Origin of the sequence: Xanthomonas sp. Leaf148 (assembly GCF_001423585.1) — a bacterium.
In the GTDB taxonomy this organism is placed as follows: domain Bacteria; phylum Pseudomonadota; class Gammaproteobacteria; order Xanthomonadales; family Xanthomonadaceae; genus Xanthomonas.
This window is the reverse complement of record NZ_LMOP01000008.1, coordinates 1,781,140-1,837,839: the sequence shown is the minus strand read 5'-3', so window position 1 is coordinate 1,837,839 and position 56,700 is coordinate 1,781,140. Positions and strand designations below refer to the sequence as shown.

Below are 56,700 nucleotides of genomic sequence, written 5' to 3'. Positions count from 1 at the left end.
TTCATGAACAACACGATCGGGTGTTGTTCGACTTCGGCCTGGATCCGTTCCATCACCGGCATTGGACTCTCCTGACTGGGAGCGGCAGGCCCGACCGCCGGGTCGGATAGACTTCCGCAAAGGCGCGCATTGTAAGCCTTCAGCGCGACCTGTCGCCGCACTCCCTTCGCTGCCATTGCCATCATGCCGATCGAACACGTTGCACTGCCCTACTCCCGCGCCGCTCTGGAGCCGCATCTCTCGTCCGCGACCCTGGAGGCGCACCACGGCGTCTGTCATCGCGGCGAGGTCGAACGGCTCAATACGCGCATCGAAGGCAGCGAGTTTGCCGAGCTGACGCTGGAAGAGATCATCGCGCAGGCGCACGGCACGCTGTTTCATCTGGCCGCGCAGGTGTGGAACCACAATTTCTATTGGCAATGCCTGCGGCCACGCGGCGGCGGCGAGCCGCTCGGCAAGCTGGCCGACAGCATCGGCACATCCTTTGGCGATTTCGTGCACTTCAAGCAGGAATTCAATCGCGTCGCCTTGAGCAGCTTCGGCTCGGGCTGGGTATGGCTGGTGCAGCGTCCGGACGGCGCATTGGCCGTTGTCGCCACGCCCAATGCGTCGACCCCGCAGACCGGGCCGGATACGCCGCTGCTGGCGTGCGACCTCTGGGAACACGCGTACTACCTGGATTACCAGCAAGACCGTGCGCAGTACCTGGAGGCATTCTGGAAGCTGATCAACTGGGATTTTGTCGCCAGCCGGTTGGGCTAGCAGGCGCGTCTCGTTAGCAACGGATCGCTCACCGATGCACCCACCTGCGCGCACTCAATCGAAGCGCACGCAGTCGGCACCACAACCCTCGCGATACCGCACTGCTGCGTCGCGATTGACACTCAGCCTTCGCGCAAGCGCGCAATCACCGGTTCAACGTGCGCATTACGCTGCAACGCCATGCCGGCCTCGACCAGCGCCTGTACCAGCATCTGCGGCGTATCGGCACGCAGCGTTGCGTGGCCCACCTTGCGACCATCGCGCGACTGTTTGCCGTAGTCGTGCCAATGCCCGCCGGGCACAGCCAGAAATGCCTCAGCGTCCGGCATAGCACCCAACCAGTTGAGCATGCAGGCATGGCCGCGCATCGTGGTGCTGCCCAACGGCAACCCGAGCACAGCGCGCAGGTGATTTTCGAACTGGGAGGTTTCCGCGCCCTCGATGGTCCAGTGGCCGGAATTGTGCACGCGCGGGGCGATTTCGTTGGCGAGCAGTGTGCCATCGCGCACGAACAGCTCCAGGGCGAACACGCCCACGTAGTCGAGCGTGTCGGCAATGGCACGCGCGTGTGCTTCGGCGACCTCCTGCAACGTTGCGTCCACATTGGCAGGCGCAAGACTGGCCGACAGCACGCCATCGACATGCCAGTTTTCGGTCAGCGGCCACGCACGGAATTCGCCATCGCGGCCCCGCACCGCTACCACGCTGACTTCGCGTTGAAATGGCACGAATGCCTCAAGAATCAGCCCGACCTTGGCAGCCTGTGCACCCAGCGCAGTCCATGCCGCATCGGCATCGGCAAGCGTCTTGATGCGGAACTGGCCCTTGCCGTCATAACCGAAGCGGCGCGTCTTGAGGACGCACGGCGCACCGATACGCGCCAACGCAGCATCAAGCCCTGCGCGGTCGTCGATGGCAGCAAACTCCGGCACCGGAATACCCAGTTCGCGGAACAAGGTTTTTTCGCTCAACCGGTCTTGCGCCACCGCCAAGGCATCCGGGCGCGGAAACACCGGCACCTGCGCAGCAAGTTGCTGCGCGCTGGCCGCGGGCACGTTCTCGAAATCGAAGGTGATCACATCCACCTGCGCGGCGAACGCAGCGAGCGCGGCAGCATCGTCGAACGCGCCCACCTGCAGCGGCGCCACCTGCCCTGCGCAGGCATCGGCTGCCGGGTCGAACACTGCAAACCGCAGCCCAAGCGGCGCGCCGGCCAGCACCAGCATGCGCGCCAACTGGCCGCCTCCCAGAATTCCAACTGTGGTCATTGGCGCGGGTCGTCGCTGGCCATCACATCATCGGTCTGCTTGGCACGGAACTGCGCCAGTGCCTGGCCGATCTGCGCCTGCTCCGGCGCCAGCATCGCAGCCGCGAACAACGCCGCATTGGCAGCGCCGGCATTGCCGATCGCAAACGTGGCCACTGGGATGCCCGCCGGCATCTGCACGATCGACAGCAATGAATCCATGCCGTTGAGCGCCTTGGACTGCACTGGCACGCCCAGCACCGGCACCGCCGTCTTGGCCGCCAGCATGCCCGGCAGGTGCGCCGCACCGCCGGCACCGGCAATGATGGCGCGCAACCCACGCGCGCCCGCCTGCTCGGCGTAGGTGAACAGCACATCGGGCGTGCGGTGCGCCGACACCACCTTGACTTCGTACGGCACGCCCAGCGCATCGAGCTTCTGAGCTGCGTGTTGCATGGTCTCCCAATCCGAACGGGAGCCCATCACGATGCCGACCAGCGGCGCGGAGTGGTTGGAGGTCATGGCCCTGCCCTGCGGTAAAGACGTATTCTAGCCAATCTCCACGCAAGACAAGACTTCGATGGATCGCAAACTGCTCGACCTGCTGTGCTCGCCCGACACCCGCCAGCCACTCTCGCTGCTGGACGGCAAAGGCCTGGAAGCACTCAACACCGCCATCGCCGCCGGAAACCTGCAGCGCGCCGACGGTACCGCGCAAAGCCAGCCGCTGCGCGAGGCCCTGATCACCCGCGACCGCAAGCAGATCTTCCGCGTCGACGACGGCATTCCGGTACTGCTGGCCGAAGAAGCCATCGGCACCGCCCAGATCACCGACTTTCCCGACAAGTGAATTCGTCCGTGCGCACTGTGCCGGAGGCGCCGCCAGCCACGTTGGTCGACGCCGATGTGGCGCGCGCGCTGGCCGAAGACATCGGTACTGGCGATGTAACTGCCGCATTGCTTCCCGATCAAGCCGACAGTGCGTATCTGTTGTGCAAGCAGGATGCGGTGATTGCCGGCCGGCCCTGGTTCGATGCCACGCATCGCGCGCTCGACCCGCAGGTGCGCATCGACTGGCACGTGCACGAAGGCCAGCACGTCAGCGCCGGCACGGTGCTGGCCACCCTGCAAGGTCGCAGCCGCAGCCTGGTCAGTGCCGAACGTACCTCGCTCAACTTTCTGCAGACGCTTTCGGCCACGGCTACCACCACCGCGGCCTATGTGGCCGCAGTCGCCGGCACCGGCGCCCGCATCCTGGACACGCGCAAGACGCTGCCGGGCCTGCGCATGGCGCAGAAATACGCAGTGCGCTGCGGCGGCGGCGACAATCACCGCATCGGCCTGTTCGACACGGTGATGCTCAAGGAAAATCACATCCGCGCCGCCGGCTCGTTGAGCGCAGCCGTGCAGGCGGCACGTGCCCAGCAACCGCAGCTACCGCTGGTGGTCGAGGTGGAAACGCTGGCGCAGCTGCGCGAGGCATTGCAGGTGGGCTGCACGCGCATCCTCATCGACGACTTCGATCCGGCGATGCGTCGCGACGCCGTGCGTATCGTCGCTGCGTTGCCAGTGGATCAACGTATCCCGCTGGAAGTCTCCGGCAGCGTCGACCTGGCCGGCATCCGCGCAATTGCGCAGGACGGCGTGGATTGCATTTCCATCGGCGGGCTGACCAAGCATGTGCAGGCGGTGGATCTGTCGCTCAAACTCGGCCCGGCCCCGCGCTGATTTCACGCGTGCGCGCAGGCTGCTCTGTCAGCCTGCTGCGATTGATTTCGTGCAGGATGTTCGATGACCGTAAGACCCTGGCCGTGGATGTGCCTGCTGCTTGCAGGATTGGGTGGCAGCGCTGCGGCTGCGGAAGTGTGCGATATGCCACCGCGCTTCGGCACCAGCCCTGCAGCCATCGCCATCGTGCGCACGGCCTGCAATGAGCATCGTCTATGGCAGCACCCGTTTATCGACGCCAAAGGCCGCCTTGCCAGCCTGGGCGTGACCGAGGCCGAATCCGGCTATCTCGCCGACCATGGCGTCGTGGCCTGGCAACGCGTCGCGGGCTATTGGCGCGATAGCGGCACGCTTGCCTCGATGGGCGGACGTCCCGGCGCATCGAGCTGCGCCGCACTGGATGGCACCCGCTACACCGCCAGCGACTGTCGCGCGTTCCTGATCGACAACCCGTGGTCGGCCGCCTTCATTTCATGGGTGATGACGCAAGCGAGACTGAGCGGATTTCATCGCTCCGCACGCCATCTGGATTACATCCGCAGCGCGTACAACGACGGCGCCACCGGCCCGTACCAGTTCACCGACCCTGCGGTGGAAAAACCCGCACCCGGCGATCTGCTATGCCTGCTGCGTGGGCGCAACGTTGCACTCGGCTACGCGGGTTTGAAGGCCGCGCTGGGCGGTAGCGCACCGATGCCATGGCAATCGCATTGCGATGTGGTGGTGGCCGCCAATGTCGGTGGCGATCGCACGCTGTATCTGATTGGCGGCAACGTGTTCAACACCGTCATGATGCGCAAGATGCCGCTGGACCGCGCCGGCCGTGTGGTATTGCCGACGCCGCAGTCCGACAGCGCGCAGGATCAGAATGAAGACAGCCTTGGCGTCGCAAGCGAATGCACGCCGGCACACGAAGAACTGTGCGACTTCAACCGACGCGACTGGGCGGCACTGCTGAAGCTGCGTCCCGACGCAGCAATGCTGGCGCCACCGCCAACCGAACCACTGCCTGTGCCCACCGCACCGCCTGCCGAGCAGACGATGCCCCCAGGTTTCCCACGCGTGGTGCCGCCGCGCCCGGAAACGCAGCCGGCGCCGACGCAGCAGCCTGGGTGAGAAAAGATTCAAAGCCCCTCTCCCTGCGAGTGAGGGGCTGGGGTTTGGGGGTACCGGGCGAMGCCCTGGTGCTGCCTCAACTGCAYCRGGCTGCGCACGTACCCTCATCCGCCCCTTCGGGGCACCTTCTCCCGAGGGGAGAAGGAACAGACACGTGGCGCCACGCTCTAGCCCCTCTCCTTGCGGGAGAGAGGTTGAGGTGAGGGTACGGGGCGAMGCCCTRGTRCTGCCTCAACTGCAYCRGGCTGCGCACGTACCCTCATCCGTCCCTTCGGGGCACCTTCTCTCCCAAGGGGAGAAGTATCAGACGCATGGCGCCACGCTCTAGCCCCGCTCCCTGAGGGAGAGAGGTTGGCATGAGGGTACGAAGCGAAGCCATGGTGCTGCCTTAACTACACCGGGCTTCGCACGAACGCACTCTCATCCGCCCCTTCGGGGCAACTTCTCCTGTTAGGAGAAGGAACAAGGCGTGGGCTATTCCGAACCGACAACGAAAAAGCGGGCCGAAGCCCGCTTTTCGTGACGCATCAACCCGCGGCGATTACTCGGCCGACGGCGGAACGCCCTCGCCTTCTTCCACTGCCTTGATCGACAGACGGATACGGCCCTGCTTGTCCACTTCCAGCACCTTGACGCGAACCAGATCGCCTTCCTTCAGCTTGTCGCCGACCTTCTCCACGCGCTCGCTGGAAATCTGCGAGACGTGCACCAGGCCGTCCTTGCCCGGCAGGATGGTGACGAATGCACCGAAGTCCATGATCTTGGCGACCTTGCCTTCGTAGATGCGGCCCGGCTCCACGTCCGAGGTGATCTGCTCGATGCGCGACTTCGCAGCTTGCGCGGCGATGGCGTTGACCGAGGCAATGATGATCGTGCCATCGTCCTGGATGTCGATCTGCGTACCGGTTTCCTTGGTGATCGCCTGGATGGTCGAGCCGCCCTTGCCGATCACTTCGCGGATCTTGTCCGGGTGGATCTTGATGGTCAGCAGACGCGGCGCGTAGTCGCTCAGTTCCAGACGCGGGGTGGTCAGTGCATGCGCCATCTCGCCGAGGATGTGCAGACGGCCAGCCTTGGCCTGCTGCAATGCCTGCTTCATGATTTCTTCGGTGATGCCTTCGATCTTGATGTCCATCTGCAGCGCGGACACGCCTTCGGCAGTACCGGCCACCTTGAAGTCCATGTCGCCCAGGTGATCTTCGTCACCCAGGATGTCCGACAGCACCACGAAGCGGTCGTTTTCCTTGACCAGGCCCATGGCGATACCTGCGACCGGCGCCTTGATCGGCACACCGGCGTCCATCAGCGCCAGCGAGCTGCCGCAGACCGATGCCATCGACGAGGAACCATTGGACTCGGTGATTTCCGAGACCACGCGGATGGTGTACGGGAATTCTTCCAGGCTCGGCATCACGGCGAGCACGCCGCGCTTGGCCAGACGGCCGTGACCGATTTCGCGACGCTTCGGCGCACCGAAACGACCGCACTCGCCCACCGAATACGGAGGGAAGTTGTAATGGAACAGGAAGTTTTCCTTGTACTCGCCGCTGACCGCGTCGATCACCTGGCCATCGCGGGCAGTGCCCAGCGTGGTGACCACGATCGCCTGCGTCTCGCCGCGGGTGAACAGCGCCGAGCCGTGGGTACGCGGCAACACGCCGGCCTGCACAGCGATCGGACGCACGGTATCCAGCGCACGACCATCGATACGCACCTTGGTGTCGAGCACCGAGTCGCGCATGGTGTGGTATTCCAGCTCGCCGAATTCCTTCGACAGCTCAGCGGTGTTCCAGCCCTCGGAGGCGACGCGGCCGGCCAACGACTCCAGCACGTCCTTCTTGATCGCCGAGATGGCGTCGCGACGCTGCAGCTTGTCGCGCACCTGGAAGGCGCTCGCCAGCTGAGTGCCGACGGCTTCCTTCAGCGCGTTGATCAGCGCGGTGTTCTTGGCAGGCGCAACCCAGGTGCTGGGCTTGGTACCGGCTTCGACGGTCAGCTCGTTGATCGCGTTGATGACTTTCTGCAGTTCGCGATGACCGAAGGTCACTGCGCCCAGCATCACTTCTTCGGACAACAGCTCGGCTTCCGACTCGACCATCAGCACCGCATTGGCGGTACCGGCAACCACCAGCTCCAGCTGCGAATCCTTCAGCTCGGCGATGGTCGGGTTGAGGATGTACTCACCGTTCTTGTAGCCCACCTTGGCGGCGCCGATCGGGCCGTTGAAGGGGGTACCGGCCAGCGACAGTGCCGCCGATGCGCCGATCAGCGCGGCGATGTCGCCGTCGATGTCCGGGTTCATCGACATCACGGTCGCGATGATCTGTACTTCGTTCTTGTAGTCCTCCGGGAACAGCGGACGGATCGGACGGTCGATCAGGCGCGAGATCAACGTTTCCTTCTCGGTCGCACGTCCTTCGCGCTTGAAGAAGCCGCCCGGGATGCGGCCGCCGGCATAGAACTTCTCCTGATAATCGACCGTCAGGGGGAAGAAGTCCTGCCCTTCGCGCGCGGTTTTTGCGGCGACGGCGGTGACCAGCAGTACGGTGTCGTCCATCTTGACGATGACGGCACCGCTCGCCTGGCGAGCGACTTCGCCCGTCTCCAGGGTGACGGTGTGCTTGCCGTACTGGAAGGTTTTGGTGATTTTTGCCACGGAGGTTTTTTCCTTAGGTGTAACTGTCTTCGTTGGACCGTCGTCGACCCATGCCGAGAACGGGCGGCCGGGAGGCTCCGGCCCATAAACTTGATGGTGCGATGACGCGTTTGCGAACGACCAAAACAAAACCGCGGCGCATCGCTGCACCGCGGTGGTAGGACTCGATTAGCGGCGCAGGCCGAGCTTCTCGATCAACGACTTGTAACGCTCGTTGTCCTTCTTCTTCAGGTAGTCGAGCAGGCTGCGGCGACGGTTGACCATCTGCAGCAGACCGCGACGGCTGTGGTGATCCTTCTTGTGGGTCTTGAAGTGACCGCTCAGCAGTTCGATGCGTGCGGTCAGCAGAGCGACCTGCACTTCCGGCGAACCGGTGTCCTGGGCGCTGCGCTTGTTGTCTTCAATAACTTTCTGGGTGTCAACAGACATGATGTTTTCTCGATAGATGCGTGGTCGACAGAAACGTGCATGACGCACCGTCGGACTCGCCGTTTGCTAGGGATAAGCGCGCTTGGCGCTGAGGTGCCCCGATCGGGGCCGCGAAATTGTACCGTTGCACGGCGCCGGGAACAAGTTGACTAAACCTTAACAACCCGGACTTCCGTTCAGTCCATTGAACAGGCGCTGCGGCGACAGCCTGCCGTCAGCGTCAACAAGGCCAAGGCCTGACGGGCTTCCATCCAGGTCAAATACCGCGACCTGGCCGGTCGGAAATGCAGGATCGCGCAGCCGCTGCCCCATCCGGAAGCGGGTCGCATGGGCCTGGTCGAGGGTGATCTGCGCAAAATCGGCCAGCCCGGCCTGGATCGGCAGCAGCAGATCTTCGGCCTGCGTGCCCGATTCCAATGCCTCGCTCAACGCCTCCAGGGTCATCATCTGTGGCGACCGGAACGGCTCGACCCAGAGCCGGCGCAGCGAGGCGATATGCGCCCCGCAACCGAGAGCTTCGCCCAGATCGCGGGCCAGGCTGCGGATGTAAGTGCCGGAGCCACAGGTCACTCGCAACTGCAGACGCGGCGCGTGATAACTGATCAGTTCGATCGCATGCACCTCGACCTCGCGCACCGGCGCCTCGATCACTTCGCCCCGGCGTGCCTTGGCATACAGCGGCTCGCCGCCCTGCTTCAGCGCGGAATAGATCGGGGCCTGCTGCTGGATGCGGCCAATCAACGGCGCCAAGGCTGCGCGTAACGCGTCTTCGGTCAGCGCAGGCACCGCACGCTCGCGCAGCGGTTCACCGTCGGCATCGTCGGTATCGGTGGTGACGCCCAGCACTACCTCGGCGTCGTACGCCTTGGCCGACCCGAGCAGCAAGCCGGCGATCTTGGTCGCCTCGCCCAGGCACAACGGCAGCAAGCCGGTAGCCAGCGGATCCAGGCTGCCGGTGTGGCCGCCTTTCTCGGCTCGCAACAGACGGCGCGCGGCCTGCAATGCGTTGTTGGAACTGAGCCCGGCCGGTTTATCCAGCAACAGGATGCCGTGCAGCGGGCGATAGACGATGCGGGGTTTCAAAAGATCGGTGCTCGAATCGGGCGCTGTGCGCGTCCGCGGGAATCCAGGGGGCGCGGCAATCTTGCCCCGCCCACACAGCGCTTAGCGCTGCTCAGCGTCTTCATCGCTGGACGTGGCCTGCGGACCGACATCGTCCAGGTCACGCAGCAGGTTATCGATACGCTCGCCACGATCGACCGAGTCGTCGTAGTGAAAGTGCAGCTCGGGCACGTGACGCAGCTTCATCGCGCGCGCCAGCTGCGTGCGCAGCTGCCCGGCAATTTCCTTGAGTCCCTTGACCGCTTCAGCCGAACGCTCCTGCTGCAGCGCGGTGACGAACACCTTGGCGTGCGCCAGATCGCGGCTGATTTCGACATCGGAAACGCTGACCGACGGCAAGCCGTGGTCGCGCACGGCCGCGTGCACGATCGTGCCGAGGTCGCGACGCACCTGCGCAGAAACGCGATCGGTGCGATGGAATGATTTGGTTGGCATGGTCGTGGACCTGGTTGATTCGGAGGGCCAGATGGCACCGAAGCCAAAAACGAACGCGGGCGGCCATGCCGCCCTCGCCTTGCAGAACTTGCTTACACCATCGCCTGTGTGGAAGACCGGGGCCGCAGGCCCCGGCAGCCATTACAGCGTGCGGGCAACCTCGATACGCTCGAAGCACTCGATCTGATCGCCAGGCTTGACGTCGTTGTAAGCCTTCACGCCGATACCGCACTCGGTACCGTTGCGCACTTCGTCGACGTTTTCCTTGAAGCGACGCAGCGATTCCAGCTCGCCCTCGAACACCACGACGCTGTCGCGGAGCACGCGAATCGGCTTGCTGCGCTTCACTACGCCTTCGATGATCATGCAGCCTGCAACCGCACCGAACTTCGAGCTGCGGAACACGTCGCGGACCTGCGCAATACCGATGATCTCTTCGCGGATTTCCACGCCGAGCAGACCGGACGCAACCTGCTTCACCTGATCGATCACGTCATAGATGATCGAGAAGTAACGCAGATCGATGCCATTGGACTCGACGATCTTGCGCGCTGATGCATCCGCACGCACGTTGAAGCCGATCATCGTGGCCTTGGACGCCGCTGCCGAATTCGCATCCGACTCGGTGATGCCGCCCACGCCGGAATGGATCACGTTGATGCGGATGTCGTCGTTGGACAACGCCACCAGCGACTGCTTGAGCGCTTCCACCGAACCCTGCACGTCGGCCTTGATCACCAGGTTCAACACCTGCTGGCCTTCGCCCTTGCCCATCTGGGCCAGGATGTCTTCCATGCGGTTGGTTGCCGAGGCGACCAGACGCGATTCGCGGCGCTTGGTTTCGCGCTGCTGTGCCACGTCCTTGGCCAGACGCTCGTCGTCGACGACCACGAAGTCATCGCCAGCTTCCGGCACACCGGACAGGCCGAGCACCTGCACCGGAATCGACGGGCCTGCCGAGGCCGGCTGATGGCCGGTTTCGTCGAACAGCGCACGCACGCGGCCGTACTGAATACCGCACACCAGGTAGTCGCCACGCTTCAGCGCGCCCTGCTGCACCAGCACCGTTGCGACCGGGCCACGGCCCTTGTCCAGCGAGGATTCGATCACGGTACCGCTGGCGCGGCCATCGGCCACTGCCTTGAGTTCCAGCACTTCGGCCTGCAGCGAAATCGCATCCAGCAGCGTGTCCACACCGGTACCGACCTTGGCCGACACTTCGATGAACTGGGTATCGCCGCCGAAATCTTCGGCAACCACGTTTTCGGCCAGCAATTCGTTCTTGACCCGCAGCGGATCCGCGCCGGCCTTGTCGATCTTGTTGACCGCCACGATCAACGGCACGCCTGCCGCCCTGGCATGCGCCACTGCTTCTTTGGTCTGCGGCATGACGCCGTCGTCGGCCGCAACCACCAGCACCACGATGTCGGTGATCTTGGCGCCGCGCGCACGCATCGAGGTAAACGCGGCATGGCCGGGCGTATCCAGGAAGCTGATGACGCCACGGCCGGTTTCGACGTGGTACGCACCGATGTGCTGAGTGATGCCACCAGCTTCGCCGGAAGCGATCTTGGTGCGACGGATGTAGTCCAGCAGCGAGGTCTTGCCGTGATCGACGTGACCCATGATGGTCACGACCGGCGGACGCGAGGTGGTCTCGCCTTGCGCGTCTTCGGAATGCGCCAGCAGCGCATCTTCGAAGTCGGCATTGTCCGCACGCACTGCCTTGTGGCCGAGTTCTTCGGTCACCAGTGCAGCGGTGTCGTGATCGATGCTCTGGGTGATGGTCGCCATGACGCCCATCTTGAACAGCGCCTTGACCACGTCGCCGCCCTTGAGCGCAAGCTTCTGCGCCAGATCGGCCACGGTGATGGTCTCGCCGATCGCCACTTCACGCACCACCGGTGCAGTCGGACGCTCGAACCCGTGCGGGCCGCTGTTGCTCTGGTTGCTGCCACGACCGCCATCATTGCCGCGACGCGACGACGACGAACCCGGACGACCGGTCGGCTTGCCACGCACGTTGGAACGACGCGCGCGATCGGCGGCCGACAGATGCAGCTGACCAGCAAAGCGCTTGGTCGCATCGTCGTCTTCGACGCCAGCCACCATGACGTGCGAACCGCGCGTCTTGTGCTTGGCTGCGTTATTGCGGTCATCCGGACGTGCCGGCGTCGCCGGACGCGAAGCGGGCGACGCGCCAGCCGGACGGGCCGGACGCGGTGCCGAAGACGGCGAAGACGGTGCACGCGCAGCAGGCGCCGAAGACGGCGTCGGCGCAGCGGCAACCGGGGCCGGCGCACTGGCAGCCGCAGCGGCTTCCTCGGCAGCCTTGCGCTCGGCTTCTACACGGTCTTTTGCGGCCTGCTCTTCGTCGCGCTTGCGCTGAATCGCTTCATCGCGCACACGGTCGCTTTCGGCCAGGGCCTGCTGCTCGTCGAGATTGCGCTGACGCGATGCAGCGAGCTTGGCCAGGATGTCGGCACGCTCTTCGTCCGGCGTCATCGGCACGGCACGGCCGCCGACTTCGTTCTCGGATTTGACGTACGTCCGCTTCTGGCGCACTTCCACGTTGACCGTGGTCTTGGTGCGGCCGGCGCTGACAGTGACTTCCTGCAGCTTGCGCCGATTCAGCGTGATCTTCTTGGCTGCTTCGCTTGCCGCTTCGGCAGGTGCATCGGACTTGCCATGCGTGCGACGCAGGAAGCCAAGCAGTTTCATCTTCTCGGTGCTGGTCACGACCTGGTCGGGACCGCTGAACTTCATTCCGGCCTCGGCCAGTTGAACCAGCAGTTTATCGACCGGCGTGTTGACCAGTTCGGCAAGCTTGCGGATGGTGGTTTGCTGCGACATTCGGATCCTATGATCTGGTTGGCGCCCCCTCGCCCAGAGCAAGGGAAACGCTGATTCTAAGCCCTGATGGGGTCAGGGCGCGGTTCATTGCCGGCTCATTCGCCGCGCTCCAAACGGGCGATCTCCTCGGCGCGGGCCGCCAGGATCAGCGCCGAGGCGCGCTCCTGGGTCATGCCCTCGATGCCGAAGTCGACGATCTCGTCCGCTGCCAGGTCGGACAAGTCCTCGCTGGTACGCACGCCGTGCTCGGCCAGAGCAAAGGCCGTTTCCTCGTCCATCCCCTCCAGCGCCAGCAGGTCCTCGGTGGGCTGAGTTCCTTCCAGGCCTTCTTCCTCGGCCAGCGCGGCGTTGAGCAGCGCATCGCGGGCACGGGCACGCAGTTCTTCGACGATGTCTTCGTCGAAGCCTTCCACCGCCAGCAGTTCGCCGACCGGCACGTAGGCGATTTCTTCGACCGTGTTGAAGCCTTCGGACACCAGGATCGCGGAGATTTCTTCGTCCACTTCCAGGCGATCCATAAACAGCTGGCGCGCCGATGCCTGTTCAGCCTCGGACTTGGCGGCCACCTGGTCGGCAGTCATCACGTTGAGCTGCCAACCGGTCAGGCGGCTGGCCAGACGCACGTTCTGGCCGCCCTTGCCGATTGCCTGCGCCAGGCGGTCTTCTGCCACGGCCAGGTCCATCGAGTGCTTGTCTTCATCGACGATGATCGACTGCACTTCAGCAGGCGCCATCGCGTTGATCACGAAGTTGGCCGGGTTCTCGTTCCACAACACGATGTCCACGCGCTCGCCATTGAGCTCGTTGGACACCGCCTGCACGCGCGAGCCGCGCATACCGATACAGGCACCGATCGGATCGGTACGCGTATCGTGCGCAATCACCGCAATCTTGGCGCGGTCGCCAGGATCACGTGCGCAGGCCTTGATCTCGACCAGACCCTGACCGACTTCCGGCACTTCGAGCTTGAACAGCTCGATCATGAATTCCGGCGCAGCGCGGCTGATGAACAGCTGCGGGCCACGCGGTTCGGAACGCACTTCGGCCAGATAGCCGCGTACGCGGTCGCCTGGGCGCAACACGTCGCGCGGAATGCCCTTGTCCTTCGGAATGAAGGCTTCGGCATTGCCACCCAGATCGACAAAGATATTGCCGCGCTCGGCACGCTTGACCACACCGGTGATCAACTCGCCAACGCGATCCTTCCATGCGTCCACAACCTGCTGACGCTCGGCTTCGCGCACACGCTGCACGATCACCTGCTTGGCAGCCTGCGCGGCGATGCGGCCGAAATCCGGGTTTTCGATCTGTTCTTCGATGTAGTCGCCCACATCCACGCCATCGGCTTCGTCGATGGCATCCATCAGACGCACCTGGCGATCTGGCGATTCCATCACCACGTCGTCGGCGACTACTTCCCAACGACGGTAGGTTTCGTAGTTACCGTCCTTGTGGTCGATGGTCACGCGTGCCAGCACGTCCTGGTCGGGATAGCGCTTCTTCGCTGCGGAAGCCAACGCGGCCTCGATCGCATCGAAGATCACTTCGCGCGGCACGCCCTTTTCGTTGGCCACCGCATCCACTACCAGCAAAAGTTCCTTGCTCATTTAGTCACTCCGCGCGCGGCTTGCCAGCCGCCGACTCGTTGGATGGTTTCTTCTTGTCGTGCCCGGGTTTTTTCGGGCCGGGCTTATTCGGTTTTTGCGGCGCCAGGCCCAAGGCAACCCAATCCGGCAGGATGCGCGCCTTGTCGATGTTGTCGAAGCCGATCTGGACGTCCTTGCCATCGACCGAAAACACTACGGCCTCGGACTCAGACTCGGTACGCAGGATCTGACCCTGAAAACGGCGCCGACCATCCTGCGCAAGCTTCAACACGATCTTTGCGGACTCGCCGGCATGGCGCGCGAACTGTTCGAGGGTGAACAAGGGACGGTCCACACCCGGCGATGACACTTCCAGGGTGTAGTTGCCACTGATCGGGTCTTCGACGTCGAGCTGGGCCGACACTTCACGGCTCACGCGCTCGCAGTCGTCGACGTTGATCACACGCTCGGGCTGTTCGGCCAGCGGCACATCGATGTAAAGGCGCAACGTGGCGCCACCTGGCGCGGGGAGATACTCCACGCCCAGCAGTTCCAAGCCCAGGGACTCAACCGTTGGACTCAGCAGGTTCGCGATTTCGGTCGCTTTTTCGCTCACAGACTGCCCTGATCAAATGATTGCCAGTAGAACCCCGGCAACCGGCAGCAAACTTTCCGGTTCCGGAAAAAACAAGGGGCCCGATGGGCCCCTTGCGTGAAAAAAGCCCGACCTCTCAGGGTCGGCGCAAAGACGGGAACATGCGTCTTTGCGATCCAAGAACATGAACTGCTGCCCTAAGGCAAACCTCATTAAAGCAGCAATTCAAACTTGGTAGCGGGGGCAGGATTTGAACCTGCGACCTTCGGGTTATGAGCCCGACGAGCTGCCAGACTGCTCCACCCCGCAGCAGAAGCGGAATTATGAAGAACTTGAGCGGCAATTGCAAGCCCTAAGTTTTTCATCTGTTGAACACTTTGGCGAGTGTCCAACGTCGCGGCGAATGATAACCGCAATGCAACAAAAACGAAACACCAATCACAACTTTATTTCAGATCCGCGCCATACACCTGCAGCAAACGCCGCTGCGTCAGCGTCGCGCGCGTCTACCCGCTTACGCAAGACCAGCAAACGCGCGCTGGCACCACACCATGATCGGGCTCCAGGCCAGACCCAGCGCCAGCAATGCGAGTGCGTTGACGCCCAGCACTGTGCCCAGGACGCGATCGTTGTTGGCGGGCAACGGCTCACCAACCGGTTCGTCGAAGTACATGACCTTGATGACACGCAGGTAGTAGTACGCACCAATCACCGCGCACAGCACACCTACCAGCGCCAGCCACAGCATGTCGCCCTTCACCGCCGCGCCCAGCACGGCGAGCTTGGTCCAGAAGCCGAGGAACGGCGGAATGCCCGCCAGCGAAGCCATGATGCACAGCACCAGGCCAGCCATCCACGGGTTACGCGCGTTGAGCCCCTTGAAGTCGTCGATGTTCTCCGCTTCAAAGCCGTTGCGCGACAACGCGATGATCGCGCCGAACGAAGCGGTCGACATGATGGTGTAGCTCACCGCATAGAACATCGCAGCCGCATAGCCTTCTTCGCCGCCACCGGCCACGCCCATCAGCAGGAAGCCGATGTGCGACACCGTCGAATACGCAAGCATGCGCTTGAGATTGCTCTGCGCGATGGCCATCAGGTTACCGATGACCAACGACAGTGCCGACAGCCCGCCAATCAGCAGATGCCACTGCGGCGACAACGGACCCATACCCACTTCCAGCAGGCGGTAGGCCATGCCGAATGCAGCCAACTTCGGTGCCGAACTGATAAACAGCGCGATCGGTGCCGGTGCGCCCTGATAGACGTCGGGCAGCCACATATGGAACGGCGCGGCGCCCAGCTTGAATGCAACGCCAGCGATCATGAAGATGGTGCCGGTCAGCAGCAGTGTGCGCTCACCCGAGCCGTCGATCGCGTCATGGATGCCCGCCAGGCTCAAGGTGCCGGTAGCGCCATAGACCAGCGACATGCCGTACAGCAGCAGACCCGACGCCAACGAACCCAGCACGAAATACTTCATCGCCGCTTCGGTGGCCAGGCCGTTGTCGCGATTGGATGCGACCAGCGCGTACGAACACAGCGCCAGCAGTTCCAGTCCCAGATAGACCATCAGCAGACTGCCTGCCGAGGCCAGCAGCATCATGCCGGCGGTGGCGAACAACACCAACACCGGGATTTCGCCCTGATAGAGATTGCGCTCGCGCAGGTAGGTCCAGCCATACACCAGGCTCAACCCGCTGACGAGCACGATCACCGTCTTCATGACATCCGCAGCGGTATCGCGCACGAACATGCCATTGAAAATGTCGCCCTGCCCGCCTGTGCCGGTTGCCAACAACGCAAACACCACGGCCAGAACGGCGATAGAGAACAAGTGGGTCCAGACCTTGTTCCGCTGGCTCATGAACAGGTCGAGCATCAGCAGTGCGAAGGCGCCGCCGATCAGCACCAGCTCCGGAACAAGCGGAGCCAGGTCAGCGGTGGTCAACGGCGCGAGCGTTGGCGTGGTCATCATCAAATCCTGAAAATCGGTACGTACGGCAAGCAGTTACAGCTTGGTCGCGGCAATCTGGGTAGCCAGCTTGGCGATCGATGGTTCCATCAGATCGGTCAGCGGCTTCGGATACAGGCCCAGGGCCAGCACGCCAGCAGCGAACACCCCCAGCACGAAGGCCTCGCGGCCATTGATGTCCTTCAGCTCGGCCACATGCGCGTTGGCCACTTCGCCGAAGAACACGCGCTTGTAGAGCCACAGCGTGTAGGCGGCAGTGATCACCAGCGTGGTGGCGGCAGCGAAGGCAACCAACGGATGCTTCTGGAAGCTGGCCAGGATCACCATGAACTCGCCGACGAAACCGCTGGTACCCGGCAGACCGGCATTGGCCATGAAGAACAACATCGCAAAAGTGGCGAACCACGGCATCACATTGACCACGCCGCCGTAATCGGCGATGCGACGCGTGTGCATGCGGTCGTACAACACACCGATGCAGGAGAACATGGCGCCAGACACGAAGCCGTGCGAAATCATCTGCACCATCGCGCCTTGCAAGCCGAGACGCGCAGCGTCGGTGCTGCCGTACTCACGCACCAGCGTGAAGGCAATGAAGGTACCCAGGGTGACGAAGCCCATGTGCGCGATGGACGAGTACGCCACCAGCTTCTTCATGTCTTCCTGCACCAATGCCACCAGACCGACGTAGACCACCGCGATCAGCGACAACGCAATGACCAACCAGGCGAACTCGTGACTGGCATCCGGCACGATCGGCAGGTTGAAGCGCAGGAACCCGTAGCCGCCGATCTTCAGCGCGATCGCAGCCAGGATCACCGAACCGGCGGTCGGCGCTTCGACGTGTGCATCCGGCAGCCAGGTGTGCACCGGGAACATCGGCACCTTGACCGCAAAGGCGATCAAGAACGCGAAGAAGATCCAGGTCTGCTCCTTGGCGGTCAGCTGCAGCGCGTACAGGTCGGCGAGTTGAAAACTGCCGCCCTTCAGATACAGGTAGACCAGACCCACCAGCATCAGCACCGAGCCGAGGAAGGTGTAGAGGAAGAACTTCATCGCCGCATAGATACGTCGCGGACCGCCCCAGACACCGATGATCAGGAACATCGGGATCAGCATGGCTTCGAAGAAGACATAGAACAGCATCGCGTCGGTGGCAGCGAAGATACCGACGGTGACGCCCTCCAGAATCAGGAACGCGGCGACGTACTGATTGACGCGCTTGTCGATCGAGCGCCAGGCGCCGATCAGCGCCAGCACCGTCACCAATGTGGTGAGCACGATCAACGCGACCGCGATGCCATCCACGCCCAGGTTGTAGCCGATGTTGTAAGCCGGAATCCAGGCATGCAGTTCGATGAACTGCATCGCGTCATTGGCGGTGTCGTAGCCCAACAGCGGCAGACTCAGCACAAAGGTCGCCACCGCCACCGCCAAGGACGCCCAGCGGGCAGTCTCGGCGTTGCGCAACGCAAGGATCAGGGCGCCACCGATAATCGGCAGCCAGATCAAGATAGACAGTAAAGGCCAGTTCGACACGTTTTCTTATTCCGTACAGGTCAACGCCAGAAATGCATCAGTACCGCCAACAAGGCGATCAAACCGATGATCATTGCGAAGGCGTAGTGATAGAGGAAACCGGATTGCGTGCGACGCAGCAGATTTGCAGCCAGGTCGATCAGTCGGGCAGAACCATTGACGACCACGCCGTCGACCACATGGGTGTCGATTGCGCGTGACGCCTTGCCAAGGACAACACCGCCACCGGCGAAGCCATTGATCCACAGCTTGTCGAAGCCGTATTTGTTTTCCAGCAGCCACACGATCGGCGCGAACGCCTTGCGCGACTTGGTGGCCAGGTCGGGCTTCCACAGATAGAACAGCGCGGCCAGCAATAGACCAGCGACCGTCAGGAAGAACGGCGCCGCCATCATGCCGTGCAACGCGAACGCCACCGGGCCATGGAATTCTTCTGCGAGCGCACCAACGGTATCGCGCGCCGGATCGTAGAAGTCGACGATGCCGGTGAAGAACGACACGGCCTGCCCCTTGAGCGCGTGCGCCGCGTGGTGGCCCTGCCAATCGGTACCGAACAACATCGGGCCGATGGTGAAGAAACCGATCGCCACCGACGGAATCGCCAGCAGGATCAGCGGCAACGTCACCACCCACTTGGACTCGTGCGGCTCGTGAACACCGTGGTGACCATGGCCGTGATCGTCGTGGCCATGGCTGTCATGCGCATGTGCATCGTGCGCGTGGCTGTCGTGGGCATGCACCTGCGCTTCGGCATCGGTGTGCGCGCTGTCGTGATGTGCATGCGCATCGTGCGCATGAGCATCGCGAAAACGCTCCTTGCCGTGGAAGGTCAGGAACAGCAGCCGGAAGCTGTAGAAGCTGGTGACCAGCACGCCGCCGAGCACGGACCAGTAGCCGTAAGTCGCGATCCAGCTATGCGATTCGTGCGCGTGGTGCGCAGCGGCTTCGATGATGGTGTCCTTCGAGTAGAAACCCGAGAAGAACGGCGTACCGACCAGTGCCAGCGTACCGATCACGCTGGTCCAGTAGGTCACCTTCATGTACTTGCGCAGGCCGCCCATCTTGCGCATGTCCTGCTCGTGGTGCATGCCGATGATGACCGAACCCGCCGCCAGGAACAGCAGCGCCTTGAAGAAGGCATGCGTCATCAGGTGGAACACGGCAGCCGAATAGGCCGACACGCCCAGCGCCACAGTCATGTAACCGAGCTGGGACAGCGTCGAGTACGCGACCACGCGCTTGATGTCGTTCTGCACGATGCCGATCAAGCCGGTGAAGAAGGCCGTGGTCGCACCGATGAACAGGATGAAGTTGAGTGCGGTTTCCGACAGCTCGAACAGCGGCGACATGCGCGCCACCATGAAGATGCCGGCGGTGACCATGGTCGCAGCATGGATCAGTGCCGAGATCGGGGTCGGGCCTTCCATCGAGTCAGGCAGCCACACATGCAGCGGCACCTGCGCCGACTTGCCCATCGCGCCGATGAACAGGCAGATGCAGATCAGCGTCATCACGCTCCATTCGTGGCCAGCGAACAACTGCACCTTGGCGTTGGCCATGGTGGTCGCGTTGGCAAACACGGTGGAGTAATCCAACGAGCCGAACCACAACAGCACGCCAGCGATGCCGAGAATGAAGCCGAAGTCGCCCACGCGGTTGACCAGGAACGCCTTCATGTTGGCGAACACTGCAGTCGGGCGCTTGAACCAGAAGCCGATCAGCAGGTACGACACCAGACCCACCGCTTCCCAGCCGAAGAACAGCTGCAGGAAGTTGTTGCTCATCACCAGCGTCAGCATGGAGAAGGTGAACAACGAGATGTAACTGAAGAAGCGCTGGTAGCCGGGATCTTCTTCCATGTAGCCAATGGTGTAGATGTGCACCAGCAGCGACACGAAGGTCACCACCACCATCATCATCGCGGTCAGGCGATCGACCATGAAGCCGACATGCGCGGAGTAATTACCGACGTCGAAGAAGGTGTACAGGTTTTGGTTGAACGGGCTGGCGCCCTGCTCCACCAATTGGTACAGCGTCAGGCACGACAGCACGCAGCTGACCGCCACGCCGAGGATGGTGACGTATTGCGCGCCCTTGCGCCCTACCTGGCGACCGAACAGGCCGGCGATGATGCTGCCGATCAGCGGTGCAAGCACCACCGCAATCAACAGACTCTTGGAGAGAGTGATTTCCATCTACAGGTCAGCCCTTCAACGTATCGACTTCGGCCACATTGATCGTGCGGCGCGTGCGGAACAGAGTCACCAGGATCGCAAGGCCGATAGCGGCCTCCGCGGCGGCAACGGTCAGGATGAAGAACACGAACAACTGACCGGCGGGGTCGCCCAGCTCGCGCGAAAACGCAATGAAGTTGACGTTGACCGACAGCAGCATCAACTCGATCGACATCAGCAACACGATGACGTTCTTGCGGTTGAGGAAGATGCCGGCCAGGGAGATGCAGAACAGCACCGCGCCCAGTCCAAGCAGGTGGCCCAAGGTAATCAAGACTTCGCCTCCTGTCCGTCGGCCGCATCGACGCGCGGCGCAACCTGTGCTGGCTTTTCGACTGCCATCTTGACGATGCGCAGACGGTCGCCCGCCTTCACGCGGGATTGCTCGCTGGCGTTCTGGAGCTTGATGCCGGTGCGCTTACGCAAGGTCAGCATCACTGCAGCCACCACGGCCACGGTCAGAATCACGGCGGCAAATTCGAACGGCAGCAGGAACTCGGTGTACAGGCTCTTGGCCAGCCAGGTCAGGTTAGAACTGTCGGCGGCTTGCGCTGCCGCGTTGTCGACCGGGAACGGCGTGGCAGTGCGCGCCTTGACCCCGATCAAGGTGACCATCTGTGCCAGCATCGCCACCGCAACGATCACGCCCAGCGGCATGTATTTAACCCAGCCCTCGCGCAACCGGCTGGTGTCGATGTCCAGCATCATCACCACGAACAGGAACAGCACCATCACTGCGCCGACGTAGACCAGCACCAGCGTGACGCCGAGGAACTCGGCACCGACCAGCAACCAGATACACGCCATCGAGAAGAAGGTGAGGATCAGGCACAACACGGCATACACCGGGTTACGCACGCTGATCACCGCACCAGCGGACACCACCGCGACTGCGGAGAAGGCGTAAAAAGCAATAGAGACCCAGTCCATCATGACCTCAACGGAAGGCGGCATCGGCAGCGCGACGCTCGGCGATCTCGGCTTCTAGCCGGTCTCCGATCGCCAGCAGCTGCGGCTTGTTGACAATATTTTCGCCACGCTTCTCGAAGTGGTACTCGAGGATGTGCGTCTCGACGATCGAGTCCACCGGGCAGCTTTCTTCACAGAAGCCGCAGAAGATGCACTTGAACAAGTCGATGTCGTAACGCGTGGTACGGCGCGAGCCGTCCTCGCGCTTGGCCGAGTCGATGGTGATCGCCAGCGCCGGGCACACCGCTTCGCACAGCTTGCAGGCAATGCAGCGTTCTTCGCCATTGGGGTAGCGACGCAACGCATGCAGGCCACGGAAACGCGGCGACTGCGGAAACTTCTCCATCGGATACAGCACGGTGTACTTGGGCTTGAACGTGTACTTAAACGTCAGCCACAAGCCTGCGAGCAGTTCGAGCAGCAGCAGGCTCTTGAAGTAATGGGTGATCTTGTTCATCGGTTACACGCCCTTCTGGATCACGCCGTAAAACACCATCAACGCCGTCACTGCGATCCACACGATCGTGAGCGGAATGAACACCTTCCAACCCAGACGCATGATCTGGTCGTAGCGGTAGCGCGGGAAGCTGGCACGGAACCAGATGTAAGCGCTGGCGAAGAAGAACACCTTCATCAGCAGCCACGGCCAACCGCCCTTCCACACCCAGTCGATCCACGGCGAGATATCCGCTGTGACCCAACCCTGGATCGGGCTCAGCCAGCCACCGAGGAAGAAGATCGAGATCAGGAAGCTGACCAGGATCATGTTGGCGTATTCGGCCAGGAAGAACAGCGCGAACGCACCGCCCGAGTATTCCACCATGTGGCCGGCGACGATTTCCGATTCGCCCTCCACCACGTCGAACGGCGCGCGGTTGGTTTCGGCAACGCCGGAGACCCAGTACACGATGAACAACGGGAACAGCGGAATCAGGAACCAGTCGAAGAAGCCCGAATTACCACCCTGCGCCAACACGATCTGGCTCAGGTTGACGCTGCCCGAGGCGATCATGACGCCGACCAGCGCAAACCCCATCGCGATTTCGTAGCTGACCACCTGCGCCGCCGAGCGCATCGCGCCCAGAAACGCGTACTTGGAGTTGGATGCCCAGCCCGCCAGGATGATGCCGTAAACGCCCAGCGAGGTCATCGCCAGCAAATACAGCAAACCGACATTGGCGTTGGACAGCACCAGCTGCGCATCGAACGGCACCACCGACCACGCCGCGAATGCAGGCGCCAGCGTCAACAGCGGCGCGATGATGAACATCGCCTTGTGCGAGCTGCTGGGCTGCAGGATCTCCTTGAACAGGAGCTTGAACACGTCGGCGAAAGCCTGAAAGATGCCCATGCCCACGTACATGGGCCCGTGACGCACATGCATCCAGCCGATCAGCTTGCGCTCCCAAACCACGTAGAAGGCCACCGAGACGATCACCGGCACGGCGATCAACAGGATCTTCAACACGGTCCACAACAAGATGCCGCCATCGCCCAGTCCGAGAAACCACTGGTGCAAAGGGTCGACCACGTTCAACAGCAATTCGTTCATGCAGCCACCACTGTTACGCGACCGGCACCAAGCGGCGCGGTTGCGCCATGGCCGGATTCAATCCACACCGTGCCCGGCGCAACGCGCTTGTCCAGCACCACCGGCAACGTCGCCTTACCCGCGTCGGTGCCGACCTTGACCATCTGCCCATCGGCGATCTGCAGCTGCGCAGCCTGTTCGGGGTGCATCGCCACGCACGGTGCGATATTGAGCGGATGCGACTGCAGCGCAGCGGCGCGACGCACTACCGCATCGGTGCGGTAGATCGCAGCAGTCGCTGCGACTTCCAGTCCGTCACTAGTCGCCTGCGGCTGAGCGGAGGCCACTGGGCGCACATCGCGATTCTGCATGCCGGCACGCAGGCCGACCAGATCGATGAACTCGAAACCAGCCAGACCCAGCTCGCCACCCAGCGCACGCAGCACACGCCAGCCTTCGCGCGCTTCGACCGGCAAGCGGCCTGCGGCACGCGCCGTCTGCACGCGACCGTCGAGATTGGTCAACGAGGCATCGATTTCCGGCAATGCACCGATCGGCAGGATCACGTCAGCCACATCGCGCGTTGAAGCGCAGGCGAACTGACTGAAGGCAACGACCTTGGCACCGGCCAGCGCGCTGCGTGCAGCAGCGGCGTCGGCAAAATCCAGGCCCGGCTCGATACCGTACAGCACGTACGCCTGACGCGGCTGCGCCAGCATGCCGGCCACATCACGCGCTGTTGGCAACACACCTTGCGACACTAGACCCACCGCGTTCGCGCCCTGCGGGATACGGCACAGCGAAGCGCCCGTTGCCGCAGCAAAGTTGCGTGCAGCAGCACGCAGTGCCGCCGCCTGCGGATGATTTTCAGCCAATGCACCAACCACGATCACGGCGCGCGTTGCGCCCTTGACCGCATCGCGTAGCGCGGCGTCGTCAAGTGCGCTTGCCAGCTGCGACGGCGCGACCACGGCGCGGCTCGCCTGCGTGAATGCGAAATCGAAATCGACCGGGTTGACCGAATGGATCTGCGTGCGGTTCTGGATGTGCGCCTTGCGCAGACGTGCATGCAGCAACGGCAGCTCGTGACGCACGTTGGTGCCGAACAACACCACCACATCGGCCTGCTCGATCTCGGCCAGCGGCGTTGCAAAGGCTTCGGCAACCGCAGCGTCGGAGAAATCCCGATTGAGCAGCCGGTGATCCAGATTGCCGCTGCCGAGGCCTTCGGCCAGACGTGCCAGCAGCGCGCCTTCCTCGTTCGAGGTGGACGGATGCACCAGCACGCCAAGCTGATCGCCGGCATTGTCACGCAGGATCTGGGTCGCAGCAGCCAGACCTTCGGTCCAGCTCACTTCGGTCCACTCGCCGTTGACCTTCTTCAGTGGCTTGCCCGCGCGGTCTTCGGCGTACAGACCCTGATGCGAGTAACGGTCGCGATCGGACAGCCAGCATTCGTTGACTGCTTCGTTCTCGCGCGGCACGGTGCGCAGCACTTCGCCACGACGCACATGCAGGAACAGGTTCGAGCCCATCGCATCGTGGTAACCCAGCGATTCGCGCGCCATCAATTCCCACGGACGTGCGCGGAACTGGAACACCTTGTTGGTCAGCGCGCCCACCGGGCAGACGTCGATGACGTTGCCGGAAATTTCGGTGGTCAGCGGCTTGCCGTCGTAGGTGCCGATCTGCAGGTTTTCACCGCGGTACATGCCACCCAGCTCGTAGGTGCCGGCGATGTCTGCAGTGAAGCGCACGCAACGGGTGCACTGGATGCAGCGAGTCATTTCGGTGGCGACCAGCGGACCGATATCCTCGTCTTGCACCACGCGCTTGCGCTCGTTGAAGCGGCTCACCGACCGGCCGTAGCCGAGCGAGACGTCCTGCAACTCGCACTCGCCACCCTGATCGCAGATCGGGCAATCCAGCGGGTGATTGATCAGCAAAAATTCCATCACGCTGCGCTGGTACTTCAGCGCCTTTTCGCTGCGCGTGGCGATCTTCATGCCATCCATCACCGGCGTGGCGCAGGCAGGCGACGGCTTGGGCGACTTTTCGACATCCACCAGACACATGCGGCAGTTGGCAGCGATCGGCAGCTTCTCGTGATAGCAGAAGCGCGGGATCGGAATGCCGGCCTTGTCGGCGGCCTGAATGATCATCGAGCCCTTCGGCACGACCAGACTCTGCCCGTCGATTTCGACGGTGACATGATCCGGCGGCACGTCCGGGTTCACTGGTTGGGCGCTCATGCGGCCACTCCGACGTGCGTGTCGACGATCGAACGACCGTTGACGATGTAGTACTCGAACTCGTCCCAGAACTGGCGCAGGAAGCCTTGAATCGGCCACGCTGCCGCTTCACCGAACGCGCAGATGGTGTGCCCTTCGATCTGACCGGCCACGGTACGCAGCTGGTGCAGGTCTTCCATCGTGGCCTTGCCGGCGACGATGCGCTCCAGCACGCGGTGCATCCAGCCGGTGCCTTCGCGGCACGGGGTGCACTGGCCACACGATTCCTTGTGGAAGAACTGCGAGATGCGGCAGGCAAAACGCACGCAGCACACGCTGTCGTCCAGCACCACGATGGCGCCCGATCCCAGACCGGTGCCCAGCGCACGCAAGGTGTCGTAATCCATCTGCAGACCGGCAACCTGATCAGCCTTCAGCACCGGCATCGACACGCCGCCAGGCACCACGCCCTTGAGGGTGCGGCCCGGACGCAGGCCACCGGCCATTTCCAGCAGTTCGTCGAAGGTGGTGCCGAGCGGCACTTCAAAGTTGCCGCCCTTCTGCACGCAGCCGGACACCGAGAAAATCTTCGGACCGCCGTTCTTGGTCTTGCTCAACCCGAGGAACCACTCCGGGCCGTTGCGAATGATCGCCGGCACCGAGGCATAGGTCTCGGTGTTGTTGATGGTGGTCGGCTTGCCGTACAGGCCGAAGTTCGCCGGGAACGGCGGCTTGTAACGCGGCTGGCCCTTCTTGCCTTCCAGCGATTCCATCAATGCGGTCTCTTCGCCGCAGATGTACGCGCCAGCACCCAGCGCACCGTAGATATCGATATCCACGCCGCTGCCGAGAATGTTCTTGCCCAGCCAGCCGTTCGCATACGCATCAGCCAGTGCCAGTTCGAAGTTTTCGAACGGCTCGTGGTGGAACTCGCCACGCAGGTAGTTGTAGCCCACCGTCGAGCCGGTGGCGTAGCAGGCGATCGCCATGCCCTCCACCACCGAATGCGGGTTGTAACGCAGGATGTCGCGGTCTTTGCAGGTTCCCGGCTCGGATTCGTCCGAGTTGCACAGGATGTACTTCTGCATCGTGCCCTTGGGCATGAACGACCACTTCAGACCGGTCGGGAAACCGGCGCCGCCGCGGCCACGCAGATTGGACGCCTTGACCATTTCGATGACGTCGGCCGGCGCGATCTTTTCTTCCAGGATCTTGCGCAACGCTGCGTAGCCACCGGTCTTGAGGTAGCTCTCGTACGACCACGGAGTGTCGTAATGCAGGGTCGTGTAAACGACCTGATGCGGCAACGGCGCCGGACCGACCGGACCTGTAGGTGCGTGATGATGTGCCATGTCTTATTCCAGCCCGTCCAGCAGCGCGTCGACCTTCTCTTTCGTCAGGTGCTCATGGTAGTGGCCGTTGATGACCATCATCGGCGCTGCAGAGCAGGCCGCCAGGCACTCTTCTTCGCGCTTGAGGTAGACGCGGCCATCGGCCGTCGACTGCCCCAGCTTGCAACCCAGTTTCTTCTCGGCGTGCGCCAACAGATCTTCGGCGCCGTTGAGCCAGCAGCTGATGTTGGTGCAGAACGCCACGTTGTGGCGGCCGACCTTCTCGGTCTCGAACATCGAGTAGAAGCTGGCTACCTCATAGGCCCACACCGGCGGTAGTTCCAAATACTTGGCCACGCCAACGATCAATTCGTCGGTCAGCCAGCCCTGGTTCTGCTCCTGCGCCGCGTGCAAGCCCTGCAGCACCGCCGAACGCTTGCGATCGGGCGGAAACTTGGCCAGCCAATGATCGATGTGCGCACGCGTTTTATCGCTCAGCACCACCTGCGGATCGACGTCGCGCGCCGCTTCGAAATTACCCGTCGCCTTCATCGGTCAACCTCACCGAAAACCAAATCGTAAGTACCGATCATCGCCACGACGTCGGCCAGCAAATAACCACGCACCACCGCATCCATCGACGACAAATGCGCAAAGCCGGGCGCGCGCAGATGCAGGCGGAACGGCTTGTTGGCGCCATCGGACATCAGGTAGCAACCGAACTCGCCCTTGGGCGCTTCGACCGCGCAATAGGTCTCGCCGGCCGGCACGCAATAGCCTTCACTGAACAGCTTGAAGTGATGGATCAGCGCTTCCATGTCGTCCTTCATGCCTTCTCGGCTTGGCGGAGCGACCTTGAAATTGGTGACCATGACCGGGCCAGGGTTGGCCTTCAGCCACTTCACACATTGCTTGATGATGCGGTTGGATTCGCGCATCTCAGCAACACGGACCAGATAGCGGTCGTAGCAGTCGCCGTTGGTGCCGACCGGGATATCGAAATCCACCACGTCGTACTTGGCATACGGCTGCTTCTTGCGCAGATCCCACTCGATCCCCGAGCCACGCAGCATCGGACCGGTCATGCCCCAGGCACGCGCCAGATCCGGGCTGATGATGCCGACATCGACAGTACGCTGCTTCCAGATACGGTTGTCGGTCAGCAGCGTTTCGTATTCGTCCACGCGCGACGGGAAGGTGTTGGTGAAATCCTCGAGGAAATCCAGCATCGTGCCTTCGCGAGCAGCGTTGCGCTTCTTCAGCGCCCCACCCTTGTGCCAGCGCGATTCCTTGTACTTGGGCATGAAATCGGGCAGATCGCGGTACACGCCACCCGGGCGGTAGTAGGCCGCGTGCATACGCGCGCCGCTGACCGCCTCGTACACGTCCATCAATTCTTCGCGCTCACGGAACGCGTACAACATCACCGCCATCGCACCCAGATCGAGTGCATTGGAACCGACCCACATCAGGTGGTTCTTGATGCGGGTGATCTCGTCGAACATGGTGCGGATGTACTGCGCACGCTCCGGCGCTTCGATTCCCATCAGGGACTCGATCGCGCGCACGTAGGCGTGCTCGTTGCACATCATCGACACGTAATCCAGGCGATCCATGTACGGAACCGACTGGTTGAACGGCTTGGACTCGGCCAGCTTCTCGGTGCCACGGTGCAGCAGGCCGATATGCGGATCGGCACGCACCACGGTCTCGCCGTCCATTTCCAGGATCAGACGCAGCACGCCGTGCGCCGCAGGATGCTGCGGGCCGAAGTTCATCGTGTAATTGCGGATTTCCTGCTTGCTTTCGACAGGATTGCTCGCGAAGGCATCGGTTGCCTGGCGGAACTCACTCACTTGGCGGTCTCCGACTTGCCCACTTCACCGGCGGCAGTCTCATAACGGGCATCGTCGCGAATCACGCGCGGCACACCGACGCGCGGCTCGACCGAGGTAACCGGCTCGTACACCACGCGCTTGCGCTCTTCGTCGTAACGCACTTCGACGTTGCCGATCAGCGGGAAATCCTTGCGGAACGGATGGCCGACGAATCCATAGTCGGTCAGGATGCGGCGCAGGTCCGGGTGACCATCGAACACGATGCCGAACAGGTCGAATGCTTCGCGCTCGAACCAATTCACGCCCGGCCAGATATCGGTCACCGACGCCACCACCGGCACCTGCTCGTCGGGTGCGTAGCAACGCACGCGCAAACGCTGGTTGTGCTGGTAGGAAATCAGCTGGGCAACGACCGCAAAACGCTGCTTGGGCATGTGCTGCGCATGCGCGCCGGTGGAGCCTTCCTGGCTGGGGAATTCACCCCAACCAAAACGCCCGATGCCCTTGCCTTCGACGCCGCGACTGAAGCCCTGCGAGGATACGTCGGCGGTATCCCACTCGTCGCTGCCATAACCCAGGTAGTCGACGCCGCACAGGTCGCTGAGCTGCTCGAAAGCGAGCTCGTCACGCAGCGCCAGACAGGTGGCGTGCCAATCGGCCGCGGCGACTTCCAGCGTGACTTCGCCGCGCGGCAATGCCACGGTGATCTGGGCACCGGCGAAACATGCCGCAAGTCGGTCAGTGAAGGAGGATGCTTGCTCTGCCATGGGGGCTTGGCTGCTCTCGGTAGGAGAAGACGGGTATCAGCGCGCGATCGTCTGGGTACGCCAGATCTTCTTCTGCAGCTGCAAGATGCCGTAGACCAGCGCCTCGGCGGTCGGCGGGCAGCCCGGGACATAGATGTCCACCGGCACGATGCGATCGCAACCGCGCACCACCGAATACGAATAGTGATAGTAGCCGCCGCCATTGGCGCAGCTGCCCATCGAGATGACCCACTTCGGGTCCGGCATCTGGTCGTAGACCTTGCGCAGCGCCGGGGCCATCTTGTTGACCAAAGTACCGGCGACGATCATCACGTCGGACTGGCGCGGCGACGGGCGAAACACCACGCCGTATCGATCCAGGTCCAGACGCGAGGCGCCAGCATGCATCATTTCGACCGCACAGCAGGCAAGACCGAAGGTCATCGGCCACATCGAGCCGGTCCGCGCCCAGTTCAACAGCGCGTCGACGCTGGTGGTCACGTAGCCCTTCTCGAGCAGCGGGTTTTCGCCGTCCGGGCGCAGGATGTCTTCCACCCGGCCTTCCGGCATCGGGTTGGTCATCAGACGATCCAGGGTCTGAATCACTCCCATTCCAGCGCTCCCTTCTTCCACACGTAGATAAAGCCGAGGAACAACATGCCGACGAACAGCCCCATGGTGACCAGCGAACGTGCGCCGATCTCCATGAACACCTGCGTCCACGGCACGATGAAGATAATTTCCAGGTCAAACACGATGAACTGGATCGCGATGAGGTAGTAGCGCACATCGAACTTCATGCGCGCGTCTTCGAATGCCTCGAAGCCACACTCGTACGGCGAAAGCTTGCGCGCGTCCGGGCTGCGCGGAGCGAGGAACCGACCAATCAGCATCAACACGATGCCGATGCCAGTGGCGACGATCAGAAACAGCAGACTCGGCAAATATTCGGCCAGCACAGCGATTCTCTCTTGCCTCTGCCCGCACGCGCCGCGTGCCGGCATGGGGTATAGGCAGACCCTGCGCGCGACGTGTCGCAATGCACAGGAACTGCAGCCAAACAATGGTGCCCAAGAGGGGACTCGAACCCCTACGACCTAAGTCGCTACCACCTCAAGGTAGTGCGTCTACCAATTCCGCCACCTGGGCATACGTTGCGCCGCTGGGCATCCCAGTGCGCAGCGTATTGTAACCGGCTTCAGCGTTTTTGTGCTGGTTCTGAAGCGTTTTCTTCGCTGGCCGCTGGCGCCGACGGCGCAGGTGCGGACTGCACTGGCGCAGCAGCGGGTGCGGCGGCAGGAGCAGGCTGCGACGGAGCGGTCGGTACCGCACCGGCGGCGGGCGCCTGCGGCAACGGCTGGGTCAACTCACCGGCTGCAGCCGGCGCCGGGGTGGCGGACTGCGACATCACACCCAGGTTCTGATCGGTCGGACGGGCACCGTGGGTGGCATACCACGCCATGAACAGACTGATGCTGAAAAACACCACCGCCAGCCACTTGGTCGACTTGGACAGGAAGTTCGACGCACCCTGCGAACCGAAAACCGTGCCAGACGCGCCGGCACCGAAGCCGGAACCGGCTGCCGCACCCGCGCCACGCTGCATCAGGATCAGCGCAATCATCGCCAGCGCGACCAGCACGTAGACCACATTGAGGATCAACATCAGCATTTCGAAATCCGTCCCCGGACAAAACTTAATGGGTTAACAAGCGGCCGCCGCACGCGCGATGGCCAGGAAATCTTCGGCCACCAAGGAGGCGCCTCCGACAAGCCCACCATCGACGTCGGGCTGCGCGAACAGCTCGCTGGCGTTGTCGGGCTTGACACTGCCCCCATACAGGATGGGCAGAGAGTCGGCAATTCTAGCATCCGCCTTCGCGACTTCGCCACGCAGGAAGGCGTGCACAGCCTGCGCCTGCTCCGGGCTGGCAGTCCGTCCGGTCCCAATGGCCCAGATCGGTTCATAGGCCAGCACCGCGCGGGCAAAGCCCTCGCTGCCGACCAATGCCAGTACCGGCTCGAGCTGGGCACGTAGGATTGCCTCAGTCTGACCGGCTTCACGCTGTTCCAGCGACTCGCCCACGCACAGCACCGGGATCAAGCCGGCGTGGATGGCGGCGGCAAACTTATGCGCCACCAGCTCACTACTCTCCTGGTGGTACTGGCGGCGCTCGGAGTGACCGACCAGTCCGTAGTCGGCTCCGACATCCACCAGCATCGTGGCCGAGACCTCACCGGTGTAGGCGCCCTTCTCATTACTACTGACGTCCTGGGCTCCAAAGGACAGGTGATGTGCCTCGAAATCCTCGATCAGGTCACCGAGGTAAGGCAGTGGCGGCAGGATGACGACATCGACACCCTCCAGGGGCATGTGCGCTGCGACCTGGGCCACCAGTTCGGTGGCGAAGGCGCGGCTGCCATGCAGCTTCCAATTTCCAGCAACGATCTTTCGACGCATCAGGCGCAGGTTCCTGAGTGGAAGACAGGCGACAGAATAGCCCATGCCCTGTCGGCAACCGGCACACTTCTGTCCGCCATATGTCCCACCCCTCGTTCAACAGGAACCTGCCATGTCCGTTTCACCTGTCTTTGCGCTGATAACCGGCGCCTCCAGCGGGATCGGCCGCGAGATTGCGCGGGCGTACGCCAAACGGGGCGTGCCGTTGATCCTGACCGCACGCCGGGTGGACCGACTACAGGCGCTGGCCGCCGAACTGGGCACGCAGGTACGTGTAGAGGTGCTGCCGGCCGACTTGGCCGACCCTGCGGCGGTCGAGGCGCTAGTGACGCAGATCCAGCGCAATGGCTGGACGGTAGGCACGCTGGTCAACAACGCCGGCTACGGCGTGCCGGGCCGCTACCTGCACAACGACTGGGCCACGCATGCGCGCTTTCTGCAGGTGATGATCGGCGCGGTGTGCGAGCTGACCTGGCGGCTGTTGCCGATGATCCGCGCCAGTGGCCAGGGCCGCATTCTCAACGTCGCATCATTTGCCGCACTCACGCCCAGTGCCGATGGGCAGACGCTGTATGCGGCCAGCAAGAGCTTCATGTTGCGCTTCAGCGAGTCGCTGGCGCTGGAAAACGCCGATTGCGCAGTGAAGGTGTGCGCGCTGTGCCCGGGCTTTGCGTGGTCGGAATTCCACGATGTCACCGGCACCCGCGAGGCGATGTCCACCCTGCCCGGCTGGGCCTGGCTGCAGGCCGATGCAGTTGCCGAGTACGGCATCGCCGCATTGGAGCGTGGCCAGGTGCTGGCGGTGCCGGGCTGGCGCTATCGGCTGGTCAATGCCGCACTGCGCCTGCTGCCGCATTCGGTTGCGCTGCGACTGATGGCGCGCGGCTCGCATCGGGTAAGGCCGCTGGATTGAAACGCGTTACTGTACGTTGGCAGGTGCATCGCAGCGCATCGGCTCTGCACGCGCGCACTGCGCATGGCTTACAACTCCGGGACTTAGAACGGCTCACAAAACGTCGCGAGCAGTCGTCAGGTGGGTGCGGGCGGCGCACTCAGAACCGGAGTTTACGCGTGGCACCTGCCGCACCAAGCACCGGCTGCGCCCGCGTGGCGGTGAGCACAGTCGTTTTGTTAGCAGCGCTTAGTGATTGACGATCTCGCCGTGCATGGCGGCCAGTCGTGCCAATAGGCGATTCTGGGTGCGGCGCGGGATCTTTTGTTGATCCATTGCCCAGTTGAGATCTTCGACCAGGGCGTTGAAATCGCCCTCGCGAATGGCCAGATGCGCATGCGCCTGTTGCATCGATTTGGCGGTATCCGGGCACGGGCCATCGGCGACATGGCAGAACTTCTGCACCAGGCGCGCGTTGAGCATGACGATGTTGACCCGCGCGAATTTGTCGACGATGCGTTGATCGTCAGCAATGCGCGACAACATGGTTTCCACCAGCGCCTCGATGCCGGCCTGGCCACCAAGTTCGTCGTACAGCGTTTGAGGCGTCTGCGTGGTGGCGCAGGCACTCAGGCTCAGCACACATAGCAGGGACCACCGCAGCCATCGATTCATCAGAACGCTACCTGCAAGGAGAGATACGGGCCGCGCTGGTTGGTCAGCGTGGCGATGTCGCCAAGATCGGCCCAGGCTGCGGTCAACGACACATGCTTGCTGGGGAACCAGGCAACAAAACCGTCGGCCCAGGCCTGTTCGCGCGCAAAGCCCAGATTGTCCGGTTTGCCGCGATATTCCACACCAACCACCCACGACGGCGACAGCACGACCGCAGCACTGGCCTCAGCGACCAGTCGATAGCTGTTGCGCCGATCGCCACCGAAGCCGAGCAAACCGGTCTGATTGGCGCGGGTCGCGCGCAGCGTACCGTTGAGCAGTAATTGATAGCCGCCAGCGCCCTGCAACAGCAGCCTGCTGGCGCTGACATAGACATCGGTGCCATGGTCGTCACGTGCACCGATAGCCAATGGCAGCGTGCCGTCGCGCAGACGCTTGTACTGCACGCCGACGCTGACTTGCGGGGCGCGCCCGTAGACCAGATCGCCGTACACGCGCAGCTTGGCGCCGAAGACATCCTGACCGAGCGCGTTCCACGGCAGTGCCAGGCGATCCTGCAAGGTGCCCAGGTCCAGGCGCTGGCGCGCAAGCGACAGTTCCAGGCGGTTGCCGACCGTCAGCGCGGCGCCTTGTACATCGAGTCGATAATCGCCGCTGTCCACATGCGTGGCGAACAGCACGGTACCGAGCTCGTCGCGCGTGCCATACCCCGACAACGTGGCCCACGGCACGATGCCGCCACCGCTGCTGCCTTCGATCATCGACACGCCGCCGGTAGCGAGCAGGCGCCCGTCGCCGGCGACCGCAAACACTGGTATGAGCGCAACACCGCACACTGCAGAGGCGAGCGCAGCGCGGAGACGATGCTTCATCGTTGCGCTCCCATCTGCGCGGGCGAGGTCATTCCAAGTTGGCGCATGCACCACGCCACGAAGGGGGCTTGCTCCAGCGGCGGTGCGTAGAGATAGCCCTGCACCATGTCGCAACCATAGCCGCGCAACAGACCGAGCGCAGTGGTGTTCTCGACGCCTTCGGCGATCACGCTCAGGCCCAGGTTATGCCCCAGATCGATCGTGCTGCGCACGATGAACGCATCGTCGGTGCCTTCGGCCAGCTGCATGACGAAGCTCTTGTCGATCTTCAATTCGTTCACCGGCATGCGCTTGAGTTGGGCCAACGAGGAATAGCCGGTGCCGAAGTCGTCGATGGACAGACGCACGCCGACGCTACGCAGTTGATGCAGCATGTGCAGCGCGGATTCGACATCGCGCATCAAGGCGCTTTCGGTCAGTTCCAGCGTGACCGACTGCGCCGGCACCGCATGCTGTTCCAGCCGCGCACGCACGTAATCGGGCAACCCCGGATCGGAGAGATCCAGTGCCGATAGATTGATCGCCATGCCCAGCTCCAGCCCTTGCGTGCGCCAGTGCGCCTGACAGCGCAGCGCCTCGTCCAGTACGAAGCGGGTCAATGGATGGATGACGCCGGAATGCTCAGCCAGCGGAATGAATTCGTCGGGTCCGATCGGACCCAGCGTCGGGTGATGCCAACGCACCAGCACTTCGACCTGTTCGACGCGATCGCTGCGCAGGCAGATCTTGGGTTGGAAGCGCAAGGTCAGCTCGTTACCGCCGATAGCCTGGCGCAGATCGCCGGTGAGGCGCAGCCGTCGCAGATGCTGTTCGTCCTGCCCCATGCGATAGACGCTGGCACCGATGGTGGCGGCATCGTCCACCTGCCGTCGCGCGATGTCGGCACGGCGTAACAAGGTGTCCGGGTCTGCGCCATGCTCGGGAATCAGGGCGATGCCAATGCTGGCTTCGAGCTGGATGCGTGCCTGCGGCAACACCAATGGGCGACGCAGTTGCAGCAGCAGGCGTTGTGCGTCCTGCTGCACGGTGGTCGCATCGGCGTGCGCCACGATCACCATGAACTCATCGCTGCCCAGCCGCCCGACCAGGTTCGGCTCCTGCACCACCTCTGCAAGCCTGCGGCCGGCCTCGACCAGCACCTGGTCGGCGAAATCATGACCAAGGCTGTCGTTGAGTTCCTTGAAACGCTCCAGATCCAGGATCAATACCGCCGCCGTTCCGCCGGAGGCGACTGTCTGCGCGGTCACTTCTTTCAGGCGTTCGAGCAACCAGACCCGATTGGGCAGCCCGGTCAATGCGTCGTGCCGCGCCTGATGCAGAATGTGTTGCTCGCGGCTGGCGATCTGATGCTGCATGCGCCCAAAGCTATCGGCCAGTTCGGCGAGTTCGCGACCCGGCGGAACCTCCACCGCCGTCTGATAATCGCCGCGCTGGATGCGTCGCGCCGCCTGCACCAGTTGCGCGACCGGTTTGCTGACACTGCGCGCCAGAACGATCGCCACGCACAAGGCTGCAGCGGTCGCCAAACCTGCCAGCAGCAGGATGCGCAACTTGAGGGTGCGATAGGGCGCGACCGCGCGATCGAGCGAGGCCTGCAAGGCCACCCGCACGTGGCTGTCGCCCTGGAGCGATTGCAGTTTGACCAGGTAGCGTGATTCGCCCAGGTTGAGCGGAATCGCTTCCGCCCGCGTGTGCTCGGCGGCAGGCAACTGTTGCGCAAACTCGCGACGCGCTGCCGGCTCCAGGGTGGATGCCAGCACGCGCACCGGTGGGCCATCGGTAAAGAACGTGGCATCCAGTCCGGTCGTGCTGCGGAAGTCCTGTGCCAGGCCGTCGCCGGATTCGTTGCCGATCGCGATCCAGCCAACGCGACTGGGCGCCAGCACCTGCACCACGGCCAGGCGCACGATATGTTGATCCAGGGCAACCACGCCGACTGCGCGTCCATCGCGCTGCGCCTGCTGCAACAACGCCTGCACCGCACGCAATTGTTCGGCCTGCGGAAGGTCGGCCAACCCGGTCAAAAATTCGCCATCCGGCGAAAGCAGCACTGCGGTCTGCGCAGACATGCGCGCGGCATGGTTGCGCAGCGCCGATTGCATGGTGGGCACATCGCCGCTGGCCACCGCGGCACGAAAACCGAAGTCGTCTGCCAGCACCGACGCCGATTGCAGCAATTGCTCATCACGGCGCAGATTGATGCGCTGCCACACGCGTTCGCCGATCTGCAGTTCTTCGCCCAATTGCGCCTTGACGCTGCGCTCGGTAGCCAGCTGCACGGCGATGAAGGTCAACGCCTGCGTGGCCAGCACGACCAGCACCAGCAGAGCCGCGATGCGCGTGTGCAGGCGCATCGCCCTCATGGGTGCGGCTTCTTGGGGGCGGCGCTGCGGAACTTGTCCTGCAGCGCGCGCATGCGCTCGTCCGGCGGCGCCACCGCCGGAGCGGCGCCAGTGGTCTGCAAGGTGACCTTGCGTTGCACTGCGTCGCGCGCAATCACCAGCGGCTCGCCCACTGCTGCGCCCTTGATGCGTGGATGCCAGACGCGCAGCGTGTAGGTTCCTGCCGGGGCATCGAGCTGCACGCGACCATCGCTGCCGGTCTTGCCGAAATACGGCGTCTCCAGCACCACGATATAGCCCAGCATCCAGTCATGGATGTTGCAGCCCACAGTAACCAGACCGGCCTGATCGAACCGCACCGGCGCGGCGGTAGTGCCCTGAAACAGCGGCAATTCGAAGCGTTTGGCGGGCGAGAACGAATAGACCTGGTGACGGATCTGATCGTTGTTCGGAAACCGTACCGAGGTGCCGGTACGCACCGCCAAGACCGCCGGCACGAATTGCGAATTGACCTGATCCATCTCCAGCATCTTGCCCGCGCTCGCTGCGGCGGGCCGCGGCAGTTCCAGACTGACCACCGCATCGACCAGGACACCGTTGGCATCGGTCACGGTCACGCTCACCGGCGTTGCTGCAGCCGGTGCCATCGCGCCAGACAGCGCAAGCAACGACATCGCACCTAATTGTTTGAACCACGGCATCCGCATGCGCCCCTACCTCGTGCAATCGGCAGCGGGCGCCAGGCGAATCCGACGTCGCGCTAGCGATCAGACTGAGTTATCGGCGCGGGTGAACGCAAGCTTTAACCAGACACGAGCGGAATTTTATGAATAGAAGTGTGGCACCTGTCATGGCGCATGTTGCGGACGCAGCCATTCGCTGCGTGAGTTATCGGCAACGCATTGCGCACCTGGCGCAGAAAAAACCAACAGCGCCAACAGTCGACCTCTCTGTCGAGTTACTTCAGCTTGATCTCGCGCAGGCGCTCTTCCAGAAACCCGTGTGCGGTGATCGGCTCAAGGTAGCGACTGGGGTTGTCGGCACTGATGCACGAGGGCAGCACGTCGATCAAAAAGTCCGGATTCGGATGCAGGAAGAACGGCACCGAATAGCGCGGCTTGCGCGCCGCTTCGCCCGGCGGGTTCACCACGCGGTGAATCGTGGACGGATACACATGGTTGGTCAGGCGCTGCAGCATGTCGCCGATATTGACCACGATGGTGTCGGCGTCGGCGGTGAACGGCACCCACTCGCCGTCGTTGGAACGCACTTCCAGACCGGCCGCGCTCGCACCGACCAGCAAAGTGATGAAGTTGATATCGCCATGCGCACCGGCGCGCACATTGGGAATGTCGTCGCTGGTGATCGGCGGGTAATGGATCGGGCGCAGGATCGAATTGCCGTTGTTGGTCTTGTCGACGAAATAGTCCTGCGGCAGGCCGATGTGCAGCGCCAGTGCTGCGAGCACGCGCGAGCCCAGCTGGTCGAGCTGCTGATACAGCTGGTAGCCGCGCTCACGGAATCCGGGCACTTCTTCCGGCCACAGGTTCGGCGCCATCACCTCGCGGTACGGCGAATCGTCCGGAATCTCGCGGCCGATGTGCCAGAACTCCTTCAGATCGAAGTGCTTGGAGTCCTTGGCGGTTTCCACGCCAAACGCGGTGTAACCACGTGCGCCGCCACTGCCCGGCACGTGATAGCGGCGCTTGACCTCTTCGGGCAAGGCGAAGAATGCCTTGAACACGTCGTAGGCCGCGTCGATCTCGGTCTGCGCGATGCCGTGATTGCGGATGCCGGCAAAGCCCCATTGGCGGTAGGCCGCACCGAGCTCGGCGACGAAAGCGTCGCGATCGGTATCGAAACGGGTGATGTCCAGGGTGGGGATGCGCGCGCTCATACGGATATCTGCAGTCGAAGTCGAAAAGTCGGGAGGACGCCTGCCGCTCAGGACAGCAGGCGATACAACACATAGAACGTTGCGGCCTTGGCGAAGACCACGCAAACGCCAATGATCAGCGACTCACGCCGCGTCACGCACCGCTCCGGAGAGCCGATCGAGCGTGTCCTGCATCAGGCCGGCGTCGTCGGCTTCCACGGTCACGCGCACCACAGGCTCGGTGCCGGACGGACGCAGGAACGCACGTCCGCGGCCTTGCACGGCGGCTTGCGCCTGCTGCAGCGCCTGCTGCACGCCGGGCGCTTCGACGATGGCCTTGGCCGCGCCACCCTCCAGACGCACATTCACGGTCTTTTGCGGCACCTTGGCCAGGCCGCTCAGCGCTTGACGAAGGCTGTGCCCATCGCGGCCCAGCGCTTCGAGCACCTGCAGCGCGCTGACGATGCCATCGCCGGTGCTGGCGCGGTCCAGGCACAGCAAATGGCCGGAGGTCTCTCCACCCAGCGTGCCGCCGCCTTCGACCAGCGCCTGATGCACGTAGCGGTCGCCCACCTTTGCGCGCTGGAACGGAATCCGCAGCGCGGCCAGTGCCGGCTCCAGGCCGTAATTGGTCATCAAGGTGCCGACCACGGTGCCGGTGAGCCGGCCGCTGGCCTGCCACGAGCGCGCCAGGAGATACAGCAGATCGTCGCCATCGACCGGGTTGCCCTGGTCGTCGGCCATCAGCACGCGATCGCCATCGCCATCGAAGGCGATGCCCAGATGCGCGCCGCTCTCGCGCACCTTGGCGGCAAGATTGTCGATATGCGTCGAGCCAACGCCATCGTTGATGTTGAGCCCGTCCGGCGCCGCACCGATCACCACCACCTCGGCACCCAGCTCGCGGAACAGCATCGGCGCGATGTGATACGTGGCACCGTGCGCGCAATCCAGCACCATTTTCAGGCCCTGCAGAGTGAAGCCGCGCGCCACGCTGGCCTTGCAGAATTCGATGTAACGGCCGATCGCATCGCGGGTGCGAATCGCCTTGCCCAGGCGCTCGGATTCCACGGTGTGGAACGGCTCGTCCAGCGCGGCTTCGATCGCCGCTTCGGTGGCGTCATCGAGCTTTTCGCCCTCGGCGGAGAAGAACTTGATGCCGTTGTCGTAATGCGGGTTGTGCGAGGCGCTGATGACCACGCCGGCATCGGCGCGCAAGGTGCTGGTCAAGAACGCGATGGCGGGCGTCGGCATCGGGCCAATCATCTGCACATCGGCGCCTGCAGCGACCAGGCCGGCTTCCAGCGCCGCTTCGAACATATAGCCGGAAATACGGGTGTCCTTGCCGATCAACACCAACGGACGCTTGCTGCGCCCTTGCGTCAGCACGCGCCCGAGCGCATTGCCCAGACGCAGCACGAAGTCGGCAGAAATGACGCCCTGCCCGACCCGACCGCGGATGCCGTCGGTGCCGAAATATTTGCGGGCGCTCACAGCGCAGCCACCCGGTAGCGCGCGCCGTTGGCGAACGTCCGGGCGCAGATCCTCAGCCCTGCCGTCATCACAGCCCTCACGCCACCGCCTCCTGCGGACGCGCCTGACGCATCATCATCGCGGTCAGGTCGGCAATGCGATCACGCATCTCGCGACGGTCGCAGATCTGGTCGATGGCGCCGTGATCGAGCAGGAATTCCGAACGCTGAAAGCCTTCCGGCAAGGTTTCGCGCACAGTCTGTTCGATCACACGCGGGCCGGCGAAGCCGATCAATGCATGCGGTTCTGCGATGTTGATATCGCCCAGCATCGCGAACGACGCCGACACGCCACCGGTGGTGGGATGGGTCAGCACCGAGATGTACGGCAAGCCTGCTTCGCGCAGGCGACCGAGCGCTGCGGAGGTCTTGGCCATCTGCATCAGCGAAAACAGACCTTCCTGCATGCGCGCGCCGCCACTGGCGGCGAAGCACACGAACGGGCAGCCCACTTCCAGTGCCACTTCGGCCGCACGCGCAAAGCGCTCGCCGACCACCGAGCCCATCGAGCCGCCCATGAAGGGAAAATCGAAGGCGGCCGCAACTAGCGGGTTGCCCTTGAGCGTGCCGCGCATGGCGATCAGCGCGTCGTACTCGCCGCTGGCCTTTTGACTGGCCTTGATGCGTTCGCCGTAGCGCTTCTGGTCCTTGAACTTGAGCACGTCGACCGGACTCAGCTGGGCGGCGATTTCGGTGGTCGCGGTTTCCGGGTCGAACAGCGAGTTCAGGCGCGCGCGGGCGCGAATGGCCATGTGGTGGTCACACTTCGGACACACCTCCAGGTTCTCCTCAAGCTCCGGGCCGTACAGCGCGCTGCCGCAGTTGCTGCACTTTTCCCACAGCCCCTCGGGGACGCTGCGCTTCTTGGCCGGGGTGTTCTCGGTGCGGATGCCGGAGGGCATCAATTTGCTGAGCCAACTCATGCGTTTATGACAATCCATGCAGGGCGGCGATGCGGGCCGCAGAGGGGCGACAGTCTAACGCAGCGCCCCAGGCTGGTGCAGCGCGCGGGGCAGTGGCGGATGGCCGGGGTTCTGGCGGGGCTTGCTGGAGATGGCTGTTGGGCGCTGCGCTGCGGGCTGGTGGTTGACGCAACCTCCGCTAACACAGCCTCGCACCGCTTGACGTCTACCCCCTCCCCTCCCCTTCCCACAGGAGAAGGACTAACGCCGCACCGCCTTTCCCACGCAGCGAGCGCTAACCGGGCCTGCTGCGCAGGTGCCTCACTGCGCCTGATCCAGCGCCTGCCGCAGCGGGGCCAGGAAGGCTTCGGCGCGTTCGCGGGCGCTGCGCACATCCTCGGCTTCGGACAGGGCCGCGACCAGCGCGCTGCCGACCACGACACCGTCGGCATCGACCGCCATCGCGGCGGCGCTGGCAGCATCCTTGATGCCGAATCCTGCCACCACTGGTGCGCCGGCGCGCTGGCGCAACTGGCGCAAGCGATCGCTGGCCGCGTGGGTATCGAGCAGGTTGGAGGCGCCGGTCACGCCGGCAAAGCTGACGTAGTACAGATAGCCCTGCGCGGTGCTGCACAGCATGTCCAGACGTTGCTCGCTGGTAGTCGGCGAGGCCAGCGCGATCAGTGCCAGCCCGACCTCGGTGAAGATTTCGCGGGTTTCTGCCGCTTCTTCGGGAGGCAGATCGACCAGCAGCACGCCGTCCACACCAGCAGCGACGGCGGCTTCGGCGAAGCGCCGTGTGCCGTGAATCTCGATCGGGTTGAGGTAGCCCATCAGCACCACCGGGGTGGTGGCGTCTTCGCGGCGGAATTCGTGCACCGCTTCCAGCACGTAGGCCAGGCCGGCGCCACGCCCCAGCGCGCGCTCGGAACTGCGCTGGATGGTGGGGCCATCGGCCATCGGATCGGAGAACGGCACACCCAGTTCGATCACGTCGGCACCGGCGCGCACCAGCGCGTGCATCACCGGCACGGTGGCTTCCAGCGATGGGTCGCCGGCGGTAATAAAGGGAATCAGCGCCTTGCGGCCGGCCTGACGCAGGGCGTCAAAACGCGCAGCGATCCGGTCTGGCGCACGGCTCATGCGCAGCCCTCCACCAGTTGCACGGCGTCCCAGCTTCCCCAATACATCGATGTCACAGTGCCTTCTCCGGTTTCATAGCGAACGGCGAACCCGCCTTGCGGGTCGCGCCACGTCAAATAAAGAGCGTTGCCGCCATCGCGGCCGTACTTATGCGGTTGGACGCTGTAGCCGGATGGCAGGCGCGCACGCGCGTCCGCTTCGCTGTCGCCAACGCGGATACCGAACGGACCCACCGGGCCGGAGTCGGTAACGTCGAAACGGACGATGCGATCGGCTTCGACCATCATCGCCACGCCGTTGGGTAACAGCCCGGCTTCCACATAGCCGCAATGTCCCAGCGGCCCCGCATTGAGCGGTGCCCAGCGCGCACGTGGCTCCAGCTCACTGAAGTGCTGGCCAACACGTACCTCACCGCTACGGTCCAGCACGGGGGCAGATGCCGCAGCACAGGCCAGCGCAGACATGCACAGCAGCGACACACCACCGCCCAGCGTGCGCATCTGCGCTGCGATCACAGCACCATGCCCTCGCGCGCGGCGATGGTGTGCACGTCCTTGTCGCCACGCCCGGACAGGTTGCACAGGATCAGTGCGTCCTTGGGCATCTCGCGCGCCAGCTTGATCGACTGCGCCACTGCGTGGCTGGATTCCAGCGCTGCAAGAATGCCCTCGGTGTGCGCCAGCAGATGGAAGGCCGCCATCGCCTCGTCGTCGGTGATGCCCTGATACACGGCGCGACCACTGTCGGACAGGAATGCGTGCTCGGGGCCGACGCCGGGGTAATCCAGGCCCGCGGAGATCGAATGGGTTTCAGTGATCTGGCCGTCGTCGTCGCAGATCACGTAGGTGCGGTTGCCGTGCAGCACGCCGGGGCGTCCGGCAGCGATGGACGCGGCATGGCGGCCGGTGGCGATGCCGTCGCCGGCGGCTTCGGCGCCGTAGATCTTGACGCCCGGATCGTTAAGAAACGCGTGGAACAGGCCGATGGCATTGCTGCCGCCACCGACGCAGGCGCTGATCGCATCCGGCAGGCGGCCGTAGTCCTGCAGCATCTGCTCGCGTGCTTCGCGGCCCACGATTGCGTTGAAGTCGCGCACCATGCGCGGGTACGGGTCCGGGCCGGCCACCGTGCCGATGATGTAGAAGGTGTCGCGCACATTGGTGACCCAGTCGCGCATCGCCTCGTTAAGCGCGTCCTTGAGCGTGGCCGAGCCGGAGGTCACCGGAACCACCTTCGCGCCCAGCAGCTGCATCCGGTAGACGTTGATCTTCTGCCGTTCGATGTCGGTAGCGCCCATGTAGACCACGCACTCCAGGCCCAGCCGTGCCGCCACCGTGGCACTGGCCACGCCATGCTGGCCGGCGCCGGTCTCGGCGATGATGCGGGTCTTGCCCATGCGGCTGGCCAACAGGGCCTGGCCGATGGTGTTGTTGATCTTGTGCGCGCCGGTATGGTTCAGGTCTTCGCGCTTGAGCAGGATTTGCGCACCGCCCACTTCGCGACTGAGCCGCTCGGCGTGATAGATCGGGCTGGGCCGGCCGACGTAGTGCTTGAGGTCCTTGTCGTATTCGGCGATGAACGCCGGGTCCTGACGCGCCTGATCGTAGGCGGCAGAGAGTTCCTGCAGCGGGCCGATCAAGGTCTCGGCGACAAACCGGCCACCGAACTTGCCGAAGTGACCGGCAGCGTCGGGATAGGCGTAAAAGTCACTGATGGGCTGGGCCGACATGGAGATCCTCTGCAGCGATGCGGTCATACGCGAAGCCGCCACCTTACCGCAGCCAGGCAATGCGATAAATCGATAAGATTGCCGCAACCTGTGATCTGGACTCACACATGAGTACCGTGCTTCCACCGCTGGCAGCGTTGCGCGCCTTCGAGGCCGCCGCTCGCCTGCAAAGCGTCAGCCGCGCCGCGCAGGAACTGCACGTCACCCATGGCGCCATCAGCCGCCACGTCCGTTCGCTGGAACAGGCGCTGGGCGCGGCGTTGTTCGCCCGCCAGGGCCGCGGCCTGGTGCTGACGACTGCGGGCGCCCGCCTGCGCGATGCCACCGGCGAAGGCTTCGCGCTGATCGCCGATACCTGGGCCGCGTTGCGACGCCCGGCCAGCGAGGCACCGCTGGTGCTGGGCTGCTCGGGCAGCCTGCTGGCACGCTGGGTGATTCCGCGGCTCGGCCTGCTGCAGCGCGACCTGCCCGACCTGCGCCTGCACCTGTCGGCCAACGAACAACCGCCCGGCCCGGATCTGGACGGCCTGGACGCCGCCTTGCTGCTGGACACCCCGCCGTGGCCCGCCGAATGGCAGGTGCACGAGCTGGGCGTGGAATGGATCGGCCCGGTGCTGAGTCCGCAGCTGGCAAGCGCATTGCAGATCGACGGGAAACCTCCGGGCGCCCTGCGCGACCATCGCCTGCTGCACACACGCTCGCGGCCGCAAGCCTGGCCGGAGTGGGCACAGGCGCATGGCGTGGCGCCCGACGCGCTGCGCTTCGGCACCGAGTTCGAGCATCTGGTGTATCTGCTGGAAGCTGCCGCCGCCGGCCTGGGCATCGCAATCGCCCCCTACCCGCTGGTTGCTGCCGATCTGGCGGCCGGCCGGCTGTTGGCACCGTGGGGATTCACCGCCACACGCGGGCGCTGGGTGCTGTGCGCCGCCAGGCGCAATCCGGACCCACGCATCGAACGCCTTGCCGGCTGGTTAGGCGAGGCATTGGCAAAGGATCAGTTCACGCCAACGACGCGGAACACGGGAGGAGCCTGAGCTTCCATCGCGAAATCGCCTCGCCAAGCAGCGCGCAAGCGCGGCTGACAAACCGTAACGAGAAGTGGCGGGGATGGGTGTGGACGGCACGCTTGGAACCGTAGGGCATGCGTACTCGATGCCACAACGAGCAGCGGCCGCGCCCGCCGACGGTGAGCGCAGCAGCTTTGTCAGCAGCACTGAAGTCGACTGCGCGCGTTACAAGACGAGCGCAGCGGCTCAAGGAATTTGCAGGGATCAAAGAGTCTGAGCAGCCAGCCAGGTGGCGAATGACCGAATGACTGCGCGCGACCGCTCGCCATTAACAAAACACGAGCCACAAGCAGCCGTCCAAAACCAATCACACCACCGCAGCAAACCCGCTCTTACCAATCCCCAATCCCAACTCACCAATCCCCAACCTACGACATCTCGTGGCAATCGGCCCGCCGCACTTCTTCCACGAACTTGCGCATCTTGTGGCCGTCCTTGATGCCGGGCGCCAGCTCCACGCCGCTGGACACATCCACGCCCCACGGCAACGTCGCCACGATCGCGTCGAACACATTATCGGCCGTGATGCCGCCGGCGAGCAGAAACGGGCGATGCAGCCCGGTGGGTAGGCGCGACCAGTCGAAGGTCTTGCCGGTACCGCCGCCTGCGCCAGGCGCATGGCTGTCGAACAGGAAACCGGCCGAATTGGGAAAGGCCAACTGCAAGGTACGCGCGTTGGCATCCTCACCGTTCACCCCGGCGCTGCCCATCGGCACGGCCTTGAGATACGGCAGATTGAAGCTGCGGCAGAACGCGTCGTCTTCCTCGCCGTGGAACTGCAGCAGGGTCGGCCGCACGGTGCGCACCACCTCGCGGACTTCTTCCTTGGAGTTGTTGCGGAACAGGGCCACTACATCGACCATCGGCGCGGTGGCCTGGCGCATCGCGCGCGCCTCGGCCGGCGCCACGCGGCGCGGGCTGCCGTGCGCGAAGATGAAACCCACCGCGTCCACACCCAGCTCCCCGGCCAGTCGGATGTCTCCGGCGCGGGTCATGCCACAGAACTTGATACGGGTGCGGTACAGCGATCGATTCATTGGGTCACCTCGGCAGGCAGATGCCACTCTGCAGGATACAGAGGCCCGATAAACACCAGGCCTTGTGGCGGCGCTGTTGGCCCGGCAACCGTGCGGTCGCGCCCGGCGAGCAACGTCGCGATCCAGTCGGTCGGTTGCTCGCCGGTTCCGATCAAAATCAGCGAGCCAACAATATTCCGCACCATGTGATGAAGGAATGCATTGGCCTGTACCTGCACCTCCACCACCTCACCGATGCGCTGCACGGTGATGGCCTGCAGGTTGCGGCGCGCATGCAGGGCCTGGCACTGCACGCTACGGAAGGCGCTGAAGTCGTTTTCGCCCAACAGCGCCTGCGCGGCGGCATGCATGGCATCGGCATCGAGCGGCCGACGCTCCCAGCTCAGCGTCTGTCGATACAGCGCCGGACGGATCTGACGATTCAGCAGGCGGTAGCGATAGCGGCGCGCACGCGCGGAAAAACGCGCATGGAAGTCATCGGCGGCCGGCACACACCAGCGCACCGCGATCGACGGCGGCAGTCGCGCGGTGGTGCCCAGCATCCAGCCACGCAGTTCGCGCCGCGCGTCGCTGTCGAAATGCACCACCTGGCATTCGCCATGGACGCCGGCATCGGTGCGACCCGCGCACACCACCTGGATCGGCGCGTCGGCAACCGACGACAACGCCGCCTGCACGCTGGCCTGCACACTCGGCCCACCGTGCTCGCCCAACTGCTGCCAGCCCTGAAACTCGCTGCCGTCGTACTCCACGCCCAGCGCGTAACGCATCGGTACCTGCCTGTTGATTGAATCGGTGAGGCGTCTGCATCACATGTTGCGAACCGCTAAGCGCGCAGTCGAACAGTGACGCCGACAGCGCGCGACGGATGCTGCCGGTGCATGGTACATCCCGGCCACTCGCCCACAGCGTTTGCCAGCGACCCGCCGTCGTCGACGGCTGGCGTCAAGCCGCGGCGCGCTCGGACCAGACCGCCAGCGTGCTGCCGCCGGGCTCGCGGAAATGAAACCGGCTGCCACCGGGAAAGCCGAACACCGGCTTGACGATCTCGCCGCCTGCCGCGCGCACGCGCTCCAGCATCGGTGCCAGGTCGTCGGCATACAGCACCACCAACGGGCCACCTTCTGCCGGGGCGGGCACCGTGGTGCGATAAAAGCCCCCGTCCAGACGGCCGTCGTTGAAGGCCAGGTAGTCCGGGCCATAGGCCTGAAACTGCCAGCCGAACACGGTCTCGAAGAAGGCTCGGCTGGCGTCGGGATCGATGGAAGCGAACTCCACGTAATCGATCCGCCGCTCGCGCACCGTGACGCTATCCATGGCCGGACTCACGTCAGCCGCTCCAGCAACTGGGCCGCTTCGGCGCGGGTGGCGTCGTCGCCGGTGGCAGCGACTTCGAGCAACAGACCGCGTGCGGTGTCCTTGTCGCCCAGGTCCATGTAGGCCAACGCCAATTCCAGGCGATCGCGCCCGGCCGAGGCGAATTCCCTATGACTCACCGCGTTGGGCATCCCCACCGGGACAACCGGGGCCTGCTCGACATCGTCGGGATGTTGCAGCATGTGATTGAAGTCGAAGCCGTCCTGGACGGAGGCAGCCGCTAGCGCCGATGGGCGCTCGCCAAGGGCGTACTCCGGTTCGATCTGTGGCGACGACACATCAGAGTCCTGAGCAACCTCAGGTTCCTGATAGGTCACATCGGGCTCCGCCACCGGCGCCGGCGGGGATGCGCGCAGCGCACGCCATTCGTCGCTGTTGATCACTGGAGCCACAGCCACCGGTTCGGTCAGCAGCGGTTCGCGACGCAACACGTCCGACAGCGGCGTTTGCGTGTCATGGGCGCGCTCGTCCTCGCGCAGGTTGGCCTGTTCGAATTCGGTTTCATGCAGCACATCGTGCTCGCTGGGCTCGGTGGCCTGCGGGTCGTCCTGCTGCTCGTTGGTCTCCACTGGAGCCAGGGGCGGCGCGAAGTCGAACTGGCGGCGCGGCAACGGCGGCAGCGGCGAGGGTTTGCGGCGACGCGCCGCCAGCCATGCGACCACGGCCGCCACGATCAACACCAGAGCTCCAATCAACCACAGCGGAAAGCCGCCGCCTTGCGGGTTGGCCTGCGGCGCGTCGGCCAGACGCTTCTGCGCGGCCGCCAGGTCGGTGTCCTTCATGGCGATCAAGGCTTGCTGTTGCTGCTTGAGCTTTTCCAGATCGGCCACGCGCGAGCGCAGGTCCTGCAATTCCGCATCGCGGGTAGCGATGTCTTCCTTGGCCTGTTGCAACTGTTGGTTGGCCGCCATCTCGCCCTCGCCTTCGGCACTGGTGCCGGACGTGGCGCCGGCTGTGTTGGTCTGACTCGCCACTGCCGGGGCGATTTCGAGCCGCGCGCCGGCACCGGCCGCGGTGGATGCCGCCGGTGCGGCGGGGGCAGGCGTCGCTGCAGCAGCGGCACCGGCATCGGCCGGCTGCGGAATGGCCGAGCGCGCCTGCCGCCACTGGGCGGCCTGCTCGCGCACCATCACCGCCGCTTCGGCCGCACCGACCTGCGCCAGCGCGTCCTCTTGCGGCGTACGCAACACGGCGCCCTGTTTCAAGCGATTGATGTTGCCGTTGACGAAAGCGTCCGGATTGGTCCGCAGCAACGCCAGCATGGTCTGATCCAGCGAATGTCCGCTGGAGCGTGCCAGGCCCGCTGCAATTTCCGACAAGGTCTGGCCCGAGCGCACAGCCGGCAATGCATCGCCGGTCTGCGTGGCGGCGGGGGCGGTTGCGGCGGCACGCGTTGGCGCAGCTGCAGCGCCAGCGTCCCGGTCAGCGCGTTCCACCGCCGGAGCCGCCGCCGGCTCGCGTGCAATCGTGTTGCTGGCGCCGGCACGCGGCGCGTCGATGGCCGGTTCGGCAATCGCGGCAGCGGTGTTGGGCGCATCGACCAACGCGGCATATTCGCGCACCAGACGGCCCTGGCTCCACTCCACTTCGATCAAAAAATTGATCGCAGGCTGGTCCACCGGCTGACTGCTGGTCACGCGGATCACCGCACGCCCGCGCGCGTCTTGCGCAAACTGGAACTGCAGGCTGCTGACCAGACCCTGCGGCCGCTCCAGACCGACGCGCGCAAAGGTGGTTGCCGATGCCAGCGCCACACGTGCGTTGTCGAGCTCGCCCGGCTCGTTGGAAATGACCGGAATCTCGGCCACCAACGGTTGCCCGGGTTTGGACAGCACCCGGATATCGCCCAAGCCCAACGCCATGGCGGCGCCGCTGCACGCCATCAGCAGCAACGCACCTATCCCTTGTATCGGACGCATCGCGCCCCTGCCCCTATGTTTCATGGACATCAATATAGCCGCTGAATGAGCGAAAAAGTCGTTCGTGTCTCGCGCATGCGCCGCGCTTGCGATGCCGCAATGCGACATCGGTGCAGATGCGCAGCTGCGGGCGGTGAATCGGTAGGCCGATCAGCTCATCACATAAGAAGGAAGAAGACCTGCTGCGGCTGCTGCGGGGTGCGCGCAGAGCGCAGCAGCTTCGACTGCTGCCTTGATCGATATCGGCTTGTGCAGAGATCGATCGCGGCCGGACCTTTGCGAGCTGGGCCAACCGGGGCTTCATTCGAAAGCGCACTGCAGTGCAGTGCAGTGCAGTGCAGTGCAGTGCAGTGCAGTGCAGTGCGATCAGTCTTCGCCGCCAATGCATGTCACATGCGAGCGCCTTCTTACGACAGGCACTTTCTTATCCCGACACTTGGTCGTCAAAAGCCTCAACCCACCAGCTCGTGTAGGAGCGCACCTGGGCGCGATGAGCCGTCACGGGGACAGCCCTCGCGCCCAGGTGCGCTCCTACACGGCAGGTGGATCGGTTTTCCTGTGTGACCAGACCGGTCAAGTGCATTGCTTCGAAGGTAGCTGCAAGGAATGCATGCCCCATAGAAGTGCCCCTCTACGCAGGACACTTCGTTACCAACCCACTAGATCGTTGACGGCCAAAACCACCGGCTCGTGTAGGAGCGCACCTGGGCGCGATAAGCCGTCACGGGGACAGCCCTCGCGCCCAGGTGCGCTCCTACAAGGCAGGTGGATCGGTTTTCCTGTGTGACCAGACCGGTCAAGTGCTTTGCTTCGAAGGTAGTTGCAGGGAATGCATGCCCCATGCAAGTGCCCTTCTACAAAGGACACTTCGTTACCGCCGCGCTAGATCGTTGACGGCCAAAACCCACCAGCTCTTGTAGGAGCGCACCTGAGCGCGAGGACGCGTCATGGGGACAGCCCACGCGCTCAGGCGCGCCCCTACATGGCAATGGATCAACCTTCCTGTGCGACCAGTTCGGCCAGCTGCACGGCGTTGAGTGCGGCGCCCTTGCGGATGTTGTCGGAGACGATCCACAGATTGAGACCACGCGGGTGCGATAAGTCCTCACGAATACGGCCGACGAACACCGCATCCTTGCCCGAGGCATGCGTCACCGGCGTCGGGTAGCCGCCCGCCTTGTGCTCGTCCACCACTTCCACGCCCGGCGAGGCTTCCAGCAGCGCGCGCGCGGCTTCGACGGTGATCTTTTCGCGGGTCTCGATGGCGACCGCTTCGGAGTGGCCGAAAAACACCGGCACGCGTACCGCGGTGGGATTCACCTGGATGTTCTCATCACCCAGGATCTTGCGGGTCTCCCAGACCAGCTTCATCTCTTCCTTGGTGTAACCGTTGTCCTGGAAGTCGTCGATGTGCGGGATCAGATTGAAAGCGATCTGCACCGGGAAGCGCTGCGGGTCGATTTGCTGGAAGCTCAACAGCTCGCTGGTCTGCTTGCCCAGCTCTTCCATCGCCGAGCGGCCGCCGCCGGACACCGACTGGTAGGTCGCCACGTTGATGCGCTCGATGCCGTACTTGCGGTGAATCGGGCCCAGCGCCACCAGCATCTGCATGGTCGAGCAATTGGGGTTAGCGATGATGCCGCGCGGGCGCTGGTTTAGCGCTTCGGGATTGACTTCCGACACCACCAGCGGCACGTCGTCGTCGTAGCGGAACGCGGAGGAGTTATCGATCACCACCGCGCCGGCAGCGGCGAACTTGGGGCCGTATTCCTTGGACACGCTACCGCCTGCGGAGAACAGCGCGATGTCCACGCCGGTCGGGTCGAAGTCGGCCAGATCCAGCACGTCGACCTTGCCGCCATTGAACTCGACCTGCCCACCGGCCGAGCGCGCCGAGGCCAGCGCGTACAAATTGGCGACCGGAAAGTTGCGCTCGGCCAGGATGCTCAGCATGGTTTCGCCGACAGCGCCGGTGGCGCCCACGACCGCGACATTGAAACGACGGTTTTCGTTGCTCATGAGAATGTCTTTATCGAAAGAGTGAAGAGGGGAACGCGCTGCGCGTGGGTTCGGGGAACCTCCAACGCTGGCTGTGGAGGTTCCCTATCGTTTGGTCGCGCCGGTTTTGCTGGCGTCCACGATCGTACCGCCGCGTTTGGCGGCTGCGATCGCATCAGCATTGAGCGCGCTCGGCGGATGCCCGGCGTTGGGGCCATGGCCAAGCGCGGCAATCAGGTTGTCCACCGCCAGCTGCACCATGGCACGGCGCGTGGCCAGGCTGGCGCTGCCGATATGCGGGGTGAGCACCACGTTGTGCAGGGCCAGCAGCTCCGGGCGCACCGCAGGCTCGCCTTCGTAGACATCCAGGCCGGCACCGGCAAGACGCCCATTGGCCAACGCATCGGCCAGCGCGAGCTCATCGACGATGCCGCCGCGCGCGATGTTCACCAGCGTGGCGGTGGGCCGCATCTTGGCCAGCGCGGCAGCGTCGATGATGTGGTGCGACTGCTTGCCGTAAGGCAGCACCAGCACCAGGTGATCGGACTGCGCCAGCAAGCTGTCGAGGTCGACGTAGTGCGCGTTGAGGTCCTGCTCGGTCTGCGCCGGCAACTGACTGCGGTTGTGATACAGCACGCGCATGCCGAAGCCGTGCGCGCCGCGGCGTGCAATGCCCTGCCCGATCCGGCCCATGCCCAGAATACCGAGCGTGCTGCCGTGGATATCGGCACCGAGCATGGTCTTGAACGACCACTGCCCCCATTGCCCGTCGCGTAACCAGCGCTCGGCCTCGGTGATACGGCGCGCGGTGGCCATCAACAACGCAAAGCCCAGGTCGGCAGTGGTTTCGGTCAACACGTCGGGCGTGTTGCTGGCCAGGATGCCGGCCGCGCTCAGCGCGTCGATATCCAGATTGTTGTAGCCCACACCGACATTGGCGATGGCGCGCAGCTGCGGGGCCGATGCGATTTCGACCGCGCCCACGCGCTCGTTGAGCGTGATCAGTGCGCCATCGACGCCGGCCAGGTGCGCGGCCAGCTGCTGCGACGAATACGCGGTGACGCCTGCAGTGGTGGTCAGCGCAAAATGCGCGCTCAGCTGTTCGACAACGTCGTCGAACAGCGGCTGGCTGACCCAGACCTTGGGGCGTTTCGTTTCAGACATCGATCTGACCGGGGATGCGCGGCGAGATCTCGCCGACATCACCGCATTGCGCGCGATGACGCAGCGCCTGATCCATCAGCACCAAGGCCATCATCGCTTCGGCGATCGGGGTGGCGCGGATGCCCACGCATGGATCGTGCCGACCGGTGGTGATCACATCCACGACCGTGCCGTCTGCGTCCACGGTTGCACCGGGCAGGCGCAGGCTGGAGGTCGGCTTGAGCACCATCGACGCGGTCACCGCCTGGCCGGTGGAAATGCCGCCCAGAATGCCGCCGGCGTGATTGCTGAGAAAGCCTTCCGGGGTGATCAGGTCACGGTGTTCGGTGCCCTTTTGCGCGGCACTGGCAAACCCGTCGCCAATCTCCACGCCCTTGACTGCATTGATGCTCATCATCGCGGCAGCCAGCTCGGCATCGAGCTTGCCGTAGATCGGCTCGCCCCAGCCGGGCGGCACGCCGCCGGCCACCACGTCCACGCGCGCACCGACCGAATCGCCGGACTTGCGCAGCGCATCCATATAGGTTTCCAGCTCCGGCACCTGCTCGGCGTGCGGCCAGAAGAACGGGTTGTCTTCGACCGCATTCCAGTCGAAACCGGTCGGGCGGATCTCGCCCAGCTGCGACAGATACCCGCGCACCAGCACGCCGTAGCGCTGCTTGAGCCACTTCTTGGCAATGACGCCCGCAGCCACGCGCATGGTGGTTTCGCGCGCAGACGAGCGCCCACCGCCGCGTGGATCGCGGATGCCGTATTTCTGCCAGTAGCTGTAGTCCGCATGGCCGGGACGGAACTGCTGGGCGATGTTGCTGTAGTCCTTGCTGCGCTGATCGGTGTTGCGGATCAGCAGCCCGATCGGCGTGCCGGTGGTGCGGCCTTCGTACACGCCGGACAGGATCTCAATCTCGTCGGCTTCGCGGCGTGCGGAGGTATGCCGGCTCTTGCCGCTGGCACGGCGCTGCAAGTCCAGGGTGAACTCTTCCGGCGCCAGTTCCAGGCCCGGAGGGCAGCCATCGACAACGCAGCCGATCGCCGGCCCATGCGATTCGCCGAAGGTAGTGACCGTCAACAGGCGGCCGAAACTGTTACTGCCCATAACGGCATCCTCTCAACATTGCAGCAGGTGGCAGCGCGCGCACGATGCGCGGCAGATGCCGTGCCGCCACCAGCATCGGTGCCACGGCCAACACACTGCCGACCACCACCAGAAACAGGTCCAGCGCGAACCGCTCACTGAGCAGCCACTCGGCGAGCAGATACAGCGCCGTGCCGACACCACCCAGCAAGCCAAGCGCCACGCCCACGCTGCGGCGCCGATGCGCACGCAATACCGCATCCGAGCTGGCCGCCACAATCCAGGCCGATACCAGACCGAAGAACGCGATCGACCCGAAGCCGATCTGCGCTGCGACGCTCCACCAGCCCTGCGCGGTCGGACCGCCGTACATCGGGTCGAACAACTGCAATACCACGTCGACCAAAGCAAACGGAATGGCCGCCCCGAAGACGGACACCGGCACCAGCAGCACGATATCGATCAGCTGCGGACGGGATACGGGCGCCTTAGCGCGCACCGGCCAACTCGGTGATGCGCGCGCTGTGCGCAATCAACTCGCGGCATTCCACCGCAAAGATGCCCATCTGCCCAACCTTGAACTCGACCCAGGCAAGATCCACTTCCGGCAGCAGCTTGATCAGATGCTGCTCGGACTCGCCCACTTCGCAGATCAACAGGCCGTCTTCGCTCAGGTGCTGCGGCGCATCGCGCAGGATCTTCAGCACCAGGTCCAGGCCATCGTCGCCGGCACGCAAGCCCAGCTCCGGCTCGTAGGAATACTCCTGCGGCAGTGCGTCGGTCTCGTCGTTGGTGACGTACGGCGGATTGGTGACGATCAGATCGTACTGACGGCCCGCCAGCCCGGTGAACAGGTCGGACGTGAGCAAGCTGACATTGTCGGCATGCAGGCGCGCCTTGTTTTCGGCGGCCAGCGCCAGCGCGTCGTCGCTGATGTCCACGCCATCCACCTCCCAATGCGGGTTGTAGTGGCCCATGGCGATGGCGATGCAGCCCGAGCCGGTGCACAGGTCCAGCGCGCGGGTGACTTCGCGACCGCCCAGCCAGGGCTCGAAGCCGGATTCGATCAATTCGGCGATCGGCGAGCGTGGTACCAGGGCGCGCGCATCGCTCTTGAAACTCAGGCCGGCAAACCAGGCTTCGCCGGTCAGATAGGCCGCCGGCACGCGTTCGGTGATGCGGCGCTCGAACAGGCCCAGCACGCGTTCTTTTTCATCGCGCAGCAGGCGCGCCTGGCCATACGCCGGGCCCAGGTCGTGCGGCAGATGCAGGCTGTGCAGCACCAGCTGGGTGGCTTCGTCCAGCGCGTTGTCATAGCTGTGACCGAAGGTGAGACCGGCTTCGTTGAAACGGCTGGTGCCGTAGCGGATCAGGTCGATGATGGTGTGCAGTTCGTCGGCCGCGGCGGCAGTCATGGCAACAACTAAAAAGGAATCGGCCCACGATTATAGAGGTCGGATCGGTATCATGAGCGTCCGTTGCACTGGAAACCGCCATGTTCAATCGCAATACCGGCATCGTGCTACTGGTGGCGCTGGCCGCCGGTCTTGGGTTGTTGCTGGGCCAGAAGTTCTTCGGCGGGACGCCCCGCTCGCCCTGGCCGCCCACTCAGACCATCACGTTTTACCCGCAGCCGCGCCCCTTGCCGCAGTTCAGCCTGCGCCAGTCCGATGGCACCCAGTTGGTGTCTGGCGAACTGAAAGGGCATTGGTCGCTGGTGTTTTTGGGGTTCACCTTCTGCCCGGATGTCTGCCCGACCACGCTGACCGATCTGGCGGTGGCGCAGCAGCAGTGGGAAAGCATCCCCGACGGGCTGCGCCCGCGCGTGTTGTTCGTGTCGGTGGACCCGCAGCGCGACCCGCCTGCGCGGCTGGGCGAGTACGCCCACGCCTTCCACAAGGACACGCTGGCGGCCACCGCAGACGTGCCGGCGCTGGAACGCTTTGCCACCGCGCTGGGCTTGGTATTCCAGAAGGTGCCGGGCAAGAACTTCGATCAGAACCCCAACGACTACAGCATGGATCACTCGGCCGGCATCGCCGTGCTCGATCCGCAAGGCCGCCTGACCGGCCTGATCCGTCCGCCGCTCGACCCCAAGGCGATTGCCGCCGACCTCCAACAGCTGACCAAGGTAACCGCTCCGTGAGTTTCGTCACTTCCCTGACCTACGTGCTGCCGCATCGGTTGCTGTCCTCCATGGCGCGCGCGCTGGCGTACTCGGACACGCCTTCGACCAAGCAATGGTTGATCGACACGGTGACGCGCAAGTTCGGGGTGGACCTGAGCGAAGCGCAGGAACCGGACCCGCGCGCGTACCCCACCTTCAATGCGTTCTTTACCCGCGCATTGAAGCCGGGCGCACGTGTGCCCGATGCCGACCCGGCAACCGTGTTGATGCCGGCCGATGGCCGTATCAGCCAGCTCGGCCCGATCGAGAACGGGCGTATTTTCCAGGCCAAGGGCCAGTCGTTCACTGCAGCCGAATTGCTCGGCGACGCGGCAGCGGCCGCGCCGTTCAACGACGGCCTGTTCGCGACGGTATATCTGTCGCCCAAGGACTACCACCGCGTCCACATGCCGTGGACCGGCACCCTGCGCGAAACCGTGCATGTGCCGGGCCGCCTGTTCAGCGTGGGCCCGGGTGCGGTGCGCAACGTGCCGCGGTTGTTTGCCCGCAACGAGCGCCTGGTGTGCCACTTCGACACCGAGTTCGGCCCGATGGCCTCGGTGATGGTGGGTGCGCTGCTGGTATCTGGCGTGGAAACGGTCTGGAGCGGCGTGGAGATCCCACGCTACGGCGATCGCATCACGCGCAAGGATTACCGTGGCAAGGGAATCGTCTTGGAGCGGTTTGCGGAGATGGCGCGCTTCAATTACGGCTCGACGGTGATCGTGCTGCTGCCACCGGGTGTGGCCAAGCTCGATGGCGCACTTGCCGCAGAGACGGCGGTGCGTCTTGGGCAGGCATTGGCACGTCGCCAGGTGGGCTGACGCGGGGCGAAGCGGCCAGCATTCGGATGCTGCATTTGATTGAGGCGCGGCTCGACGGTGATCGTGTTGCTGCCACTTGGTGTGGCCACGCTTACCGGTGGATTGGCTGTAGAAACGTCGCTGCGGCTGGAGGCAGGCGCTAGTGGGCTGGGCCGCAGCGACGCGGCCGGTCGCGTTGTTGTTGGTTGTTGGTTGTTGGTTGTTGGTTGTTGGTTGTTGGTTGTTGGTTGTCGTTAGTCGTTAGTCGTTAGTCGTTAGTCGTCACCGCATTCTTTCAAAGCACGTTGCATCGCTGGAAACAGCCAGCGCACGCTCTTTCACCTGCACTTCCAGCCGCCGGATATCGGCGACCTTCAGGATCTTCGATGACAACACGGATGTTGCGCTGGCCGCTGGCGATTGCGCTGCTCACGGCAGTGACCGGCTGCGGCCACAAGAGCGAGCAACAACAGTTGGACGATCTGCGCGGTGGCCTGCAATACCGTGGCTACCGGCACTTCAGCGAACATGGCTTACCGATCGCATTTGCGGCGTACCAGCGCGGCGGTGCCCTGCTGGAGACCCCGCCCGCGCCGTTGACCGCCGACGACATCTGCATGCTGCACGCCATGCTGTCCTACACGGCGCTATCGGCGAACAAACTGCTGCCGGCGATCGCCGAGGCCGACCTACTGGAGCGCGATTGCGCTCCACAGGGGCGCGTCATCGCCACCGCATTGCGCTCGG

Annotated in this window: 54 protein-coding genes, 2 tRNA genes and 1 other RNA gene (2 of these 57 cut by a window edge); 9 read left to right on the top strand and 48 right to left on the bottom strand. The window is 64.0% G+C overall.

Going from position 1 to position 56,700, the window contains the following annotated elements; genetic code table 11:
* A protein-coding gene (gene grxD / locus ASF90_RS12275; RefSeq protein ID WP_055850119.1) for a Grx4 family monothiol glutaredoxin crosses the window boundary here: on the bottom strand, positions 1-62 show its beginning. It extends 259 nt beyond the left edge of the window; the window shows 62 of its 321 coding nt (coding positions 1-62); its start codon is at positions 60-62; its stop codon lies off the left edge, out of view.
* Between the two features lie 121 nt (positions 63-183).
* Between grxD and ASF90_RS12270 the strand changes: the two genes are divergently transcribed.
* A complete protein-coding gene (locus tag ASF90_RS12270) occupies positions 184-762 on the top strand; it encodes a Fe-Mn family superoxide dismutase (RefSeq protein ID WP_055850116.1) in 579 nt (192 codons plus the stop codon).
* A 122-nt stretch (positions 763-884) separates the two neighbouring features.
* On the opposite strand, the gene ASF90_RS12265 is transcribed toward ASF90_RS12270, so the two are convergent.
* Together ASF90_RS12265 and purE are read right to left on the bottom strand one after the other, a co-directional pair.
* The gene (locus ASF90_RS12265; RefSeq protein WP_055850113.1) at positions 885-2,030 is read right to left on the bottom strand and encodes a 5-(carboxyamino)imidazole ribonucleotide synthase; all 1,146 of its coding nucleotides are present in this window, start codon (positions 2,028-2,030) and stop codon (positions 885-887) included.
* Positions 2,027-2,530, bottom strand: coding sequence for a 5-(carboxyamino)imidazole ribonucleotide mutase (gene purE, locus ASF90_RS12260; RefSeq protein ID WP_055850111.1), 504 nt, complete (start codon positions 2,528-2,530; stop codon positions 2,027-2,029). Before purE ends, ASF90_RS12265 begins: the two co-directional genes overlap by 4 nt.
* Positions 2,531-2,588: 58 nt before the next feature.
* Between purE and ASF90_RS12255 the strand changes: the two genes are divergently transcribed.
* The 3 genes from ASF90_RS12255 (at position 2,589) to ASF90_RS12245 (ending at position 4,852) form a co-directional block, all read left to right on the top strand.
* The gene (locus tag ASF90_RS12255) at positions 2,589-2,858 is read left to right on the top strand and encodes a Trm112 family protein (protein WP_055850108.1); all 270 of its coding nucleotides are present in this window, start codon (positions 2,589-2,591) and stop codon (positions 2,856-2,858) included.
* Complete coding sequence (nadC, locus tag ASF90_RS12250) at positions 2,855-3,736, top strand: carboxylating nicotinate-nucleotide diphosphorylase (protein ID WP_055850106.1); 882 nt, start codon at positions 2,855-2,857, stop codon at positions 3,734-3,736. The genes ASF90_RS12255 and nadC overlap by 4 nt, the downstream gene beginning before the upstream one ends.
* A 63-nt stretch (positions 3,737-3,799) precedes the next feature.
* Complete coding sequence (locus ASF90_RS12245) at positions 3,800-4,852, top strand: DUF2272 domain-containing protein (RefSeq protein WP_055850104.1); 1,053 nt, start codon at positions 3,800-3,802, stop codon at positions 4,850-4,852.
* Between the two features lie 541 nt (positions 4,853-5,393).
* Here ASF90_RS12245 and pnp read toward each other — a convergent pair.
* The 25 genes from pnp to tpiA form a co-directional block, all read right to left on the bottom strand.
* Positions 5,394-7,508, bottom strand: coding sequence for a polyribonucleotide nucleotidyltransferase (gene pnp, locus ASF90_RS12240; protein WP_055850102.1), 2,115 nt, complete (start codon positions 7,506-7,508; stop codon positions 5,394-5,396).
* A 168-nt stretch (positions 7,509-7,676) separates the two neighbouring features.
* Complete coding sequence (rpsO, locus tag ASF90_RS12235) at positions 7,677-7,937, bottom strand: 30S ribosomal protein S15 (RefSeq protein ID WP_055850100.1); 261 nt, start codon at positions 7,935-7,937, stop codon at positions 7,677-7,679.
* Between the two features lie 156 nt (positions 7,938-8,093).
* Positions 8,094-9,020, bottom strand: coding sequence for a tRNA pseudouridine(55) synthase TruB (gene truB, locus ASF90_RS12230; RefSeq protein ID WP_055850098.1), 927 nt, complete (start codon positions 9,018-9,020; stop codon positions 8,094-8,096).
* A gap of 81 nt (positions 9,021-9,101) precedes the next feature.
* On the bottom strand, positions 9,102-9,494 hold the full coding sequence (gene rbfA, locus ASF90_RS12225) for a 30S ribosome-binding factor RbfA (protein WP_005991395.1): 393 nt from the start codon (positions 9,492-9,494) through the stop codon (positions 9,102-9,104).
* Between the two features lie 141 nt (positions 9,495-9,635).
* Positions 9,636-12,347, bottom strand: coding sequence for a translation initiation factor IF-2 (gene infB / locus ASF90_RS12220; RefSeq protein ID WP_055850096.1), 2,712 nt, complete (start codon positions 12,345-12,347; stop codon positions 9,636-9,638).
* Between the two features lie 95 nt (positions 12,348-12,442).
* Positions 12,443-13,954 carry a transcription termination factor NusA gene (gene nusA, locus ASF90_RS12215; protein WP_055850094.1) on the bottom strand — a complete coding sequence of 504 codons (1,512 nt, stop codon included), beginning with the start codon at positions 13,952-13,954 and terminating at the stop codon, positions 12,443-12,445.
* A gap of 4 nt (positions 13,955-13,958) precedes the next feature.
* On the bottom strand, positions 13,959-14,549 hold the full coding sequence (gene rimP / locus ASF90_RS12210; RefSeq protein ID WP_055850092.1) for a ribosome maturation factor RimP: 591 nt from the start codon (positions 14,547-14,549) through the stop codon (positions 13,959-13,961).
* Positions 14,550-14,760: 211 nt separating this feature from the next.
* Positions 14,761-14,837 (bottom strand) — tRNA-Met (locus tag ASF90_RS12205).
* Positions 14,838-15,042: 205 nt separating this feature from the next.
* Positions 15,043-16,503, bottom strand: coding sequence for an NADH-quinone oxidoreductase subunit NuoN (gene nuoN, locus ASF90_RS12200; RefSeq protein WP_055850423.1), 1,461 nt, complete (start codon positions 16,501-16,503; stop codon positions 15,043-15,045).
* Positions 16,504-16,539: 36 nt separating this feature from the next.
* Entirely contained in the window at positions 16,540-18,042 is a 1,503-nt protein-coding gene (locus ASF90_RS12195; RefSeq protein ID WP_055850090.1) for an NADH-quinone oxidoreductase subunit M, read from the bottom strand.
* Between the two features lie 20 nt (positions 18,043-18,062).
* Complete coding sequence (nuoL, locus tag ASF90_RS12190) at positions 18,063-20,237, bottom strand: NADH-quinone oxidoreductase subunit L (protein ID WP_055850088.1); 2,175 nt, start codon at positions 20,235-20,237, stop codon at positions 18,063-18,065.
* Positions 20,238-20,244: 7 nt separating this feature from the next.
* Positions 20,245-20,550, bottom strand: coding sequence for an NADH-quinone oxidoreductase subunit NuoK (gene nuoK, locus ASF90_RS12185; RefSeq protein WP_006450557.1), 306 nt, complete (start codon positions 20,548-20,550; stop codon positions 20,245-20,247).
* Positions 20,547-21,209, bottom strand: a complete 663-nt coding sequence (locus tag ASF90_RS12180) for an NADH-quinone oxidoreductase subunit J (RefSeq protein ID WP_082473499.1) — start codon at positions 21,207-21,209, stop codon at positions 20,547-20,549. Before ASF90_RS12180 ends, nuoK begins: the two co-directional genes overlap by 4 nt.
* Positions 21,210-21,213: 4 nt before the next feature.
* A complete protein-coding gene (nuoI, locus tag ASF90_RS12175) occupies positions 21,214-21,702 on the bottom strand; it encodes an NADH-quinone oxidoreductase subunit NuoI (protein ID WP_055850086.1) in 489 nt (162 codons plus the stop codon).
* 3 nt (positions 21,703-21,705) lie between these two features.
* Positions 21,706-22,797, bottom strand: a complete 1,092-nt coding sequence (nuoH, locus tag ASF90_RS12170) for an NADH-quinone oxidoreductase subunit NuoH (protein WP_055850084.1) — start codon at positions 22,795-22,797, stop codon at positions 21,706-21,708.
* Positions 22,794-25,028 carry an NADH-quinone oxidoreductase subunit NuoG gene (nuoG, locus tag ASF90_RS12165; RefSeq protein WP_055850082.1) on the bottom strand — a complete coding sequence of 745 codons (2,235 nt, stop codon included), beginning with the start codon at positions 25,026-25,028 and terminating at the stop codon, positions 22,794-22,796. The genes nuoH and nuoG overlap by 4 nt, the downstream gene beginning before the upstream one ends.
* The gene (gene nuoF / locus ASF90_RS12160; protein WP_055850080.1) at positions 25,025-26,359 is read right to left on the bottom strand and encodes an NADH-quinone oxidoreductase subunit NuoF; all 1,335 of its coding nucleotides are present in this window, start codon (positions 26,357-26,359) and stop codon (positions 25,025-25,027) included. The genes nuoG and nuoF overlap by 4 nt, the downstream gene beginning before the upstream one ends.
* A gap of 3 nt (positions 26,360-26,362) precedes the next feature.
* On the bottom strand, positions 26,363-26,890 hold the full coding sequence (gene nuoE / locus ASF90_RS12155) for an NADH-quinone oxidoreductase subunit NuoE (RefSeq protein WP_005991372.1): 528 nt from the start codon (positions 26,888-26,890) through the stop codon (positions 26,363-26,365).
* On the bottom strand, positions 26,887-28,194 hold the full coding sequence (locus ASF90_RS12150; RefSeq protein WP_055850078.1) for an NADH-quinone oxidoreductase subunit D: 1,308 nt from the start codon (positions 28,192-28,194) through the stop codon (positions 26,887-26,889). Before ASF90_RS12150 ends, nuoE begins: the two co-directional genes overlap by 4 nt.
* On the bottom strand, positions 28,191-28,943 hold the full coding sequence (locus ASF90_RS12145; protein ID WP_055850075.1) for an NADH-quinone oxidoreductase subunit C: 753 nt from the start codon (positions 28,941-28,943) through the stop codon (positions 28,191-28,193). Before ASF90_RS12145 ends, ASF90_RS12150 begins: the two co-directional genes overlap by 4 nt.
* 36 nt (positions 28,944-28,979) lie before the next feature.
* Positions 28,980-29,534, bottom strand: a complete 555-nt coding sequence (locus ASF90_RS12140; protein WP_039420570.1) for an NADH-quinone oxidoreductase subunit B — start codon at positions 29,532-29,534, stop codon at positions 28,980-28,982.
* Positions 29,525-29,881 (bottom strand): NADH-quinone oxidoreductase subunit A, encoded by a 357-nt coding sequence (locus ASF90_RS12135; protein ID WP_005991364.1) that lies wholly within the window; start codon positions 29,879-29,881, stop codon positions 29,525-29,527. Before ASF90_RS12135 ends, ASF90_RS12140 begins: the two co-directional genes overlap by 10 nt.
* Positions 29,882-29,986: 105 nt before the next feature.
* Positions 29,987-30,071: transfer RNA gene (locus ASF90_RS12130), tRNA-Leu, on the bottom strand.
* Between the two features lie 49 nt (positions 30,072-30,120).
* Entirely contained in the window at positions 30,121-30,594 is a 474-nt protein-coding gene (secG, locus tag ASF90_RS12125; RefSeq protein WP_055850073.1) for a preprotein translocase subunit SecG, read from the bottom strand.
* A gap of 33 nt (positions 30,595-30,627) precedes the next feature.
* Positions 30,628-31,383, bottom strand: coding sequence for a triose-phosphate isomerase (gene tpiA / locus ASF90_RS12120; protein ID WP_055850072.1), 756 nt, complete (start codon positions 31,381-31,383; stop codon positions 30,628-30,630).
* Between the two features lie 112 nt (positions 31,384-31,495).
* Here tpiA and ASF90_RS12115 point away from each other — a divergent pair, with 112 nt between their 5' ends.
* Positions 31,496-32,296, top strand: coding sequence for an SDR family oxidoreductase (locus tag ASF90_RS12115; protein WP_055850070.1), 801 nt, complete (start codon positions 31,496-31,498; stop codon positions 32,294-32,296).
* A 90-nt stretch (positions 32,297-32,386) separates the two neighbouring features.
* On the opposite strand, the gene ASF90_RS22210 is transcribed toward ASF90_RS12115, so the two are convergent.
* From ASF90_RS22210 to trpB, 11 genes are all read right to left on the bottom strand, one after another.
* A non-coding RNA gene (locus tag ASF90_RS22210) (sX9 sRNA) lies at positions 32,387-32,463 on the bottom strand.
* A gap of 61 nt (positions 32,464-32,524) precedes the next feature.
* Positions 32,525-32,950 carry a group 1 truncated hemoglobin gene (locus ASF90_RS12110; protein WP_055850068.1) on the bottom strand — a complete coding sequence of 142 codons (426 nt, stop codon included), beginning with the start codon at positions 32,948-32,950 and terminating at the stop codon, positions 32,525-32,527.
* Complete coding sequence (locus tag ASF90_RS12105) at positions 32,950-33,822, bottom strand: DUF3034 family protein (protein ID WP_055850066.1); 873 nt, start codon at positions 33,820-33,822, stop codon at positions 32,950-32,952. The genes ASF90_RS12110 and ASF90_RS12105 overlap by 1 nt, the downstream gene beginning before the upstream one ends.
* The gene (locus tag ASF90_RS12100) at positions 33,819-36,185 is read right to left on the bottom strand and encodes an EAL domain-containing protein (protein ID WP_055850064.1); all 2,367 of its coding nucleotides are present in this window, start codon (positions 36,183-36,185) and stop codon (positions 33,819-33,821) included. Before ASF90_RS12100 ends, ASF90_RS12105 begins: the two co-directional genes overlap by 4 nt.
* Positions 36,182-36,865, bottom strand: a complete 684-nt coding sequence (locus ASF90_RS12095; RefSeq protein ID WP_055850062.1) for a methylamine utilization protein — start codon at positions 36,863-36,865, stop codon at positions 36,182-36,184. Before ASF90_RS12095 ends, ASF90_RS12100 begins: the two co-directional genes overlap by 4 nt.
* 257 nt (positions 36,866-37,122) lie before the next feature.
* Positions 37,123-38,061 carry a 2-oxoglutarate and iron-dependent oxygenase domain-containing protein gene (locus tag ASF90_RS12090; RefSeq protein ID WP_055850060.1) on the bottom strand — a complete coding sequence of 313 codons (939 nt, stop codon included), beginning with the start codon at positions 38,059-38,061 and terminating at the stop codon, positions 37,123-37,125.
* Positions 38,062-38,184: 123 nt separating this feature from the next.
* Positions 38,185-39,534, bottom strand: a complete 1,350-nt coding sequence (glmM, locus tag ASF90_RS12085; protein ID WP_055850057.1) for a phosphoglucosamine mutase — start codon at positions 39,532-39,534, stop codon at positions 38,185-38,187.
* Between the two features lie 76 nt (positions 39,535-39,610).
* A complete protein-coding gene (gene accD, locus ASF90_RS12080) occupies positions 39,611-40,495 on the bottom strand; it encodes an acetyl-CoA carboxylase, carboxyltransferase subunit beta (RefSeq protein WP_055850055.1) in 885 nt (294 codons plus the stop codon).
* Between the two features lie 300 nt (positions 40,496-40,795).
* A complete protein-coding gene (gene trpA, locus ASF90_RS12075; protein WP_055850053.1) occupies positions 40,796-41,617 on the bottom strand; it encodes a tryptophan synthase subunit alpha in 822 nt (273 codons plus the stop codon).
* Complete coding sequence (locus ASF90_RS12070) at positions 41,614-42,132, bottom strand: hypothetical protein (RefSeq protein ID WP_055850051.1); 519 nt, start codon at positions 42,130-42,132, stop codon at positions 41,614-41,616. The genes trpA and ASF90_RS12070 overlap by 4 nt, the downstream gene beginning before the upstream one ends.
* Complete coding sequence (gene trpB / locus ASF90_RS12065; RefSeq protein ID WP_055850419.1) at positions 42,129-43,346, bottom strand: tryptophan synthase subunit beta; 1,218 nt, start codon at positions 43,344-43,346, stop codon at positions 42,129-42,131. The genes ASF90_RS12070 and trpB overlap by 4 nt, the downstream gene beginning before the upstream one ends.
* 107 nt (positions 43,347-43,453) lie before the next feature.
* On the opposite strand from trpB, the gene ASF90_RS12060 reads away from it, so the two are divergent.
* Positions 43,454-44,380, top strand: coding sequence for a LysR family transcriptional regulator (locus ASF90_RS12060; RefSeq protein WP_055850049.1), 927 nt, complete (start codon positions 43,454-43,456; stop codon positions 44,378-44,380).
* A 401-nt stretch (positions 44,381-44,781) separates the two neighbouring features.
* On the opposite strand, the gene ASF90_RS12055 is transcribed toward ASF90_RS12060, so the two are convergent.
* From ASF90_RS12055 to prmB, 9 genes are all read right to left on the bottom strand, one after another.
* Positions 44,782-45,450, bottom strand: a complete 669-nt coding sequence (locus ASF90_RS12055; RefSeq protein ID WP_055850047.1) for a phosphoribosylanthranilate isomerase — start codon at positions 45,448-45,450, stop codon at positions 44,782-44,784.
* Complete coding sequence (truA, locus tag ASF90_RS12050; RefSeq protein WP_055850044.1) at positions 45,447-46,220, bottom strand: tRNA pseudouridine(38-40) synthase TruA; 774 nt, start codon at positions 46,218-46,220, stop codon at positions 45,447-45,449. Before truA ends, ASF90_RS12055 begins: the two co-directional genes overlap by 4 nt.
* 175 nt (positions 46,221-46,395) lie before the next feature.
* Complete coding sequence (locus tag ASF90_RS12045) at positions 46,396-46,767, bottom strand: VOC family protein (protein ID WP_193552494.1); 372 nt, start codon at positions 46,765-46,767, stop codon at positions 46,396-46,398.
* A gap of 8 nt (positions 46,768-46,775) precedes the next feature.
* Entirely contained in the window at positions 46,776-48,746 is a 1,971-nt protein-coding gene (locus tag ASF90_RS12040; protein WP_082473498.1) for a FimV/HubP family polar landmark protein, read from the bottom strand.
* A 993-nt stretch (positions 48,747-49,739) separates the two neighbouring features.
* Positions 49,740-50,765, bottom strand: coding sequence for an aspartate-semialdehyde dehydrogenase (locus ASF90_RS12035; RefSeq protein WP_055850037.1), 1,026 nt, complete (start codon positions 50,763-50,765; stop codon positions 49,740-49,742).
* 84 nt (positions 50,766-50,849) lie between these two features.
* The gene (locus ASF90_RS12030) at positions 50,850-51,908 is read right to left on the bottom strand and encodes a D-glycerate dehydrogenase (RefSeq protein ID WP_055850035.1); all 1,059 of its coding nucleotides are present in this window, start codon (positions 51,906-51,908) and stop codon (positions 50,850-50,852) included.
* Positions 51,901-53,004, bottom strand: coding sequence for a chorismate synthase (gene aroC, locus ASF90_RS12025; RefSeq protein ID WP_055850032.1), 1,104 nt, complete (start codon positions 53,002-53,004; stop codon positions 51,901-51,903). The genes ASF90_RS12030 and aroC overlap by 8 nt, the downstream gene beginning before the upstream one ends.
* Entirely contained in the window at positions 52,994-53,482 is a 489-nt protein-coding gene (locus tag ASF90_RS12020) for a hypothetical protein (protein WP_055850030.1), read from the bottom strand. Before ASF90_RS12020 ends, aroC begins: the two co-directional genes overlap by 11 nt.
* A complete protein-coding gene (gene prmB, locus ASF90_RS12015; RefSeq protein WP_055850029.1) occupies positions 53,472-54,398 on the bottom strand; it encodes a 50S ribosomal protein L3 N(5)-glutamine methyltransferase in 927 nt (308 codons plus the stop codon). The genes ASF90_RS12020 and prmB overlap by 11 nt, the downstream gene beginning before the upstream one ends.
* Positions 54,399-54,478: 80 nt before the next feature.
* Here prmB and ASF90_RS12010 point away from each other — a divergent pair, with 80 nt between their 5' ends.
* From ASF90_RS12010 to ASF90_RS12000, 3 genes are all read left to right on the top strand, one after another.
* The gene (locus ASF90_RS12010) at positions 54,479-55,129 is read left to right on the top strand and encodes an SCO family protein (protein WP_055850027.1); all 651 of its coding nucleotides are present in this window, start codon (positions 54,479-54,481) and stop codon (positions 55,127-55,129) included.
* A complete protein-coding gene (gene asd, locus ASF90_RS12005) occupies positions 55,126-55,974 on the top strand; it encodes an archaetidylserine decarboxylase (protein WP_055850025.1) in 849 nt (282 codons plus the stop codon). The genes ASF90_RS12010 and asd overlap by 4 nt, the downstream gene beginning before the upstream one ends.
* Positions 55,975-56,339: 365 nt before the next feature.
* Positions 56,340-56,700: the beginning of a hypothetical protein gene (locus ASF90_RS12000; protein WP_236699245.1), read on the top strand. 623 nt of this gene lie beyond the right edge of the window; only the first 361 of its 984 coding nucleotides appear in the window; the start codon lies at positions 56,340-56,342; the stop codon falls past the right edge of the window.

What these genes read in the sequence shown, in the direction of transcription:
- ASF90_RS12270 (WP_055850116.1), top strand. Translation starts at nt 184, where the DNA reads ATGCCGATCGAACACGTTGCACTGCCCTACTCCCGCGCCGCTCTGGAG.
- ASF90_RS12265 (WP_055850113.1), bottom strand. Translation starts at nt 2,030, where the DNA reads ATGACCACAGTTGGAATTCTGGGAGGCGGCCAGTTGGCGCGCATGCTG.
- purE (WP_055850111.1), bottom strand. Translation starts at nt 2,530, where the DNA reads ATGACCTCCAACCACTCCGCGCCGCTGGTCGGCATCGTGATGGGCTCC.
- ASF90_RS12255 (WP_055850108.1), top strand. Translation starts at nt 2,589, where the DNA reads ATGGATCGCAAACTGCTCGACCTGCTGTGCTCGCCCGACACCCGCCAG.
- ASF90_RS12245 (WP_055850104.1), top strand. Translation starts at nt 3,800, where the DNA reads ATGACCGTAAGACCCTGGCCGTGGATGTGCCTGCTGCTTGCAGGATTG.
- rpsO (WP_055850100.1), bottom strand. Translation starts at nt 7,937, where the DNA reads ATGTCTGTTGACACCCAGAAAGTTATTGAAGACAACAAGCGCAGCGCC.
- rbfA (WP_005991395.1), bottom strand. Translation starts at nt 9,494, where the DNA reads ATGCCAACCAAATCATTCCATCGCACCGATCGCGTTTCTGCGCAGGTG.
- infB (WP_055850096.1), bottom strand. Translation starts at nt 12,347, where the DNA reads ATGTCGCAGCAAACCACCATCCGCAAGCTTGCCGAACTGGTCAACACG.
- nusA (WP_055850094.1), bottom strand. Translation starts at nt 13,954, where the DNA reads ATGAGCAAGGAACTTTTGCTGGTAGTGGATGCGGTGGCCAACGAAAAG.
- nuoN (WP_055850423.1), bottom strand. Translation starts at nt 16,503, where the DNA reads ATGACCACGCCAACGCTCGCGCCGTTGACCACCGCTGACCTGGCTCCG.
- nuoL (WP_055850088.1), bottom strand. Translation starts at nt 20,237, where the DNA reads ATGGAAATCACTCTCTCCAAGAGTCTGTTGATTGCGGTGGTGCTTGCA.
- ASF90_RS12180 (WP_082473499.1), bottom strand. Translation starts at nt 21,209, where the DNA reads ATGATGGACTGGGTCTCTATTGCTTTTTACGCCTTCTCCGCAGTCGCG.
- nuoI (WP_055850086.1), bottom strand. Translation starts at nt 21,702, where the DNA reads ATGAACAAGATCACCCATTACTTCAAGAGCCTGCTGCTGCTCGAACTG.
- nuoH (WP_055850084.1), bottom strand. Translation starts at nt 22,797, where the DNA reads ATGAACGAATTGCTGTTGAACGTGGTCGACCCTTTGCACCAGTGGTTT.
- nuoG (WP_055850082.1), bottom strand. Translation starts at nt 25,028, where the DNA reads ATGAGCGCCCAACCAGTGAACCCGGACGTGCCGCCGGATCATGTCACC.
- nuoF (WP_055850080.1), bottom strand. Translation starts at nt 26,359, where the DNA reads ATGGCACATCATCACGCACCTACAGGTCCGGTCGGTCCGGCGCCGTTG.
- nuoE (WP_005991372.1), bottom strand. Translation starts at nt 26,890, where the DNA reads ATGAAGGCGACGGGTAATTTCGAAGCGGCGCGCGACGTCGATCCGCAG.
- ASF90_RS12145 (WP_055850075.1), bottom strand. Translation starts at nt 28,943, where the DNA reads ATGGCAGAGCAAGCATCCTCCTTCACTGACCGACTTGCGGCATGTTTC.
- ASF90_RS12140 (WP_039420570.1), bottom strand. Translation starts at nt 29,534, where the DNA reads ATGGGAGTGATTCAGACCCTGGATCGTCTGATGACCAACCCGATGCCG.
- secG (WP_055850073.1), bottom strand. Translation starts at nt 30,594, where the DNA reads ATGCTGATGTTGATCCTCAATGTGGTCTACGTGCTGGTCGCGCTGGCG.
- tpiA (WP_055850072.1), bottom strand. Translation starts at nt 31,383, where the DNA reads ATGCGTCGAAAGATCGTTGCTGGAAATTGGAAGCTGCATGGCAGCCGC.
- ASF90_RS12115 (WP_055850070.1), top strand. Translation starts at nt 31,496, where the DNA reads ATGTCCGTTTCACCTGTCTTTGCGCTGATAACCGGCGCCTCCAGCGGG.
- ASF90_RS12110 (WP_055850068.1), bottom strand. Translation starts at nt 32,950, where the DNA reads ATGAATCGATGGCTGCGGTGGTCCCTGCTATGTGTGCTGAGCCTGAGT.
- ASF90_RS12105 (WP_055850066.1), bottom strand. Translation starts at nt 33,822, where the DNA reads ATGAAGCATCGTCTCCGCGCTGCGCTCGCCTCTGCAGTGTGCGGTGTT.
- ASF90_RS12100 (WP_055850064.1), bottom strand. Translation starts at nt 36,185, where the DNA reads ATGAGGGCGATGCGCCTGCACACGCGCATCGCGGCTCTGCTGGTGCTG.
- ASF90_RS12095 (WP_055850062.1), bottom strand. Translation starts at nt 36,865, where the DNA reads ATGCCGTGGTTCAAACAATTAGGTGCGATGTCGTTGCTTGCGCTGTCT.
- ASF90_RS12090 (WP_055850060.1), bottom strand. Translation starts at nt 38,061, where the DNA reads ATGAGCGCGCGCATCCCCACCCTGGACATCACCCGTTTCGATACCGAT.
- accD (WP_055850055.1), bottom strand. Translation starts at nt 40,495, where the DNA reads ATGAGTTGGCTCAGCAAATTGATGCCCTCCGGCATCCGCACCGAGAAC.
- trpA (WP_055850053.1), bottom strand. Translation starts at nt 41,617, where the DNA reads ATGAGCCGTGCGCCAGACCGGATCGCTGCGCGTTTTGACGCCCTGCGT.
- trpB (WP_055850419.1), bottom strand. Translation starts at nt 43,346, where the DNA reads ATGTCGGCCCAGCCCATCAGTGACTTTTACGCCTATCCCGACGCTGCC.
- ASF90_RS12060 (WP_055850049.1), top strand. Translation starts at nt 43,454, where the DNA reads ATGAGTACCGTGCTTCCACCGCTGGCAGCGTTGCGCGCCTTCGAGGCC.
- ASF90_RS12055 (WP_055850047.1), bottom strand. Translation starts at nt 45,450, where the DNA reads ATGAATCGATCGCTGTACCGCACCCGTATCAAGTTCTGTGGCATGACC.
- truA (WP_055850044.1), bottom strand. Translation starts at nt 46,220, where the DNA reads ATGCGTTACGCGCTGGGCGTGGAGTACGACGGCAGCGAGTTTCAGGGC.
- ASF90_RS12045 (WP_193552494.1), bottom strand. Translation starts at nt 46,767, where the DNA reads ATGGATAGCGTCACGGTGCGCGAGCGGCGGATCGATTACGTGGAGTTC.
- ASF90_RS12040 (WP_082473498.1), bottom strand. Translation starts at nt 48,746, where the DNA reads ATGCGTCCGATACAAGGGATAGGTGCGTTGCTGCTGATGGCGTGCAGC.
- ASF90_RS12035 (WP_055850037.1), bottom strand. Translation starts at nt 50,765, where the DNA reads ATGAGCAACGAAAACCGTCGTTTCAATGTCGCGGTCGTGGGCGCCACC.
- ASF90_RS12030 (WP_055850035.1), bottom strand. Translation starts at nt 51,908, where the DNA reads ATGTCTGAAACGAAACGCCCCAAGGTCTGGGTCAGCCAGCCGCTGTTC.
- aroC (WP_055850032.1), bottom strand. Translation starts at nt 53,004, where the DNA reads ATGGGCAGTAACAGTTTCGGCCGCCTGTTGACGGTCACTACCTTCGGC.
- prmB (WP_055850029.1), bottom strand. Translation starts at nt 54,398, where the DNA reads ATGACTGCCGCCGCGGCCGACGAACTGCACACCATCATCGACCTGATC.
- ASF90_RS12010 (WP_055850027.1), top strand. Translation starts at nt 54,479, where the DNA reads ATGTTCAATCGCAATACCGGCATCGTGCTACTGGTGGCGCTGGCCGCC.